At 41.3% G+C, this 57,671-nt stretch carries 45 protein-coding genes, 17 pseudogenes and 1 riboswitch (1 of these 63 running past the window's edge); of the genes and pseudogenes, 20 read left to right on the forward strand and 42 right to left on the reverse strand.

Going from position 1 to position 57,671, the window contains the following annotated elements:
• From PCORN_RS06180 to PCORN_RS06200, 5 genes and pseudogenes are all read right to left on the reverse strand, one after another.
• Positions 1-473: pseudogene (locus PCORN_RS06180) on the reverse strand (insulinase family protein); the annotation flags it as partial.
• Positions 474-596: 123 nt separating this feature from the next.
• Positions 597-1,547 (reverse strand): ABC transporter permease, encoded by a 951-nt coding sequence (locus PCORN_RS06185; protein ID WP_036078562.1) that lies wholly within the window; start codon positions 1,545-1,547, stop codon positions 597-599.
• A complete protein-coding gene (locus tag PCORN_RS06190; RefSeq protein ID WP_036078565.1) occupies positions 1,544-2,599 on the reverse strand; it encodes an ABC transporter permease in 1,056 nt (351 codons plus the stop codon). The genes PCORN_RS06185 and PCORN_RS06190 overlap by 4 nt, the downstream gene beginning before the upstream one ends.
• On the reverse strand, positions 2,592-4,127 hold the full coding sequence (locus PCORN_RS06195; protein ID WP_036078568.1) for an ABC transporter ATP-binding protein: 1,536 nt from the start codon (positions 4,125-4,127) through the stop codon (positions 2,592-2,594). The genes PCORN_RS06190 and PCORN_RS06195 overlap by 8 nt, the downstream gene beginning before the upstream one ends.
• 571 nt (positions 4,128-4,698) lie before the next feature.
• Positions 4,699-5,766, reverse strand: coding sequence for a BMP family lipoprotein (locus PCORN_RS06200; protein WP_036078569.1), 1,068 nt, complete (start codon positions 5,764-5,766; stop codon positions 4,699-4,701).
• Positions 5,767-6,072: 306 nt separating this feature from the next.
• Here PCORN_RS06200 and proG point away from each other — a divergent pair, with 306 nt between their 5' ends.
• A complete protein-coding gene (gene proG / locus PCORN_RS06205) occupies positions 6,073-6,915 on the forward strand; it encodes a pyrroline-5-carboxylate reductase ProG (RefSeq protein ID WP_036078571.1) in 843 nt (280 codons plus the stop codon).
• Between the two features lie 54 nt (positions 6,916-6,969).
• Here proG and PCORN_RS06210 read toward each other — a convergent pair whose 3' ends face one another.
• The gene (locus PCORN_RS06210) at positions 6,970-9,255 is read right to left on the reverse strand and encodes a DNA translocase FtsK (RefSeq protein WP_036078758.1); all 2,286 of its coding nucleotides are present in this window, start codon (positions 9,253-9,255) and stop codon (positions 6,970-6,972) included.
• A gap of 145 nt (positions 9,256-9,400) precedes the next feature.
• Positions 9,401-10,343, reverse strand: a pseudogene (locus PCORN_RS06215) (YitT family protein).
• Between the two features lie 193 nt (positions 10,344-10,536).
• Between PCORN_RS06215 and trhO the strand changes: the two are divergent.
• On the forward strand, positions 10,537-11,496 hold the full coding sequence (gene trhO / locus PCORN_RS06220) for an oxygen-dependent tRNA uridine(34) hydroxylase TrhO (RefSeq protein ID WP_036078573.1): 960 nt from the start codon (positions 10,537-10,539) through the stop codon (positions 11,494-11,496).
• A gap of 46 nt (positions 11,497-11,542) precedes the next feature.
• Here the strand turns inward: trhO and fni are convergent.
• The 3 genes and pseudogenes from fni to PCORN_RS20135 all read right to left on the reverse strand — a co-directional run bounded on the left by fni (position 11,543) and on the right by PCORN_RS20135 (position 13,000).
• Positions 11,543-12,599, reverse strand: a pseudogene (gene fni / locus PCORN_RS06225) (type 2 isopentenyl-diphosphate Delta-isomerase).
• 37 nt (positions 12,600-12,636) lie between these two features.
• The gene (locus tag PCORN_RS20130) at positions 12,637-12,834 is read right to left on the reverse strand and encodes a DUF1033 family protein (protein ID WP_241433094.1); all 198 of its coding nucleotides are present in this window, start codon (positions 12,832-12,834) and stop codon (positions 12,637-12,639) included.
• Positions 12,788-13,000, reverse strand: coding sequence for a DUF1033 family protein (locus PCORN_RS20135; protein ID WP_241433095.1), 213 nt, complete (start codon positions 12,998-13,000; stop codon positions 12,788-12,790). The genes PCORN_RS20130 and PCORN_RS20135 overlap by 47 nt, the downstream gene beginning before the upstream one ends.
• A gap of 162 nt (positions 13,001-13,162) precedes the next feature.
• Between PCORN_RS20135 and PCORN_RS06235 the strand changes: the two are divergent.
• From PCORN_RS06235 to yidC, 3 genes and pseudogenes are all read left to right on the forward strand, one after another.
• A pseudogene (locus PCORN_RS06235) lies at positions 13,163-13,445 on the forward strand (acylphosphatase).
• A 75-nt stretch (positions 13,446-13,520) separates the two neighbouring features.
• Positions 13,521-13,775: a hypothetical protein gene (locus PCORN_RS06240; RefSeq protein WP_036078575.1), complete on the forward strand. Its 255-nt coding sequence runs from the start codon at positions 13,521-13,523 to the stop codon at positions 13,773-13,775.
• 67 nt (positions 13,776-13,842) lie between these two features.
• Positions 13,843-14,668, forward strand: a pseudogene (yidC, locus tag PCORN_RS06245) (membrane protein insertase YidC).
• A gap of 56 nt (positions 14,669-14,724) precedes the next feature.
• On the opposite strand, the gene PCORN_RS06250 reads toward yidC, so the two are convergent.
• The 4 genes and pseudogenes from PCORN_RS06250 to PCORN_RS06270 all read right to left on the reverse strand — a co-directional run bounded on the left by PCORN_RS06250 (position 14,725) and on the right by PCORN_RS06270 (position 19,991).
• Entirely contained in the window at positions 14,725-16,212 is a 1,488-nt protein-coding gene (locus PCORN_RS06250; protein WP_036078576.1) for a HAMP domain-containing sensor histidine kinase, read from the reverse strand.
• On the reverse strand, positions 16,209-16,892 hold the full coding sequence (locus tag PCORN_RS06255; RefSeq protein WP_036078578.1) for a response regulator transcription factor: 684 nt from the start codon (positions 16,890-16,892) through the stop codon (positions 16,209-16,211). The genes PCORN_RS06250 and PCORN_RS06255 overlap by 4 nt, the downstream gene beginning before the upstream one ends.
• A gap of 546 nt (positions 16,893-17,438) precedes the next feature.
• A pseudogene (gndA, locus tag PCORN_RS06265) lies at positions 17,439-18,859 on the reverse strand (NADP-dependent phosphogluconate dehydrogenase).
• 130 nt (positions 18,860-18,989) lie between these two features.
• Positions 18,990-19,991 (reverse strand): M20/M25/M40 family metallo-hydrolase, encoded by a 1,002-nt coding sequence (locus tag PCORN_RS06270; protein WP_338151763.1) that lies wholly within the window; start codon positions 19,989-19,991, stop codon positions 18,990-18,992.
• A 212-nt stretch (positions 19,992-20,203) separates the two neighbouring features.
• On the opposite strand from PCORN_RS06270, the gene prli42 reads away from it, so the two are divergent.
• Positions 20,204-20,299 (forward strand): stressosome-associated protein Prli42, encoded by a 96-nt coding sequence (prli42, locus tag PCORN_RS18260; RefSeq protein WP_077913806.1) that lies wholly within the window; start codon positions 20,204-20,206, stop codon positions 20,297-20,299.
• 436 nt (positions 20,300-20,735) lie between these two features.
• Here the strand turns inward: prli42 and PCORN_RS06275 are convergent, their stop codons facing one another.
• The 20 genes and pseudogenes from PCORN_RS06275 to PCORN_RS06370 form a co-directional block, all read right to left on the reverse strand.
• Positions 20,736-21,989 carry a dihydrolipoamide acetyltransferase family protein gene (locus PCORN_RS06275; protein WP_036078585.1) on the reverse strand — a complete coding sequence of 418 codons (1,254 nt, stop codon included), beginning with the start codon at positions 21,987-21,989 and terminating at the stop codon, positions 20,736-20,738.
• Between the two features lie 14 nt (positions 21,990-22,003).
• On the reverse strand, positions 22,004-22,987 hold the full coding sequence (locus PCORN_RS06280; RefSeq protein ID WP_036078587.1) for an alpha-ketoacid dehydrogenase subunit beta: 984 nt from the start codon (positions 22,985-22,987) through the stop codon (positions 22,004-22,006).
• Between the two features lie 57 nt (positions 22,988-23,044).
• Positions 23,045-24,031, reverse strand: a complete 987-nt coding sequence (locus PCORN_RS06285; RefSeq protein WP_036078591.1) for a thiamine pyrophosphate-dependent dehydrogenase E1 component subunit alpha — start codon at positions 24,029-24,031, stop codon at positions 23,045-23,047.
• Between the two features lie 22 nt (positions 24,032-24,053).
• Positions 24,054-25,482 (reverse strand): annotated as a pseudogene (gene lpdA, locus PCORN_RS06290) (dihydrolipoyl dehydrogenase).
• A 2-nt stretch (positions 25,483-25,484) separates the two neighbouring features.
• Positions 25,485-26,558: a butyrate kinase gene (gene buk / locus PCORN_RS06295; protein WP_036078593.1), complete on the reverse strand. Its 1,074-nt coding sequence runs from the start codon at positions 26,556-26,558 to the stop codon at positions 25,485-25,487.
• A 120-nt stretch (positions 26,559-26,678) separates the two neighbouring features.
• Positions 26,679-27,509 carry a phosphate acyltransferase gene (locus PCORN_RS06300; protein ID WP_241433097.1) on the reverse strand — a complete coding sequence of 277 codons (831 nt, stop codon included), beginning with the start codon at positions 27,507-27,509 and terminating at the stop codon, positions 26,679-26,681.
• Positions 27,510-27,702: 193 nt separating this feature from the next.
• Positions 27,703-29,400 (reverse strand): DNA repair protein RecN, encoded by a 1,698-nt coding sequence (gene recN / locus PCORN_RS06305; protein WP_036078598.1) that lies wholly within the window; start codon positions 29,398-29,400, stop codon positions 27,703-27,705.
• A 17-nt stretch (positions 29,401-29,417) separates the two neighbouring features.
• Complete coding sequence (gene ahrC / locus PCORN_RS06310) at positions 29,418-29,867, reverse strand: transcriptional regulator AhrC/ArgR (protein WP_036078600.1); 450 nt, start codon at positions 29,865-29,867, stop codon at positions 29,418-29,420.
• Between the two features lie 196 nt (positions 29,868-30,063).
• Positions 30,064-30,870: pseudogene (locus tag PCORN_RS06315) on the reverse strand (TlyA family RNA methyltransferase); the annotation flags it as partial.
• Between the two features lie 12 nt (positions 30,871-30,882).
• Positions 30,883-32,776, reverse strand: a pseudogene (dxs, locus tag PCORN_RS20150) (1-deoxy-D-xylulose-5-phosphate synthase).
• 196 nt (positions 32,777-32,972) lie between these two features.
• A pseudogene (locus PCORN_RS06325) lies at positions 32,973-33,856 on the reverse strand (polyprenyl synthetase family protein).
• Positions 33,853-34,086: an exodeoxyribonuclease VII small subunit gene (gene xseB / locus PCORN_RS06330; RefSeq protein ID WP_036078601.1), complete on the reverse strand. Its 234-nt coding sequence runs from the start codon at positions 34,084-34,086 to the stop codon at positions 33,853-33,855. Before xseB ends, PCORN_RS06325 begins: the two are co-directional and overlap by 4 nt.
• Positions 34,087-34,088: 2 nt before the next feature.
• On the reverse strand, positions 34,089-35,429 hold the full coding sequence (gene xseA / locus PCORN_RS06335) for an exodeoxyribonuclease VII large subunit (protein ID WP_036078603.1): 1,341 nt from the start codon (positions 35,427-35,429) through the stop codon (positions 34,089-34,091).
• A gap of 85 nt (positions 35,430-35,514) precedes the next feature.
• Positions 35,515-36,381 carry a bifunctional methylenetetrahydrofolate dehydrogenase/methenyltetrahydrofolate cyclohydrolase FolD gene (gene folD / locus PCORN_RS06340; RefSeq protein WP_036078606.1) on the reverse strand — a complete coding sequence of 289 codons (867 nt, stop codon included), beginning with the start codon at positions 36,379-36,381 and terminating at the stop codon, positions 35,515-35,517.
• Between the two features lie 124 nt (positions 36,382-36,505).
• Complete coding sequence (gene nusB, locus PCORN_RS06345) at positions 36,506-36,898, reverse strand: transcription antitermination factor NusB (RefSeq protein WP_036078608.1); 393 nt, start codon at positions 36,896-36,898, stop codon at positions 36,506-36,508.
• Between the two features lie 42 nt (positions 36,899-36,940).
• Positions 36,941-37,339: an Asp23/Gls24 family envelope stress response protein gene (locus tag PCORN_RS06350; RefSeq protein ID WP_036078610.1), complete on the reverse strand. Its 399-nt coding sequence runs from the start codon at positions 37,337-37,339 to the stop codon at positions 36,941-36,943.
• Positions 37,340-37,351: 12 nt separating this feature from the next.
• Positions 37,352-38,708 (reverse strand): annotated as a pseudogene (gene accC, locus PCORN_RS06355) (acetyl-CoA carboxylase biotin carboxylase subunit).
• A 12-nt stretch (positions 38,709-38,720) separates the two neighbouring features.
• On the reverse strand, positions 38,721-39,182 hold the full coding sequence (gene accB, locus PCORN_RS06360; protein WP_036078613.1) for an acetyl-CoA carboxylase biotin carboxyl carrier protein: 462 nt from the start codon (positions 39,180-39,182) through the stop codon (positions 38,721-38,723).
• Positions 39,183-39,388: 206 nt separating this feature from the next.
• A complete protein-coding gene (gene efp / locus PCORN_RS06365) occupies positions 39,389-39,952 on the reverse strand; it encodes an elongation factor P (protein ID WP_036078615.1) in 564 nt (187 codons plus the stop codon).
• Positions 39,953-40,024: 72 nt separating this feature from the next.
• Positions 40,025-41,087, reverse strand: a pseudogene (locus PCORN_RS06370) (M24 family metallopeptidase).
• Positions 41,088-41,306: 219 nt separating this feature from the next.
• Here PCORN_RS06370 and PCORN_RS06375 point away from each other — a divergent pair.
• From PCORN_RS06375 to PCORN_RS06390, 4 genes are read left to right on the forward strand one after another with little or no spacing between them, the layout of a single operon-like run.
• Positions 41,307-42,212 (forward strand): DUF1385 domain-containing protein, encoded by a 906-nt coding sequence (locus PCORN_RS06375; protein WP_420912020.1) that lies wholly within the window; start codon positions 41,307-41,309, stop codon positions 42,210-42,212.
• Position 42,213: 1 nt separating this feature from the next.
• Positions 42,214-42,498 carry a hypothetical protein gene (locus tag PCORN_RS06380; RefSeq protein ID WP_149024275.1) on the forward strand — a complete coding sequence of 95 codons (285 nt, stop codon included), beginning with the start codon at positions 42,214-42,216 and terminating at the stop codon, positions 42,496-42,498.
• Between the two features lie 52 nt (positions 42,499-42,550).
• Positions 42,551-42,934: a rhodanese-like domain-containing protein gene (locus PCORN_RS06385; RefSeq protein ID WP_036078765.1), complete on the forward strand. Its 384-nt coding sequence runs from the start codon at positions 42,551-42,553 to the stop codon at positions 42,932-42,934.
• Between the two features lie 56 nt (positions 42,935-42,990).
• Positions 42,991-43,632, forward strand: a complete 642-nt coding sequence (locus tag PCORN_RS06390) for a pentapeptide repeat-containing protein (RefSeq protein ID WP_036078623.1) — start codon at positions 42,991-42,993, stop codon at positions 43,630-43,632.
• 45 nt (positions 43,633-43,677) lie between these two features.
• Here the strand turns inward: PCORN_RS06390 and gcvPB are convergent, their stop codons facing one another.
• From gcvPB to gcvT, 3 genes and pseudogenes are all read right to left on the reverse strand, one after another.
• Positions 43,678-45,162 carry an aminomethyl-transferring glycine dehydrogenase subunit GcvPB gene (gene gcvPB / locus PCORN_RS06395; RefSeq protein WP_036078626.1) on the reverse strand — a complete coding sequence of 495 codons (1,485 nt, stop codon included), beginning with the start codon at positions 45,160-45,162 and terminating at the stop codon, positions 43,678-43,680.
• Positions 45,159-46,507: pseudogene (gene gcvPA / locus PCORN_RS06400) on the reverse strand (aminomethyl-transferring glycine dehydrogenase subunit GcvPA). The gene gcvPB and the pseudogene gcvPA overlap by 4 nt, the downstream one beginning before the upstream one ends.
• A 15-nt stretch (positions 46,508-46,522) precedes the next feature.
• Complete coding sequence (gene gcvT / locus PCORN_RS06405) at positions 46,523-47,614, reverse strand: glycine cleavage system aminomethyltransferase GcvT (RefSeq protein ID WP_036078628.1); 1,092 nt, start codon at positions 47,612-47,614, stop codon at positions 46,523-46,525.
• Between the two features lie 95 nt (positions 47,615-47,709).
• Positions 47,710-47,802: riboswitch (glycine riboswitch) on the reverse strand.
• A 359-nt stretch (positions 47,803-48,161) separates the two neighbouring features.
• Between gcvT and comGA the strand changes: the two are divergent.
• From comGA to PCORN_RS06455, 10 genes and pseudogenes are all read left to right on the forward strand, one after another.
• Positions 48,162-49,182: pseudogene (gene comGA, locus PCORN_RS06410) on the forward strand (competence type IV pilus ATPase ComGA).
• Positions 49,160-50,192 (forward strand): annotated as a pseudogene (gene comGB / locus PCORN_RS06415) (competence type IV pilus assembly protein ComGB). The pseudogenes comGA and comGB overlap by 23 nt, the downstream one beginning before the upstream one ends.
• 26 nt (positions 50,193-50,218) lie before the next feature.
• Entirely contained in the window at positions 50,219-50,539 is a 321-nt protein-coding gene (comGC, locus tag PCORN_RS06420) for a competence type IV pilus major pilin ComGC (RefSeq protein WP_036078630.1), read from the forward strand.
• A complete protein-coding gene (gene comGD, locus PCORN_RS06425; RefSeq protein WP_036078632.1) occupies positions 50,536-50,961 on the forward strand; it encodes a competence type IV pilus minor pilin ComGD in 426 nt (141 codons plus the stop codon). The genes comGC and comGD overlap by 4 nt, the downstream gene beginning before the upstream one ends.
• Positions 50,951-51,250 (forward strand): competence type IV pilus minor pilin ComGE, encoded by a 300-nt coding sequence (gene comGE / locus PCORN_RS06430; RefSeq protein ID WP_036078635.1) that lies wholly within the window; start codon positions 50,951-50,953, stop codon positions 51,248-51,250. The genes comGD and comGE overlap by 11 nt, the downstream gene beginning before the upstream one ends.
• Complete coding sequence (gene comGF / locus PCORN_RS06435) at positions 51,216-51,662, forward strand: competence type IV pilus minor pilin ComGF (protein WP_051999293.1); 447 nt, start codon at positions 51,216-51,218, stop codon at positions 51,660-51,662. Before comGE ends, comGF begins: the two co-directional genes overlap by 35 nt.
• 64 nt (positions 51,663-51,726) lie before the next feature.
• Positions 51,727-52,026, forward strand: coding sequence for a hypothetical protein (locus PCORN_RS06440; RefSeq protein WP_036078637.1), 300 nt, complete (start codon positions 51,727-51,729; stop codon positions 52,024-52,026).
• A gap of 22 nt (positions 52,027-52,048) precedes the next feature.
• Entirely contained in the window at positions 52,049-52,564 is a 516-nt protein-coding gene (locus PCORN_RS06445; protein WP_077913807.1) for a shikimate kinase, read from the forward strand.
• Positions 52,561-53,499 (forward strand): ABC transporter ATP-binding protein, encoded by a 939-nt coding sequence (locus PCORN_RS06450; protein ID WP_036078639.1) that lies wholly within the window; start codon positions 52,561-52,563, stop codon positions 53,497-53,499. The genes PCORN_RS06445 and PCORN_RS06450 overlap by 4 nt, the downstream gene beginning before the upstream one ends.
• On the forward strand, positions 53,496-54,317 hold the full coding sequence (locus PCORN_RS06455; protein ID WP_036078641.1) for an ABC transporter permease: 822 nt from the start codon (positions 53,496-53,498) through the stop codon (positions 54,315-54,317). The genes PCORN_RS06450 and PCORN_RS06455 overlap by 4 nt, the downstream gene beginning before the upstream one ends.
• A gap of 61 nt (positions 54,318-54,378) precedes the next feature.
• On the opposite strand, the gene PCORN_RS06460 is transcribed toward PCORN_RS06455, so the two are convergent.
• From PCORN_RS06460 to PCORN_RS06475, 5 genes and pseudogenes are all read right to left on the reverse strand, one after another.
• A complete protein-coding gene (locus tag PCORN_RS06460) occupies positions 54,379-55,308 on the reverse strand; it encodes a YqgU-like beta propeller domain-containing protein (RefSeq protein ID WP_159102542.1) in 930 nt (309 codons plus the stop codon).
• Positions 55,256-55,480, reverse strand: a complete 225-nt coding sequence (locus PCORN_RS18265; protein ID WP_051999295.1) for a hypothetical protein — start codon at positions 55,478-55,480, stop codon at positions 55,256-55,258. Before PCORN_RS18265 ends, PCORN_RS06460 begins: the two co-directional genes overlap by 53 nt.
• A gap of 146 nt (positions 55,481-55,626) precedes the next feature.
• Positions 55,627-56,599: pseudogene (locus PCORN_RS06465) on the reverse strand (ROK family glucokinase).
• 13 nt (positions 56,600-56,612) lie between these two features.
• Positions 56,613-56,825, reverse strand: a complete 213-nt coding sequence (locus PCORN_RS06470) for a YqgQ family protein (RefSeq protein WP_036078643.1) — start codon at positions 56,823-56,825, stop codon at positions 56,613-56,615.
• Between the two features lie 11 nt (positions 56,826-56,836).
• Positions 56,837-57,671, reverse strand: a pseudogene (locus PCORN_RS06475) (rhomboid family intramembrane serine protease) (it continues 714 nt past the right edge of the window).

Consider the following 57,671-nt stretch of genomic DNA (forward strand, 5'->3'; position numbering starts at 1 on the left):
GCGTACCGAATTTTATCATCATACACACTCTCCAAACGTTGCGCCAAGTTCTCTTTTTCCCGGGCAACGGTTGCATCATGGAAGCTGCCATCCGTCACGTTAGGATTGAAAATAATCTCTTGAATCAGCGTGAAAGCTTGTTGAAGCAACGTATCACCATTTGGCACGAATTGGCCATCAACCATATCCAGAACAGCCGTAATAATATGCTCATTTCCTTTTTTATCTACGGATGCATAAAAATTAGCTCCATATAAACTTGCTAATTCTTTACGAAAAGCAGTCTGCGTTGGATATTTTTTCGTGTTTGTCTCGATTAACGCGGCGATTAACGCGCGTTTCGTTGTTGTGGCACGGTCAAGTGGTGCTCTGAATTTAAACACAATTTTATTGGATTTATATTTGTCAGAAGGAATAAGCGTTAACTGAATGGCGCCAACTTGTTCTTTGTATTCCTGTTTTTGAGTTGTCATTAAAAAATCCCTCCTTATTTGGCTAAGCACTGTTTATTGTACCTTATTATTCCTCGCTAAACAAATGGTACAAACTAAAAACCACCCAATTTCGCGAATACGTGCGAAACTGGGTGGTGGAGATTATTTTCCTTTAATGTAATTCACGCCATCTGCTTTAGGTGCTTCGGATTTACCGATAAGACCAACTAGCGCAAAAATCGTTAATACGTACGGTGCAACTTGCAAGTAGACATCTGGAATGCCGCTGAAGAATGGTAGTTGTCCACTGATGATGCTGAGGCACTGCGCAAATCCGAAGAAAATCGCGGCTCCCATGGCACCAAGCGGGTTCCATTTACCAAAAATCATGGCAGCCAAGGCCATATAACCTTGTCCAGAAATCGTCGCATGACCGAAATCGAGTGTAAAGGATTGGGCATAAACTGCGCCACCTAATCCACCTAGAATACCGGAGATGATAACACCTTGGTAACGCATCCAACGAACTTTGATTCCCATTGTGTCTGCTGCTAGCGGGTGTTCCCCGACAGAGCGAAGACGCAAGCCGAATCGTGTTTTATAGATGATGAACCATGATGCAATCGCCACCAGAATAGCGACGTAACTCATGATTGGGACATTTTTGAAGAAAATATCGCCAATCACTGGTATATCTTTTAGAACTGGAATATCTGGTTTTCCGAAATAGTGCTTAATTTGATCGGTTTGTCCTTTATCATAAATAACTTTGACAAGGAATAAAGAAATACCGAGTGCTAAAAAGTTAATCGCGACACCACTGATAACATGGTCGGCGCGGAAATTAATCGTTGCCACAGCGTGTACGAGCGAGAAAATACCACCGACAAACATCCCAGCAAAAAGGGCAACCCATGGCGTCCAGTTCCCGAAGACATCGGCGAATGTGAGGTTAAAGACGATGGATGAGAAGGCACCCATAATCATCATACCTTCCAGACCAATATTAACAACGCCGCCTCGCTCGGAGAAAACGCCACCGAGCGCTGTGAAAATGAGTGGTCCAGCCATTAACAATGTACTAGAGACAATAATCGCTAAAGTCGAAATCATTTTGTTTTCGCCCCCTTCTTCGCAAATTTATCCATTGCCCAGCGGATGATATAACTGGATGCAACGAAGAAGATAATAAGCGCGATAACCACGTTTACTAGCTCATTTGGAACTCCAGCGACAGCAGGCATGTTTAGCGATCCTACTTTTAGTGCTCCGAACAGAATGGCGGAGAAGATAATACCGATTGGTGAGTTACCGCCAAGTAATGCAACGGCGATACCGTCAAATCCAGTACCAGGAGATGTTGGTAATACATATGCTGTACCGTAGTTTCCAAGACCTTCCATCGCACCCGCAAGTCCAGCGAGTCCACCTGCGATAATCATCGAGATGACAATCGTTTTCGCGACGCTCATCCCTGCATATTTAGAGGCATTTTGGTTGAATCCGACTGATTTCAGCTCATAACCAAATGTTGTTTTATTGATAACTAACCACATAATTAGTGCGCAACCAACAGCAATCAAGATTCCCCAGTGAAGTGATGAGTATTGCGTCATTTCTTGTAGGAAGGGTGATTGAAGTGAAGCAGATGAAGGAATTTCTTTTGTTTTGTCCATTTGTTTTGTCAGGACATTTTGCACGATATAGTTGAAAATATAAAGCGCCGTATAGTTTAACATGATCGTTACGATAACTTCATTTACTTTTAGTGTGGCTTTTAGAATCCCTGGAATGAAAGCCCAGAAAGCACCACAGATGATACCTGCTAAAAGAGCAAGCGGTAAGTGAATCCATTTATCTAAGCCGTCAAACGTTAAACCTACCGCAACGGCACCGATCCAACCCATTAAAAGTTGACCTTCTGCACCAATATTGAAAAGTCCAGCCTTGAAAGCGATGGCGATCGACAGACCAACTAAGATATAAGGCGTTGCTTGACGGATTGTTTCTCCGAGATAGAAGGAATCACCAAATGCACCTTGGAAAAGCGCAATATAGGCGTCTACTGGATTATATCCGAATAGTAACATAATGAGAGCACCGAACAGCAAACCAAGGATAACAGCTGTAATAGGGATGACAAGGGCTTGTATTTTCTTAGACATGTGTTTTCTCCCCCGTTTCCGCTTTTGCTGATCCAGCCATAAGAAGGCCGAGTTCTTGCTCTGTCGTCTCTTCAGGTTTCACGATAGCTACGATTTTTCCTTCATAGATAACGGCAATACGATCACTTACATTCATGATTTCGTCGAGCTCAAAGGACATCAACAAGATAGCTTTTCCGTCGTCACGTTGCTCGATAAGGCGTCTATGAATAAATTCAATCGCTCCAACGTCAAGTCCACGTGTCGGTTGTGCTGCAATGAGGAAATCCGGATCTCGACTAATTTCACGGGCGATAATCGCTTTTTGTTGATTCCCACCGGAAAGTGCCTTAGCCGCAACGTATTCACTACTTGCCCGAACGTCGTATTCCTCGATAAGCTTACGAGCGAAGTCATACATTTCTTTATGGTTAAGGAAACCTTTACTCGAAATCGGTTTTTTGTAATACGTTTGTAAGGCGATATTTTCACCGAGTGACATTTCTAAAACAAGACCATGTTTATGACGATCTTCTGGAATGTGACCGAGGCCTGATTCCGTGATACGACGTGGTTTCTTGTTTTCAATATGTTCTCCTTTCAGTAAAATCGAGCCGTTTGTTGTTTTCGTTAGTCCGGAAATGGCCTGGATAAGTTCGCTTTGACCATTGCCATCTACCCCTGCAATACCAACGATTTCGCCGGCACGCACAGTCAGATTTAGACCGCGGACGCTTTCGACTCCACGGCTTTCTTTCACGACAAGATCTTTTACCTCAAGCACATCTTGACCAGGAGTAGCAGGCGTTTTCTCGGTTGTAAAGACGACTTCACGCCCAACCATGAGATTTGCCAGCGCTTGTGGACTCGTTTCAGGGACATTAACAGTTCCCATCCCTTTACCACGGCGAATAACGGTGACACGATCACAAACGTCCATGATTTCTTTTAATTTATGTGTGATCAGAATAATTGATTTACCCTCTTTGATAAGCGTTCGCATAATCGAGATAAGTTCTTTAATTTCTTGCGGAGTCAAAACAGCAGTCGGTTCATCGAAAATAAGAATATCCGCCCCACGATATAATGTTTTCAAAATTTCTACACGTTGTTGCATACCAATTGAGATATCACTTATTTTAGCATTTGGATCTACTTTCAAGCCGTAACGATCTGAGATAGCTCGGATTTCTTCGATGGCTTTCTTCTTTTCAATCACGCCAAACTTGCTCGGCTCTTTTCCTAAAATAATATTTTCGGCAACAGTAAATTTATCGACAAGCATAAAATGTTGATGCACCATGCCGATTCCGAGGTCATTGGCTTTATTGGGGCTATTAATCGCCTCCACGTTTCCGTTGACACGAATTTCGCCACCATCTGGTTCATAAAGTCCGAACAAAACATTCATTAGTGTTGATTTCCCAGCACCATTCTCACCTAACAGCGCGTGAATTTCGCCACGCTTGAGCTGTAAGGTAATGTTATCGTTTGCTACAAACCCAGAAAATTCCTTTCTGATCCCTAACATTTCAATAACATAATCCACTGTCTCACTCCCTTTATAATAGCTGATATCCACTTTTTTTACGTGAATGGATTGATTTCTTTTTTTGATGTAAACCGTTTTACAAGATCTGCATGTATGTAAAAAAGTTCCTTCTTAATTCGTGAATAAAGCGAAATATGTAGTCTTCCAAAAAAGTCATCACCTTATTCTATTTCTAAATGCACCACATTGCAATTCCTTTTTTGAAAAAAAGCATAAAAATAGTCGATATTTTATAAAAATATGCTTTTTGACCTAAGATTAGAGAATATAATCCAACGTTTTATAGGTTGAAACGCTTACAAAGCGAACGAAAAATAAAAAACTTCTAGCAATATTAATAAAAGCCGGCATTACACCGGCTTTCAGCGTGTCGACAAATACTCATTTTCGTCGTTAAAAGCTCCGTTCCAGTGCTCTCGTACTCTAGTACGCTCTGCGCTGGTACTCGCTTTTGCCTAGAAACTAAGCATTTGTCGACACGCTGAGGTTTGGAGAAATATCATGTAAAGCGATTTGTCTACAGTCTGAAAGCCGGTATTACACCGGCTTTTAGATTAAGAAGCAATCATCAAGGTTTTTCTGGAACTTTAATGTCGCCATCAATGATTTTTTGTTTGTATTCTTCCACTTTAGCTAGAACTTCTTTTGATAGGTTATCTTGGCTTTCAGAAAGGCCTACAGCATTTTTATCAAGGCCGTATTCAATCTTCTCGCCACCTGGGAAGTCTCCTGCTTTTGTGCGTGTTGCTAAATCATCAACTGCGATATCTACGCGTTTGATTTCAGATGTTAGCGTTACGTTATATTCTTTGCCGTCATTTGCTGTGACAGCACCTTCGTCCCACTGGTCACGGTCAACACCGATTACCCATACAGCACGAGCTGGATCTTTTTTCTTTAAGTTCTTAGCTTCAGCGAACACACCGTTACCAGTTGCACCAGCTGCGTGGAAAATAATATCTACGCCACCATTGTACATACCAGCTGCAATTTGTTGGCCTTTATCTGCTTTTGCGAAATCATTTGCGTATTGTACTTTTACTTCTGCTTTCGGGTTCACAGCTTTTACGCCTTCTGTGAATCCAGCTTCAAAACGATCGATAACTGCACCTTTCACACCGCCAACAAATCCAACTTTGTTTGTTTTCGTTGTTAAACCAGCAACAACACCAACAAGGAATGAACCGTCTTGATCCGCGAATCCGATACTTACAACATTGTCGCGATCTGTAATCGTGTCATCAACAAGCGCAAATTTATTTTTTGGTTGTTGTTTAGAGACATCTTCAATAGCATCCTTTAGTTTGTAGCCAATGCCATAGATAAGACTGAAATTATTACGAACAGCTGTGTTTAGGTTTGTTTTGAAATCCGCTTCTGATGCAGATTGCAAGTAGTTATAGCCATTTGTTCCTTTTTCAAGGTCATTCGCTTTACCAAACTTTTGTATACCTTCCCATGCGGATTGGTTAAATGAACGATCATCAACCCCACCAGTGTCTGTTACCATTGCTACAGTAAAATTATCCTTGTCACCGCTACTCTTCTTGCTGTCATCTGATGATCCACATGCACCAAGCACAACGCCTGTTGCCATTATCATGGATAGTGCTAAAGCAAATGTACGCTTTTTCACCTTAAAACCCCTCCCGAGAGATAAAATAGTAGTTATTAGCATCCCAAGTACGAACGATTAGAAAATATGTATGATTTAAGTTCCCCTTTTGCTGAATCTAACGTCGTCCCTTGAAAACGGATACTCTAACTCTTTTTAATATACCATGGAATTTCAAATAAATAAATATCGAAGCTCAAAGTAAATATTCCAAATATATTCTGAATAGTATTTCTTTTTAGAGAGTAAAAGGCTTGCAAGTGTCATGAAAGATTTGCATAATAGGTATATGCTTGAAAAGTTAGCATAATTTTTAATAGAGACGAGATGATTAGCGTGAAAGTTGGTTTTATTGGTTACGGTAGTATGGCGGATTTGTTGACGCGCCAGTTTTTAGCACATGCTGACGTTGCACCTAAAGATTTGATTATTTATACACGTTCGGAAAATGCGAAATTACAAGAAATTCATGATTTATTCCCAGAGATTACGATTGCTAAGACGAGTCTGGAAGTTTTTGAGCAAGCTGAACATACCTTTGTTTGTGTGTTGCCACTTGGAGTACTGCCTGTTTTGCTAGAGAATAAAGTAGCTCTTTCTAGTGAAAAACATGTGATTTCGATTGCGGCGGGTGTTTCTGTAGAAGATTTAAAACAAGTGACGACGAATGCGCAGTATAGTAAACTGATTCCTTCTCTGACAACATCGGTAGGTATTGGAACTAGCCTAGTGAATCATGATATGGCGGTTTCTGCTGCCAACCAAGCGTGGCTGAATGATGCATTAGGAACGTTTAGTACGGTGCAAGAGGTTGCGGAAGAAAATATTGATTTGGCGAGTGATTTGACTAGCTCCTCTCCGGGATTTATTGCAGCTATCTTTGAGCAATTTGTACAAGCCGCTGTTCGTAAGTCGAGCCTAACGGAGCCGGAAGTTTTCCAAATGATAAGTAATTCCTTAGCTGGGACTTCTAAATTGTTGGCGGAACAAGGTTATACGTTCGATTCGTTGATCAAGCGTGTGGCGACAAAAGGCGGGATTACTGCGGAAGGCGTTGAGCTGAGTCAAGACAAATTACCAGCCTTTTTCGATGAATTATTACAACGGACAGAAGCAAAGTACGACGATCACCATGCTGAGATAAAAGAGCAGCTGAAAGAACTATTCTAAAAAAAAATAAAAAGACGCAGGCTAAAAATGCTCCTGCGTCTTTTATATGGAGAATTATTCTTCGTATTCTGGTATATCACCAATGTTCACACGGCGTGGTTTACTACCCTCATGTGGACCTACAACACCACGTTGTTCCATCTCGTCTATGATTCGGGCTGCGCGATTGTAGCCGATTCTGAATTTACGTTGTAGCATGGAGACAGAAGCTGTTTGCATTTCACGTACGAGTTCCACGGCTTCGTTATAAAGTTCGTCTTCAGCCTCCACTGCAACATCTGGTACTTCGTCAGGAATCATATCTTCGTTATACTGCGCTTTTTGTTGGGCAACGACGAAAGATACGATGTCCTCTACTTCTTGGTCGGACAAAAACGCACCTTGAATCCGTACAGGTTTGCTGGTACCGACTGGAAGGAACAGCATATCCCCGCGTCCAAGCAGTTTTTCAGCGCCGCCCATATCTAAAATAGTACGTGAGTCAATCGAACTCGACACGGCAAAAGCAATTCGTGATGGGATGTTTGCTTTGATAACACCGGTAATAACGTCAACAGAAGGACGCTGTGTTGCAATGATTAAATGAATACCGGCTGCACGTGCCATTTGTGCCAAACGTGTAATCGCATCTTCCACATCGTTGGAAGCAACCATCATTAAGTCTGCTAACTCATCAACAATCACGACGATAAATGGTAATTCGGCTTGTTTGGCTTCATTTTGTTCATTATGTTGACGAACATGTGCATTGTAGCCTGCCATGTTTCGTGTGCCAGTATGCGAAAATAAATCGTAACGCCGCTCCATTTCCGAAACTACTTTTTGGAGGGCTTGTGCGGCCTTTTTAGGATTGGTGACAACAGGTGCGAGCAAATGAGGAATCCCATTATACACATTTAACTCGACCATTTTTGGATCAATCATCATCATCTTCACTTCATGCGGCTTGGCGCGTAGCAATATGCTGGTAATGATACCATTGATACATACTGATTTCCCGCTTCCTGTAGCTCCAGCAACAAGTAAATGAGGCATTTTATCGAGATTGGCAACAATGGCGTCTCCCGAAATATCGCGCCCTAAAGCAATCTGAAGCTTCTCATCTGGGCGATCGCTCGGATTATTTTCCAAAACTTCACGCAGCGCGACCATGGCTACTGTTTGATTCGCTACTTCGATACCGATGGCTGATTTTCCTGGTATCGGTGCTTCGATTCGAATATCTTTTGCAGCGAGCGCCAAAGCAATGTCGTCGCTCAGTCCAACAATCTTACTAACTTTCACGCCGACAGATGGTTGCACTTCATACTTGGTCACCGCTGGACCTAGATGAACCTGTGTTATTTTGGCTTTGACACCAAAACTTTCGAAGGTCGACTCTAGCTTTTGTGCGTTCGCTTTAATTTGATCGTATTCTTCGCTTTGATCGGTCGGTTCTGCAGGTGTCAGTAAATCGATGGGTGGCAATTGATAAATTTCGTTTTCAAATGATTCTTGCTGAAAAGTAATTGGTGCTACCTCTTCGTCTGATTTCAATTCCGCCGCTTTCTTCTCTGCTTCTTGTTTTTTCTGGAAATTGGAGATAATTGGTGGCAATTTTGGTTCGACTTTTTCTGCTGCGACCTCAAGAATTGGCTCCGCTTCTATCAAAGGTTTTTGCTTTGGGTTAGGTTTCGTTACTTTTTTAGGTTTTGGTTTGCTATTTTTGCGATCCTCAAAGAACTGGTTTAGTTTATCAAATACGCCGTGAAGGAAAGCAGTTATTTTTGTAAATGCCGTCTTTAGCGGGATGCCTGTCAACAAGGATAAACCATATAATACTAAAATCATGGCGATAATATTTGTCCCAATTCGATCCACCAAAAAATAGGTAACGGCTACAATTCCTGATCCGATAATACCACCGCCGACTTGGTCAATCTGACTGGGATGCCATATATTCTGGCTCAATAGTTTCCACATCGAACCAAACACAGTAGCTCCATCTGCGAGTATGTGCGTGACGTACCACATTTCGAAAAAGGTTAATAATCCAATGAAAATGAGATAACAGCCGTTCAAACGTTTCGTGAACAGATTTGGAAACGTCCCTTTAAAAATAAAATAAATGCCTAAAATGGCTAAGCCTGTGAGAAGGATAATGGCTAGCTCACCGGCAATAAATTCACCTAGTGCATAGACTAATCGGCCAATAAAGCCAAGTTGAAATAAGCCGATCAAGCTAAGTCCGGCTAAAATAACACCACTTATCTCAAAGGAGTAAGATTTTGCTGTTTGCTTCTTTTTTTCGCGTCGCTTTTTTTTGAGCGAGACGGTTTCTTCTTTTGTTTGATTTGCCAAATTACCCACCCTATCCTCTTTTTCGTATTCTAGCATTATAGCATAGAATGTGAAGATAATCCTCCAACTTTAGTACGGAATGCGAAAATATGTTCTTATTTTTTTGTGAAAAAGATGCTCCCAATTAAGAGAACATCTAAATATACTATAAATGCGGTGTTTTCTTATTCATCATTTTCCCACCACGGACTTCTGACATGTTATTCCCAACAGCAAGAAAGGCGCCAGGGTCAATGTCATCTAGTATAGAAATCAGCTTAGGTTCTTCAAAGCGAGAGATAATAACGAAAACTACTTTTTTTTATGTCACCAGAATAGCTGCCCGTAGCATCAATGTACGTCACACCTTTGCCAAGCTGGTCGGTGATTTCTGCGCCAATTTTTTCGTAATGATGGCTGATAATAAAAGCACTTTTCGATTCGTCTAAACCGCTAATGACAATATCGATAACTTTATAGGCTAAAAAATACGTAATCAGGGAATACATCGCGCGATCCCAGTTGAAAACAAGCCCAGCTACTAGGAAAATCACAATATTGATGGCCATAATAATTTGTCCTGTCGAAAATGGTGTTTTCCCGTTAATAATAATTGAGACAATTTCCGTTCCGTCGAGTGCACCGCCATTTCGGATGACAATACCAACGCCTAATCCGAGTGTAACGCCTCCAAATACAGTGGCAAGTAATAAATCATCGGTCACTGGTTCTAAATCATGCAATACGAGCGTTACTGCTGACATGACAGCAATTCCGTATAGTGTGAAAAGTGCAAAACTCTTACCTATTTTACGATACCCAATAATGAAGAATGGGATATTTAGAACGAAAGTCAAAACACCCAGTGGCGCTGGTGTCAATTGTGAAATAATGATGGAAATACCTACTATTCCACCATCGAGGATTCGGTTATTTACTAGAAATAGCTCTAGTCCAACCCCCATTAAGATAGCGCCAAGTGTGATAAATAATATTTTGTAGATAAACCATTTTGTCTTATTGCGCTTTTTGACGAATACATCTTGTACAATTGTTTCTTCTAACGGTGTTTCTCCTGACTGCAACACGAACCACTCCCATACTCTCATGTTCTCTTTTTTCACTACAATAAATTATATCATACAATGAAGGTGGGTTAAATAATTATTTCATATATTGAACTATTTCGTTTCGAATCCCCCCGTTAGCCCTTGCATAAACAGCCATAAATATAGTATCATAGACAATGCGCAAACTAAGAAATTCATTTTTCCAATAAAATTAATTAAGGGTGGTTAGAACATGAGCAGCTATCAAGTGTTGTTATATTACAAATACACAACGATTGATAATCCTGAACAATTCGTAGCCGAACATCTCGCTATGTGCAAGGAAATCGGTCTTAAAGGGCGGATTTTAGTGGCAGAGGAAGGCATTAATGGCACGGTTTCAGGAACTATAGAGGAAACGGAGAAATATATCGAAGCCATGCATGCAGACGCACGTTTTGCTGATATGGTATTCAAAATTGACGCGGCAGACAAACACGCATTCCAAAAAATGCACGTACGTCCACGCCCAGAAATTGTTTCCCTTTCCCTCGAAAATGACGTCAATCCTTTAGAAATTACAGGGAATTATATGGAGCCAGAAGAGTTCCGTGAGGCCCTGAAAGATGAAAATACAGTGGTTTTAGATGCTCGAAACGACTATGAATTTGACTTGGGTCATTTCCGTGGTGCGATTCGTCCAGATATTGAGACATTCCGCGACCTACCAGAATGGGTGGAAGAAAACCGTGAGATGTTTGAAGATAAAAAAGTAGTCACCTATTGTACGGGCGGTATCCGTTGTGAGAAATTCTCTGGTTGGTTGAAAACAGCTGGTTTCGAGGATGTTTCGCAATTACATGGCGGTATTGCGACATACGGTAAAGATGAGACAGTAAAAGGCGATCTTTGGGACGGTATGATGTACGTATTTGATGAGCGTATTGCCGTGCCGATTAACCGTGTGGATCATACGATTGTTGGTAAGGATTACTTTGATGATACCCCTTGCGAACGTTATATCAACTGTGCGAATCCATATTGTAACAAACAGATTCTCGCAACTGTCGAGAACGAGGAGAAATATTTACGCAGTTGCTCCCATGAATGTCGGACGCATCCTGCCAATCTATATGTTAAAAAACATGCGCTTAGTCCAGAAGATTTGGAAGCTCGTTTAGCGGGACTTGAAACACCGATGAGCGCTAAGTAATTGAAAAAAGGAGTTGTTACCTTTAACGGGTAGCAGCTCCTCTTCTTTATGTCCGGTTGGCAAGATGGTCGATATTAACGTGCCTTAACGCTGCAAACTGATGTAGCTCGCCTTGAATGAGTAGTGATTTTTGCGTTAATTCTGGTACTGTTTTAGCTCCTAGTAGTGACATGACACTTTTTAGCTCGCTTTTCCACTCAAGCAACATCTGGATAGTTTGCTCCATATCTGTTTTTTTTCAATTGATGTAATACAGCGCCCGCAACGCCTACTGATTTGGCTCCAAGCGCAAGGCATTTCACAATATCGAGTGGCGTTTTAATGCCACCAGATGCCAGAATTTCGACGGAGCTATTTTGACAATCGAGCAGTGATTCAGCGGTTGTAAAACCCCAGTCTTCCAGGAACTGATAGGCTCCGTCGCGCCTGCGATCTGTTTCGATTTTTGCAAAATTAGTGCCGCCTTTACCGCCGATATCAATGGTCTTTGCGCCGGTATCTTGCAGTTGTTCCATCAAATCCCGACTCATTCCAAAGCCGACTTCTTTCACGATGACGGGGAATTCTTGGATGGCAACAATTTTTTCAATAGCGCGTAACCAGTTAGAAAAATCACGATCGCCCTCTTTCATCACCAATTCCTGCGCGACATTGATATGTAGTTGCAAAGCATTGGCGCCGAGCATATCAACGGCTCTGCGGGCATTATCCACCGAACTATCTGCACTCAGATTTGCAAAAATGGAGCCATCTGGATTCTCTGTTCGGACAATGCGATATGTACTGATGAGATCGGCATCATGTAACGCCGCTGATTGCGAACCGACCGCCATCGCCAAACCAGTCTCACGCGCAATAATCGCCAGTTTTTGATTGAGCTGTTTCGTTCGAGTACTTCCACCGGTCATCGCATTAATGTAAAACGGTGCGTCAAACGCTTGTCCTGCGAATTGAGTCTGTAACGACACTTCTCCTTTATGAAAAGCAGGCAGACTTTGCGGTGCGAATCGAATATCCTGAAATGCTATCGAATCAGCACTATACTGCCTGTATGCAAGCGCAATATGTTCATCTTTGCGCCTTGAACGCTGTTGATCATCCATTTTTGTATCCCCCTCTCATCAAAAAAACACCTAAAAATCAGGCGTCCTTTGACAAATTTAGTCTTTCTTCAAAAGAAAAATAAGTTGCCAGTTCGTCTGATGTTGGTTCGTATACACGTTCATCGGCAAACAAAATCAGTCCGTGGAACGTTTGTATATCATCGTCACATTCCTCGCAATATTGTGTTTCATCCTCCGACCAAGTTGCCAGTAACACATTTTTTTTTGACTGCATTATTTGGGTAAGTTGCCATTAATTCTTGAGCCAGTGCTTGGTATTGAAGCATCGCATCGCTTTTCTCTGTATACACAAACGATGATTCGATATCCTTTTGCCAGTCCTCAAAAAACCACCAAGGTTCATATTCCCCTTTTGTCACAATGACTTGAAATTTCGCCATCTTCCAACACCTTACTTTCATTCACTTCATAATATGTAAAACCATTATAGCACAAGGCATGTGAAACTCACCGTAACTTGCTTTTGGCTATGTTATTTTTGAAAAACATGCGAAAAAAAGGTACACTAGAAGTACTAATAAAAAAGGATAGGTGATTGACTTATGGCTCGTAAAACCGTCATTATGCGCGTAACTGGAATGGTTCAAGGCGTTGGCTTCCGCTATACCACAAAGCATCTGGCTTACAAGATGAACATCAGCGGCATCGTCAAAAATTTACAAGATGGTTCTGTTGAAATTCAAGCGATTGCAGAAGAAGATGATTTAGAAAAATTCATTGAGGCGGTGAAAAAAAGGCCCGTCTCCATCAGCGCGAATTGGTGAAGTGTATATTTATAAGGATGCTCCTGTCGAAGAACGTAAAACATTTGATATTGAATACTGATAAAGCTTGTTTTTCTATGGTATTTCACTTATAGTTAAGGCTGTACTTATTTCAGATTGGAAGGAGTGACTGCGTGTGTTTGAAACTTTAATCCAGATGGCGCTTGGACCAGAATATGTTTCGTTATATGTGACTTTTTTTCATGACGATGGCTGTGTTCAGATATTGGCCCGTCTTAGCGATGGTGAAGCCCACGATGGTATTGCATTCGAAGCATCTGTGCATCACGCCACTTCCTGTTATGCATTGGAAGCCTGCAGAAACACATCGATTTCGCTTTATTATTGTATGGCTCGTCCAAGCAATAACGCGTTTTTCAAATACAGATGATGAATATTCTTTGTCTTTTTCCTGATACCATATACAAATGAACTTACTTTTAGGAGGAAATAAGACATTGAAAAAGAAAAATATAGTATTACTCATTATGATTGCAGCGCTATTTTTTTGCGTTGGCTGGTTGTAGCATGGACCCTTCTCAAAATACGGATGGTTTTTTCTATGTTTACCTGATTAAGCCATTTACGACTGTTATTGAATGGATTGCTTCGTTATTTGGTGGGAATTATGGTATTGCAATTATCGTGACGACACTGGCAATCCGAGCTTTGATTATGCCACTGAATTTGCGTACTGCTAAGGCGCAGATGGGTATGCAGTCAAAAATGGCTGTTGCCAAACCGGAAATTGATGAAATCCAAGCACGACTAAAAAGAGCTACCTCCAAGGAAGAGCAACAAAAAATTCAGCAAGAAATGACGGCTGTTTATTCCAAATATAACATCAATCCGCTACAAATGGGTTGTTTACCACTTCTTATTCAAATGCCAATTTTGATGGCGTTCTACTATGCGATTCGTGGTTCTTCTGATATTGCGCATCATGAATTTCTCTGGTTTAGCTTAGGTAGCCCAGATATGATTATGGCCATTATCGCCGGTGCCATCTATTTACTACAGTATTTTGTTTCTCTGATTGGCTACACACCAGAGCAGAAAAAACAAATGAAAATTATGGGGCTCATTTCGCCAGTCATGATTCTCTTTGTCTCTCTCTCCGCTCCAGCAGCTCTTGCGCTATATTGGGCGGTCGGTGGACTTTTCTTAGCAGGACAAACACTTCTAACGAAAAAACTGTACATGAAAAAACATCCAGAAGTAGAAATGATGGAAAAAGAAGAGAAGGAAATCGAACAATTAGAACACGAGCAAAACAAAAAATAATACGAAAAGACGTTTCTACTACTCTCATGGATGAGTAGCGGAAACGTCTTTTTTTGCTATTCTGCTTTATCCTCTTTTTGCTTGATTAGTGGGAGTGCGATGGTAATGGTTGTACCAACATGGTCCTCACTCTCGGCGTGGATGGAACCAAGATAGCCACTAACTAGTTCTTTAGCAATTGCAAGACCTAGACCGTTACCGCCAACTTCACGACTACGCGCCTTATCTACACGGTAGAAACGGTTGAAAATCTTATCAATTTCATCTGCTGAAATACCGACGCCATAATCTTTAATGGAGACTTTAATTTTATCTGCCTCTTTATAAATATGCATATCGACTTGTTTGCCATCACCAGAGTATTTCACCGCATTATCTGCAATAATAATCAAAATCTGTTCTAAATGGTTGTGCTGAATCATGGCATGAAGATTTTTATCATCTTCGCCCAAAGTAAATGTGAAATCTTCATGCATGACTTCAAAATTACGTCTCACCTGCTCGAGAACATCATTGACGCAAACGAGTTGCAGTTCTTTTGTTTGTGAAATTTGCTCTGCTCGCGATAGGTCGAGCATTTCTTGTACGAGTTTTTTCATGCGTTCAAGCTCGGTTAATGAAGCATTAAGCGATTCGTCCAGCACTTCTGGATCATCTTTACCCCAACGATTCAGTAGTTTTAAATGGCCCTCCATGATTTGTACTGGCGTACGTAATTCATGTGAGGCGTCTTCTACAAACTGTTTCTGTTGTTCAAAGCTACGTTCGATTTGCACCATCATATCATTGAAAACAATAGTCAACTCACCAATTTCATCTTTTGTGATGACGGTCGGTTCGATTCGTTTCTGGAAGCCGTTATTGCGAATATCATTCATCGTTTTTGCCATTTTTGTAAGTGGATTTAAGAAGTTTTGTGCGAGTAGATAGCCGAGCATACCACTAATAAATAAAGCTACAGCACCGAGTAAGAACATCGTTGCGAGTAATTTGCCCATCATGCTGTTATAGGATGTCATTGGATTGATAACTTGGATGTATCCGATAATACTGGCATTGTCCGCTTTATCGATAATAGGAATTTGATACATAACCATTTGTTGCCCTTGCACGGTAGGTTTAGACAACGCTGGAGTTGGCTGCTTTACCAGATAACTGCTATAATCATTTTTTGCGTAGGCTTTATTATTATATTGACCCGCAGTGTATTGTTCGATTAGCTTGCCATCTTTATCGTAAAAAACAAGCACTTGATCCTCAAGGCGGGACCTTAATTCTATGTTATCCTTTACGATTGGCCCAATATTCTCGCTCGTAATATTCCCTGATGCGCTAGTTAATTCAGCATTATAAATGATAGCAGATGCTGCATACGCCGCCGATTTCACTGTGTCGTCCTTCTCGTCCAGAAGCATGCTACCGATACCTTGATAAATGGCAAAGGAGAATAGGAAAAAAGTTAAAAATATAGCAGCACTTGCTCCAAATGTCCATTTAAATTTCAGTGAGCGGCTCTTTAAAGAAAATGTGTTTGGTGTTGTCATGTACGCATCACATACCCCGTGCCACGCACTGTTTGGATATAACTCTCATCATCATTTTTATTATCGATTTTATTCCGTAAATAACGCACGTATACATCTACGACATTCGTCTCTACTTCGGTTTCATAACCCCATACTTTGTTTAAAAGTACTTCACGCGTTAATACGATATTTATGTTCTCCATTAAAGTCAACAATAATTCGTATTCACGCTTGGTTAAATCGATAATATCTTCACCACGCTTCACGATGCGGCTTTCCTTCTCAACAACGATATCGCGGTATTCCAATGTCGTTTGCTTCGTCTCGTTCTCACTCGTTTCGATACGGCGTAGCAAAGCACGAAGCCGCGCCAACAATTCCTCGATGGCGAACGGTTTTACGATATAATCATCCGCACCATGATCAAGACCAGAAACGCGGTCAATAACGGAATCACGCGCGGTAATCATAATAATCGGTGTTTCTTTGACTTGACGAACGCGTCTACATACCTCCACACCATTCAGTTGCGGTAGCATTAAATCAAGTAGGATCGCGTCCCATTCTTCCGTAATTGCAAGCTCTAGGCCAGCACGACCGTCATTGGCAACCGCAGTCTCATAACCTTCATGTTGCAACTCCAGTTCTATAAAGCGAGCTAAATTCTTTTCATCTTCTACAATAAGTATTCTATTCATCAACTATCCCCACCTTCAAAAACCAGATATCTTCCTATTACCATTGTAACTAAAATCACGGTAAAAACAACTAATAACAGTCTGTTTAGGCAATTTCTTTGTAGATTTTAACTGGATTCTCATTGTTGAGGTTCTTATGAAGCGTCTTATGCTGAATTAGAACCTCAATATGCATGAGAGCGAAGCGAGCAGGTAACCCATCAGTGGTTCTTATGCGCTGAACTAAGAACGACCGGTGAAACGAATAAAGATGAGAGAATTGGAGAAGTTCAATATGCATGAGAACAAATGATGCGTGTGGTTTGGAATTACTGGCTATAAAAGGGTTGAACGCCATTTAAAAAGAATGGTGATTACCTCCAAAATAGAGATAAGTCACCATTCTTTTAATTGCTGCATCTGAAGAGGCGTCGTGTTTGACGCCTCCGGATCCGGCTTCAACGGCCAGACCCTCGAAATTTTCGTGCCCTCCGCAAAAACCAAGTGCGGGTTTTAACTGCGGCCCCTAACAAATTTTTTCGGGTCTAACGGGCCGTTTCAGCACTTCTATTCATCAATCTCCGGCCACTCTGTATGGAATGTCCCAGCTTTATCGACGCGCTCATACGTGTGTGCGCCGAAGTAATCGCGTTGTGCTTGAATTAGGTTCGCAGATAGTACTTCTGAACGGTAGCTATCATAATAACTAATTGCTGCTGTAAATGTTGGTACTGGAATTCCTGCTTTCACAGATTCAGCGACAACTTCACGCAATGCGTCTTGATAGTTATGTGCGATATCCTTGAAATATGGATCTAACAATAAGTTGTTTAAGTTCTTATCGTTATTGTACGCATCTGTGATTTTTTGTAGGAAACGAGCGCGGATAATACAACCAGCGCGGAAAATTTTCGCGATTTCGCCGTATTGTAAATCCCATTCGTATTCGTCTGATGCTGCTTTCATTTGTGCAAAACCTTGTGCATATGACGCGATTTTACTGAAATATAAAGCACGGCGTACGGATTCTATGAAGGCTTTTTTTATCGCCGTTGAAAGAATAATTGCTTGGTCCAGACAAAACAGTGCTTGCGTGCACGCGTTCGTCTTTTAGCGCAGAAATGTAACGTGCGAATACGGATTCTGTAATAAGAGAAAGCGGCACACCTAGGTCTAGCGCGCTTTGACTTGTCCATTTACCTGTTCCTTTTTGGCCAGCTTTATCAAGAATAACATCCACAATGGGTTTACCTGTTTCAGGATCTTTGGTTTTCACGATGTTTTTCGTGATCTGGATTAAGTAACTATCTAGTTCGCCGTCATTCCATTCTGTGAAGACATCAGCAAGCTCATCATTTGTTAAGCCACCGATTTGTTTTAGGATTGTGTAAGCTTCTGCGATTAATTGCATGTCGCCATACTCAATCCCGTTATGCACCATTTTCACATAATGTCCAGCGCCGTCAGGGCCGATGTAGGTCACACAAGGTTCGCCGTCCGCTACAGCCGCAATCTCTTGCAAAATTGGAGCAACTAAATCATAGGCTTTACGTTGACCACCAGGCATGATAGAAGGTCCTTTTAACGCGCCTTCTTCCCCACCAGAAACACCAGTTCCGATAAAATTAAAACCTTCTTCGCTTAGCGTTTTGTTGCGTCGGATTGTATCTTTAAAGAACGTATTTCCGCCATCAATCAAAATATCGCCTTGGCTTAGGAAGGGCTTGACTGCATCAATCATCATATCCGTTGCCGCACCTGCTTGTACCATTAATAGAATACGACGAGGTACTTCGATGGAGTTAACAAACTCCTCTAAGTTATACGTAGGAACCAATTTTTTGTCGCTATGTGCTTCTGCGACTGCTTTCTGTTTTTTCGCTAGAGCGGTTAAAAATCGATACACTGTAACCACGACTTTCAATATTTAAGGCCAAGTTGCGACCCATTACGCCCATTCCGATAACGCCAATTTCTTGTTTTGCCATTTTTCACATTCGTCCCTTCTCATTCGAGTCATTCGTTATAATGAATGCTGCCATTTTCTCAACACTAATAACTATATCAAAACTTTGGCGCTACGGCAACGAAACAAACCCGAATTTAGCGAATTTATTGTCAGTTTGCCGTGATTTTTATTATTTCCAGAACGAGCCTGGTGAGTTTTTCGAGTTCTGAAACCGCGATTCGTTCACTTGTCGTGTGCGGATTTTCAAAGCCTGCCGCAAGGACGAGAAACGGAATGCCGCGATCATTGAAAACATTCGCATCCGTGCCACCTTCAAGCTGGAGCGCTTTTTTAGGAATGCGGAGTGCTTGCATAGCATCCGACGCAACTTCGCAGAGACGACTCGTTTCTGGCAGGCTGAAATGATGGTAGCTCATATGCGTCACATCTTGCACATCTGCCTTATATGTAACGCCTGTTTCGATGAATAGTTGCTTAATTTTCTCGACAAGCGGTAAACAATTTTCAAGTGGAAAGTCCGCGGAGAACTCCGAGAGAATCGTCACCTTTTCGTTTCCATTTTCTAAAACTTCGCCACCAAAATGATAGACTTGCCACGCGATCCCTGTATCTAGCGTGAAATTTTTGCGAATTTTCTTCATCGCCTCACGAGCAATCTGAATGGCTGATTTTTCATGGGGGACACCAACTTCAATCCAAAAATCCAATTGCAGATGTGTTTTACTTGTTCGGATCATCCCTCCGACTGCGCCAGGTGCATCTAAGCAATAGCCATACGCAGCGTCAACAAGGTCGAGATCAAATAATTTCGCACCAGTCAGCCCTTCTTCTTCTTTCGTTGTAAAAATAAATTCGACTTGTCCATGCGGCTGATCACTTTTGGCAAGGGTATCTGCAGCAGCAAGCATCGCGGCGACCCCGCTTTTGTCATCGGCACCTAAGATAGCTCGATTGGCTGTTTCGACATAACCATTTGTGACGATGACTTCTGGTAGAACCGGCGATGTGGCGGTATCCAAGTGCGCAGAAAATGCGATGACTGGGATTTGTTCCATAGCTTTATTCGTTGATGAAAATGTTGCGACAAGGCCTGATTGCTGATTACTAATTTTTACAGGGACACTGATTTGTTTAAAAAAAGGTTTGGATATAGGTCATGATTTCTTGCTCTTGACCTGAATTGGACGGAATCGCTACCAACTCTAGAAAAAGGTCTTGTGCGTTATTTTGTGTCATTTTATTCACCTCCATCCTGTTTCTTAAAAAATATTAGCCAATTCCTACTAATTTCACTTGAAATTCTCACATAAAGTAAGTATGATAGAGATATCGAGATTTTATTTGGAAGGAGCCGTCTCATTTTATGTCTAACAAAAAAGTTGCTAAAGTTATCGTTATTTTGATGCTTGTTGCGATTGTAGCCTCTTCTGTTTTAACAGGGGTATTGATGTTCCTGTAATTGGTAATTGAATATGCGTTTTAGAAACCACATGGATTATGTGGTTTTTTTGTTGTATGCGCAGGGTATTCGTTTGATGGATTAATTGCTCGCCTGCCTTCGCTTATATTGGGGTTGTAGAACACCTTGTTCATAACAGCCAGGAAGGATTAACTGTTCGCTTTGCTCTCACTTATATTGGGGCTGTAGAACACTTTGTTCATAACAGCCGGGAAGGACTAACTGTTCGCTTTGCTCTCACTTATATTGGGGCTGTAATTCACTTTGTTCATAACAGCCCCAACAAAAAAGAGCGATAGCGTATTTAAACGTACCACTCAAGACATCTAGGGAGTTTAGGGGTATGGATCTAGATGTATTATTTTATACCCGCTGTATTTTTTGTTAAACATTGGGTATTTCGGATTTGTTTACCCCTAGTATCTCCTATTTATTTTCAGTAGATTGGTGTGTTTTCTTTGGTGATTGTTTCGATATTTTCTTTCACTTTGCTCAGGAAACGACCAGCTACCAGGCCATCTAAGATACGGTGGTCGATGGATAGGCAGAGATTCACCATGTTACGAATGGCAATCATATCGTCAATCACAACTGGACGTTTCACGATAGACTCAACTTGAAGAATCGCTGCTTGTGGGTGATTGATAATTCCCATCGATTGTACAGAACCGAATGAGCCCGTACTGTTAACTGTGAATGTGCCACCTGACATATCGTCTTGTGTCAGTTTTCCAGCGCGTGCTTTTGCCGCTAATTCTGTGATTTCGCGGGCGATGCCTTTAATCGATTTCTCGTCTGCGTGTTTGATAACGGGTACGAAAAGATGATTATCCGTAGCTACGGCGATGGAAATGTTGATATCTGCTCGTTCGATGATTTTATCACCAGCCCATGTGCTATTTAAAACGGGATACTCTTTCAGCGCTTGTGCAACAGCTTTAACGAAAAAGGCGAAATAGGTGAGGGAATAACCTTCTTCGGCTTTAAATTTGTTTTTTAGGGCATCACGATGGCGTACGAGACCTGTTGCATCTGCTTCTACCATCATCCAAGCGTGTGGGATTTCGTGCTTGCTCGATACCATGTGTTTGGCTATCGCTTTTCGAATACCGTCTATTGGGATTTCTCGATCACCGACTTGGCTTGTTGGCATTGGTGCACTTGGCTGTTGTTGTGTCGTTTTTGATTCTTCTACTGGTGGTTTTGGAGCTGCCGGAGCACCGTTTTCGACATACGCAAGAACATCTTTGCGCGTAATACGACCACCACGGCCAGTTCCACTGACATTGCCCAAATCGATACCGTGTTCTGCTGCCAACGTTAAGACTGCTGGTGAGAATCGGCCTGTGGCGGTACTTTGCTTTGCAGGGGCTTTTTTCGGCGTGCTCACAGCAGGTTCTGATTTCGGAGCCACACCTTCTGCTGGCGTTTTTTCGGACTCGGAGCCGCCTCCTGTTTCTATCATACAAATAACGGCGCCAACATCAAGCGTCTCATCTTCTGCTGCAATCAGTTCCTTAATGGTTCCAGTGAAGGAAGAAGGGATTTCGGCGGTTACTTTATCGGTCAATACTTCCGCTAAGGCATCGTATTTATTTACGTGGTCACCAGGCGCGACTAACCACTGACTAATCGTACCTTCTGTTACACTTTCACCAAGTTGCGGCATTGTAATTTTTTCAAGTGCCATTCTTTTTCACTCCTTTAAAATTCCGCTAAATCACGCATCGCTTTTTCTACTTTGTCGGGGTTGATCATGAAATATTTCTCCATAGTCGGCGCAAAAGGCATCGACGGTGTATCCGGCCCAGCTAGCCGCTTGATTGGCGCGTCTAAATCGAACAAGCAGTGCTCCGCGATGGTTGCAGCAACTTCGCCGATAATGCTTCCTTCTTTATTATCCTCCGTGACAAGGAGAACTTTCCCCGTTTTCTTGGCAGCCTCGATAATCGCTTCTTTATCTAATGGATAAATCGTTCTTAAATCTAAAATTTCCGTTTCAATACCATCGCTCGCTAATTTTTCAGCCGCTTGTTGGGCAAAATGAACGGCTAAACCATACGTGATAACCGTCAAATCGTCGCCTTCGCGAACCACATTTGCTTTTCCGATTGGCACGGTATAATCTGTATCCGGTACTTCGCCTTTAATAAGACGGTACGCGCGTTTGTGCTCTAAAAATAGAACAGGATCGTTATCGCGAATCGCAGCTTTTAAAAGGCCTTTCGCATCGTATGGACTCGATGGCATCACGATTTTCAAACCTGGTTGCCCTGAGAAAACTTTCTCGATGGATTGGGAATGGTAAAGAGCTCCATGTACGCCACCACCATAAGGCGCGCGAAAAACAATCGGACAGCTCCAATCATTGTTGGATCGGTAACGAATCCGCGATGCTTCCGAGATAATTTGATTCACGGCAGGCATGATAAAATCAGCAAATTGCATTTCAGCGACTGGACGCATGCCGTACATCGCAGCACCAATTCCAACACCGGCAATCGCAGACTCGGCTAAAGGCGTATCTAGCACGCGATCTTCGCCAAATTGGTCAAAAAGTCCAGCAGTTGCTTTAAAAACGCCGCCCTTTTTCCCAACATCTTCTCCTAAAATAAATACGTTCTCATCGCGCTCCATCTCTTCACGAAGCGCAGCCGTAATGGCATCAATATATGAAATGACAGGCATTTTTATTCCTCCTAATTCGAAAGGGTCTAAACAACAGCCCTAACGTAAATAAATCGTTTATTGTTCTTCGTAAACGTGTAATAGCGCGGATTCTGGTTCGGCATAACTTGCGTTTTCTGCATAGTCTGTCGCTTCGTTGACCAGCGTCATCACTTCTTTTTCGAAGACTTCTTTTTTGGCGTCATCCAGCAAGCCGAGTTCTTCCAATTCTTTCGTATAAACAGCGAGCGGATCGCGTTCTTTCGCTTTGTTTACTTCTTCCAATGTACGGTAACTTCTATCGTCATCGTCTGAGGAATGTGGTGTGAAGCGGTATGTCATTGTTTCAATCAACGTTGGGCCTTCTCCGCGACGGGCGCGATCTGTGGCTTCCTTAAACGCTAAGTAAACTTCTGTCATGTTATTCCCGTCGACGCGAACGCCTGGGATGCCATAACCTAAGCCGCGATCGGATAATTTTTCGGCCGCGTACTGTTTTTCGACTGGGACAGAAATAGCATATTGATTGTTATGAATAACGAAGACAACAGGCAATTTATGCACACTCGCAAAGTTGATACCTTCGTGAAAATCGCCTTGGTTGGATGATCCTTCGCCGGTTGATGTGTAAGCAACGATTGGATCTCTCTTCATTTTAGCGGCTAGTCCAATTCCAGCTGCGTGTGGAAATTGGGTAGTTACCGGTGAGCTTTGCGTTACAATGCGATTGGTTTTTTGACCGAAATGGGCTGGCATTTGACGTCCGCCAGAGTTCGGGTCTTCTGCTTTAGCAAACGCGCTGAGCATAATATCGCGCGCCGTCATGCCGAATGACAGAACGACAGCTAAGTCGCGGTAGTACGGCAAACAATAATCTTTTTCTAAATCAAACGCAAAAGCAGCACCGATTTGAGCAATTTCTTGTCCTTGTCCTGATATCGTGAATGGTATTTTCCCTGAGCGATTGAGTAGCCATAACCGCTCATCGATACGTCGTGTTAATAATAGTTTTTGGTACATTTCTAATAAGGTTTCATCTGATAAACCTGTTTCTCTTAATCCCATTGCCAAATTTCCTCCTTATTTGTTATCCATGAATAGCAAGGCCGTCAACTGCTAGAGCCGCTTCGCCAAATGCTTCTGCGAGTGTTGGATGCGGGTGAATCGTGCTACCAATTTCAAACGGCGTGGCGTCTAACACGTGTGCTAATGCTGCTTCTGAAATCATGTCTGTTACATGTGGTCCAATCATAAAGACACCGAGCAAGTCATTGGTTTTTTTTATCAGCCACCACTTTGATGAAACCGTCTGATTCACCGTAGACAAGCGCTTTACCGATGCCACGGAAGAAGAACTTCCCAGTTTTCACTTCAAAACCTTGTTCTTTCGCCTGTTCTTCGGTGATGCCAACGCTCGCAATTTCTGGTGATGTGTACGTACAACGCGGCACATGGTTGTAGTTAATCGCGGGTTGCGGGTTGCCACTAATATCTTCTGCAGCAATAATGCCTTCTTCCATCGCGACATGTGCTAGTTGCATACCACCGATGCAATCGCCAACCGCATACATATGACTTTCCTTCGTTTGGAAATTGGCCGCGACTTGAATCACGCCTTTATCAACAATAATATCTGTGTTTTCTAAACCGATATTTTCGACATTTGCGCTTCTACCGACCGAAACGAACATTTTTGAAGCTGAAAACGTCTGTTCTTGCCCTTTGACAACTGCTTTTATTTCAACGCCGTCTGCTGTTTTTTTTGTACGTATCCGCTTGAACTTCCGCGCTAGTCACGATATTTATTTTTTTTCTTTTTGTATAGTCGATGTAATTCTTTGGAAATGTCTTTATCTTCTGTTGGTAAAATGCGATCGCTGTACTCGATGACAGTTACTTCTACACCGAAATCGTGTAACATCGAAGCCCATTCCATTCCAATCACGCCGCCGCCAACGATGATGATGGATTCTGGCAGAGTTTCCAATTGCAAAGCGCCATCAGAAGAAAGAACGAATGCTTCATCAAACGGCAAACCCTTTAGTGCGCGTGGCTTAGAACCAGTTGCGATAATTAGGTTTTTCGGGATGAGCATTTCATTTTCGCTACCATCTGCAAATTCAACAGAAATCGTGCCTGCAGTCGGCGAGAAAATCGATGGCCCAAGAATCGTGCCCTTGCCTTCATACAAATCAATCTTACCTTTTTTGAAAAGTTGCTGAATCCCACTTTCCAATTGGTCAACGATACCTTGTTTACGTTCTTGCGCTTTTATAAAACTAAATGTTGGTTCAGGAGTTTCAATGCCAAATTCAGCGGCTTTTTTTCACTGTTTGTAACACTTCTGCCGAACGTAGTAGCGCCTTACTCGGTATACAACCGCGATGTAAGCATGTGCCGCCAAGTCTGTCTTTTTCGACAACAGCGACAGTCAATCCTTTTTGCGAGGCACGAATCGCAGCAACGTAACCACCCGTTCCACCGCCTAATACTACTACATCATACTCTTTTGCCATTTCTATTCCTCCCCTTGGTAAACTTTCGCTTTTTCTATTCCTTGTAAAATTCGCTGTGCCCCTTCGTTAAGCGCGGCCATTTCATCTTCGCCTGGCTCAATCATAATCGGTGCTATCCAATGAATATATTGGCTAATTTCCTTCACAAATGCGGCACTTCTCGCTAAACCGCCTGTCAAAATAATCGCATCCATTTGTCCTTTTAGTACCGCTGCATTGGCGCCAATTTCTTTCGCAACTTGATACGCCATCGCTTCAAAAAGACCTCGCGCTTCTTGATCTCCATCCTGTATTTGCCGCTCGATATCGCGTAAATCATTCGTTCCTTTATAAGAAACGAGACCGCCACGACCGACAATTTCGTTATGTAAAGCTGTCTTTGTGATTTCTCCTGAAAAAGCCCAATCAAGAAAACGACCCATTGGGAGTGATCCAGAGCGTTCTGGACTCATTGGTCCATCACCATCTAGTGCGTTGTTAACATCAATCACGCGTCCCATTCTATGAGCCCCAACAGAAATGCCACCGCCAAGATGCGCGACGATAAAATTAGATTCTGCATACGCTTTGCCAATTTTGTTAGCCACATTTCGAGCCACCGCTTTATGATTCAACGCATGAAAAATACTTTGTCGCTCGATATGTGCATTTCCAGAAACCCGCGCGACAGAGTCTAATTCGTCGACGACAACAGGATCCACAATGTAAGCAGGAATGCCATAGTCATCTGCGATTTTGCGTGCCAGTAAACCACCTAAATTAGAAGCATGCTGTCCCGAAACACCGACTTCTAAATCCCGTTGCATCGTCTCATTCACATCATAGGTGCCACCAGCCATCGGTCGTAATAAGCCACCACGTCCAACAACTGAAGCCAGCTGTGTAAGATCAGTTGTTGCAATCGCCTCTTTTACGAGCTGATAACGGAATTCGAATTGCGCCATGATATTATCAAACGAAGCAATCGTCTCTCTCGGATGCGATATCTCTTCTGTCAAAATAACAACATCGCCTTGAAATAAAGCGACTTTTGTTGACGTTGATCCTGGATTAATTGCCAAAACTAGAAATGCCATGTATTCTTACCTCCATGTGAATCAAAATATCATTCTCTGACCTATTGTAACATGCCTACATCACAAACTTAAAAAGCTTTGCATCCCAACACTTGAAATCGTTTTATTCGAAGTTTTGTATCATTTTCCGATCATTCCAACAGTTAGTATTAATGAGGCAAGTTTGTTATCTGCCGAGTCGCTTCTAGAGGCTATGATGACAGGGACTTTCACACCAGCAATAATACCGCCAACTCTAGCCCCAGCGAAGTAAACGAGGGATTTATATAAAATATTCCCAGCTTCAATCGTAGGAACAATCAAAATATCAGCATCACCAGCAACTTCACTAACAATATTCTTATGCAATGCAGCCGTTTTAGAAATCGCATTATCAAAAGCAAGCGGTCCTTCCACGGTTGCCTCGCTATCAGGGAATGCTTTGAAATACGCTGCGACTTGAGCAGCTTGAACAGAAGAATGCATTTTAGGATTTTCTTTTTCCACCGCGCTCAAAATCGCCACTTTTGGTTTTTTAATTCCGAGTTTGCGTGCTACTTCAATAGCATTGTGGGTAATCTGAATCTGTTCTTCCTCATTTGGCGCTATATTCATCGCCACATCAGAAATAATTAATGGCTTATCATACGCGGGAATTTCAAATACAGAAACGTGCGATAACAAGTCTTTAGCCCGTAATTGGTATTCACGCTTCAGAACTGTCTTTAAAATGAGTCCAGTCGGCAGGTTGCCCTTCATCAGGATATCCGCTTCTTTGTTAACAACAGCTTCTGCCGCTTTTTCAGCAGCTTCTTGCTCCGAACTGGTTGCAATGATACGTATATTTGGTGATTGTAAGGAGATCGATTCCGCCTGACCAAACAACAAAAAGTTCGCAATACCAAGTTCCAACGCTTGCTCTACTACTTCTAAAATAACAGGGTCATCCGCGCCTGCAATGGCAACTGTCACATTTTTGTGTGGTTTTACAGGATTAAATATTGATTTTTTTTGTCATAAAAGGCCTCCTAATTTGCGATTTTCACAGAAAAAAAACCTACATCTCAAATTAGTAGTTGTTTTTATGACCAGGTAATAAAAAACACTTCCTCATCATTGTAAGCAAATTTCTTTTGAGATGCAAGCTATTTAATTCATTTTTAGGTTACGATTGCTTTTTTGCTTTGATTTTCATTGCTTGCGTGAGCATTTCATTGGCGTGTTGTTTCGTCACATCTGTCACTTCAATTCCTGCAATCATGCGACTGATCTCCTCGATTTTTTCATCGCCAGAAAGCGGTGTAACAGAGGTCATCGTACGGTTTTCCGTCGTTGCCTTAGAAATGTAGAAGTGGTGATCTGCCATCGCGGCAACTTGCGGTAAATGAGAAATACAGAGTACTTGCGAACCGATTGCAACAGCGTAAATTTTCTCAGCAATCGCTTGTGCCACGCGTCCACTAACGCCGGTGTCGACCTCATCGAAAATAATCGACGTAATACCTTGATGCCGCGAAAAAATGGTTTTAAGTGCCAACATCATACGCGAAAGTTCCCCACCAGAAGCGACTTTCGAAAGGGCTTTTAGCGGTTCACCTGGGTTGGTACTCATATAAAATGCGACTTTGTCAACACCGTTTTCTGTAAATTCATTGGTTTGTGTAGCGAAATTGACTTGGAAAATCGCTTTTTCCATGTAGAGTTGATTCAGCTCGTTTTTGATTTGTTTTCCGAGTTGTGTTGCTGCTTTTTGGCGAATCGCGGTTAATTCAGTAGCTAGATCACTTAAGCGGTTTTTCGCTTTCTCCAAGTCTTGCTCTAGTTGACCAAGATGGGTTTCGCGATCCGATAGTTCCAGGATTTCCTGATCGATTTCCTCGTTATACTGAATAATCGCCTCAACTGTTTTACCGTATTTCCGCTTCAATTGGCTTAATTCATTTAGCCGTGTTTCAATGGTATCCAGTTCATCCGGTTGGAATTCCAGTTTATCGAGTTCTTGTCGAATTTGCATCGCACTGTCTTCCAATAAATAAAAACTCGATGCCACGGATTCACTGAGCGTCTTGTATTCTGGTAAAATATCGCTTGCCGACGCGACATGACGCATTGCCTCCGAGATGAATTCGAGACCACGTTCTTCCCCTTGAAGCGCCGTATAGGCATTTTGCAAGCTTTCATTGATTTTCTCGAAATTCGCAAGGACGTGTTTTTGCTCGACTAAGCCTTCTTCTTCACCTAGTCGCAAATTTGCACTCGTAATTTCATCTTGTTGAAAGCGAAGCATATCTAGGCGTTGTGCGAGCTCTTGTTCATTTTTCGTCCAGTTGCGCCACTTCTTCTTCATTTCCATATATGCCGCGTATTCCGTCTGATAAGTCGTGAGTGTAGGGCCAATATTTTTCCAAGCAAACCGGTCGAGAAGCTGCAAATGAAACTCATCATTCATCAATTCCTGATGTTCATGTTGGCTATGAATATCAATAAGCCTCGAGCCTATTTCCCGCAAAACAACAGTTGTCGCAAGCTTTCCATTAATTCGGCACGTATTTTTCCCACTTTGAAACAACATACGCTCCAGAACGACCATACCGTCACTTGCATCGATACCATTGTGTTCTAGCGCCTCTAAACAGCCTTTATTCTGCGGATTAATTGTGAATAAGCCCTGTATTTCTAGCTTTTCTTCTCCATGTCTAATAAAATCAACAGAACCTCTGCCACCGACAAGAAGACCGAGCGCATCAATAATAATCGATTTTCCAGCGCCGGTTTCCCCTGTTAGAACAGTCATACCTTCTTGAAAAGATAGATTTAAAGATTCGATGATAGCAAAATTTCTAATCGTTAGTTCTTGTAACAAATCTATTCACCTCAAATTTAGAGCATCTCAATAAAGCGCTCTGCTAATACTTTCGCTTCGGCTTCACTTCTGCAAATAATTAAACACGTATCATCTCCGCACAAAGAGCCAACTTTTTCTTCCCAATTCAAATTATCAATCAAGGCTCCAATGGCATTCGCATTACCAGGCATTACTTTTAGGATAAGCATAAATTGCACAGTTTCCACACTGATAAATGCGTCCACAAGGGATCGTTTCAGCTTTTGGTGTGGATTAAAACGGTTATCGGCCGGCAGACTGTATTTATAATTACCAGTTTGTGTCGGAACTTTTACCAAATGCAATTCTTTAATATCGCGGGAAATCGTGGCTTGGGTGACTTTGACATCTCTTTTTAGCAATAACTCAACAAGATCTTCTTGCGTTTCGATTTCGTTTGACGTTACGAGTTCTCTAATAATAATATGACGATGACCTTTATTCATTATTTCTCACCTCACGAACTTTTTCTCTCTTACATCTTAGCCCAAAACGAGCGTAAAGTCACGGATTTAACTTGAAAAAAAGTTTCTAAACAGTCGTATGCATGTGAAAAAGCTAAAATAAGGGTTGAAAATGCGCCAAAGTGGCTTGAAATATAAAAAGCCGAGCCATCTAAACCAGATAACTCGACATGTATAATTATTCTAATTTCGTATGGGCTTTCGTCACAATTTCCGCGAGGTCCGTCGCAGATAAATGATTTTTGCCCTTGTTATCCCATTTTAGATGGGCAATAAATTCGATGTTTCCTTCACCACCCGTAATCGGAGAAAAATCTACAGCAAGGACAGTATAGCCTTCTGTAATCGCAAAAGTCGTGATTTTCTCGATGACTTCCAGATGAATTTTTGCGTCACGGATAATGCCTTTCTTGCCGACTTGTTCTTTTCCGGCCTCAAATTGTGGCTTTATTAAACACATGACTTCCCCATCACTCACCAAAACCGTTTTTAGAACGGGTAAAATCAATTTTAATGAGATAAAGGAAACGTCAATAGTCGCGAAATCAGCTAATCCTTGCTCAAAATCAGTCGGTGTTACATAACGGAAATTCGTGCGCTCCATAACAGTCACGCGCGGATCATTACGTAGTTTCCACGCTAACTGGTTATAACCAACGTCTAACGCATACGAATGTTTCGCGCCATTTTGTAGGGCGCAATCTGTAAATCCACCTGTCGAGGAGCCAATATCTAGCAACAGCTTGTCGGCCACATCCAAATTAAATACTTGGAGTGCTTTTTCAAGCTTCAGACCGCCGCGACTCACATAAGGCATCACTTTTCCCTTCACCTGAAAAACAGCTTCTACAGGGAATTTCTCGCCAGGTTTATCAACGCGTTCTTCTTTTAAATACACTAAGCCAGCCATCACGGACCGTTTCGCTTTTTCGCGTGTTTCAAATAAGCCTTGTTCTACTAATAATACGTCTACACGTTCTTTTTTTTATCGCCATCTCTACGCCCTTATCTGTTTTTCTGGTAATATTTTTTGAATCGTACTTAAAATGCCAAGCGCTGAAATACCATGCTCTGCCAAAATCATATCGACCGAACCGTGGCTAATGAACGTGTCAGGAAGTCCAATTCGTCTGACAACCGCTTGATCGTAGCCATGCTCCTCAGCAAATTCAAGCACTGCCGTACCAAATCCGCCTTTTAAAAGGGATTCTTCGACAGTTATAATCGGAACGCCACGTTTCATCAAATCATGCAACATCGCCTTGTCTAGCGGCTTAATGAAGCGCGCATTGATAACACCGGCCTGAATACCCTGACGCTTCAATTCCATCGCCGCCTCAACAGCCATCGGAATCGTCGTCCCAAATGTCAAAATAGCCACATCTACAGGCTCACTTAGCGCCTCCCATGATCCAATCGGTACAGCTTTCATCTCGGCGTCAATTTTAACACCGACCCCATTTCCGCGCGGATAACGAATCGCAATTGGTCCAGCATCGTAATCATGTGCCGTTTTCACAAGATGCCGTGCCTCATTTTCATCTTTTGGCATCATAATCGTCATATTTGGAATCCCACGTAAAAACCCAATGTCAAAAATACCCTGATGCGTCTCACCGTCTGCACCAACTAGCCCAGCACGGTCAATCCCGATCATCACGTTCAACTCTTGCCGACAAATATCATGTACCACTTGGTCATACGCTCGCTGTAAAAACGTCGAATAAATAGCTAAAAATGGCTTCATATCAAGCGCCGCAAGCCCAGCTGCCATCGTTGTTGCATGTTGTTCCGCAATCCCAACATCGAAGAAACGATCAGGGAAAGCAGTAGCAAATTTCTCAAGTTTTGAACCAACAGGCATGGCGGGCGTAATCGCAACGACCCGTTCATCATTTTGCGCCAGTTCCAATACCGCATCACTAATAACGGCACTCCACGCAGGAGGCCCACCAACAGGTTTGATAAAGTCACCAGTCTCGATTTTGTAAGGACCAGTTCCGTGCCAGTTTCCAATACGATCGGATTCAGCTGGTTGATAGCCCTTTCCTTTCGTCGTAACAATATGCATCAGAACAGGACCCTTCACCTTCTTAGCAAACTCCATATTTGTAATCAAGTCATTGTAATCGTGCCCATTCACAGGGCCGAGATACGTATAGCCCATTTCTTCAAAAAAAAGTACCCTGAACAAGAAGATATTTAATACTATCTTTAATTCGTTCCGCGGCACCAGCAATCTTATCGCCTGCCGTCGGAATTTTTTTCATCGCAGCCTCGATATCTTTTTTCGCACGTTTAAACTTGCCCGACGTACGTAATTTGCCTAAAACATTATGCATCGCCCCAACGTTCGGCGCAATCGACATGTTATTATCATTTAAAACCACAATCACATTTTTCTTCATATCACCAATATGATTCAGAGCCTCAAGCGCCATACCACCAGTTAAAGCCCCATCACCAATAATCGGCAAAACGTGGTATTTCTGCCCGCGGATATCCCTTGCAATCGCCATTCCTGCTGCTGCTGACAACGAAGTAGAACTATGACCAGTCTCCCAAACATCGTGTTCCGACTCTTTACGCTTAGGAAAACCATCTAAACCATCATGCTGTCTCAATGTATCAAATCTATTTGCTCTACCTGTTAAAATCTTGTGAACGTAGGATTGGTGCCCGACATCCCATAAAAACTTATCTTCAGGGCTATCAAAACAATGGTGAAGTGCTACCGTTAGCTCAACAACACCAAGATTCGGTCCAATATGCCCGCCCGTTTTGGAAGTCGATTGAATCAGGAACTCGCGAATATCCGCACTGAGCGCTTCCATTTGCGCTACGTCCAAGTCTTTCACGAACGCAGGATCCGTAATTTTCAATAAATCCAAACAAAACAACTCACTTTCTAGGATTTCTCCATCAATATCGTTTTGGTACACGCCTTTTCGCGCTACCTTAAATGTTTCCATTGGTCTCATTATAAACCAGTTACACTGATTTTACTATAAAAATGAAAAAAAGCACATCTTAAAAAGGAAGCACTTTCTCTCAATCTTATATTTACAGCTAATAAATTCATTATTATTAAAAATCACGCACAGCAATTAAATCGGTTAAACCTAATAAAAAAAGTGGCATCAATATCCAGTTTCTGCAAGGCTTGCTTCGCTGATTCTGTATGCTCCACTAAAGCCTGTTTCGCCCCATCCAGTGATAATAATGCTGGATACGTACTTTTTTTCAAATCAACATCGGCACCAGTTTTTTTTGCCCATTTTTTCGGAGTCACCTATCACATCCAAAATATCATCACAGATTTGAAAAGCAAGGCCAATGTGATGTGCGAACAACGCTAATGTAGCTTGATCTGCTTCAGATGTCTCTGCAATTATTGCCCCACTTAGTACAGAAGCACTGAGTAGAGCGCCCGTTTTTCGATGGTGGATAGATTCTAGCTCTGAAAGTGATAAGGTTTGGTTTTCCCCAAGAATATCAGCTTGTTGTCCGCCCACCATTCCATTTGCACCTGCACTTTTGGCGAAAAGTTGTACCAAGTTAACTTTTATTGTAGCGGATAGGTCATAATCACTCACAATCATTTCAAAGGCTTTGGTAAGTAGTGCATCTCCCGCCAAAATAGCAGTTGCTTCCCCGTAAACCCTGTGATTCGTTAGCTTTCCACGCCTAAAATCATCATTATCCATCGCAGGTAAATCATCATGAATAAGACTATATGTATGGATCATTTCCATTGCAGCCGCTGTTTGATAGCCCAACTTCGGATCACGACCAAAAGCAATCAATGTTGCTAGAATCAATAATGGCCGAATGCGTTTTCCACCAGCTTCCAACGAGTAAATCATCGACTGCTCTAATTTTTGATCAGAATCCGTCGCAATGATCGCCTTCCTCATGCACCCCTCTACTTCTTGCTTATAGTGTTGCATAAATTGCTCAAATGTCATCATTTCTTACCTTCTTCTGCCTGAAATGGTTCTTCCTCGTCTGATTCAGTAACCACCTTCGCTAATTTATTTTCTGCTGCGGCTAGCTTTTCTTGGCATAATTTCGTTAATTCGATACCTCTCTGATACATCTCCAGTGAATCCTCTAAAGAAACATTTCCTTCTTCTAACATTTGAACGATTCCTTCTAACTCTTTCATTGCCTCTTCATAACTTATTTTTTTTGTAGCCATGATTAGTTGCCCTCCTTTTCTGTGATTTTTGCCCGAATTTTGCCATCTGCCATTGTCACTTTAATTTCATCGCCAACTTCCAGATTCGCGCTTGATGATAGAAGTTCATTTTCCTTATACACTACGCTATAACCACGCTGCAACAACCCAAGTGGACTTAAATGCTCTAAGGCCTCTATTTTTTGCAAGAAATCTCGCCGTTTTGCTGTGACAAGGTGGCTCATTTGCTGTTTCAAATCTTTGCTAACATTCGCTAATAGTTGCTTCTGTTGCGCTATTTCACGGTCTAATCCAGTGTGTGATAAACGAAATGACAGCCGTTCAAATGCATGTTGATTCAGAATAAGATGTTGCTTCAATCCGCGTGTTAAACGTTCGACAAAATAATCCGTACGCTCCTGATACTGCTCTATTTGACGCTTAGGTCCGTGCATGACTAAACGTTCTTGCTGTCTAGACACATGTTGTTTCGAAACATCTACTCGTTGTTTCATCGCTTGAATCAGGCGGAAACGACGCTCGGCTATCCGTTCCAATAAATCTCGATAATCCGGAACGGCCAGCTCAGCAGCGGCTGTTGGCGTTGCTGCCCGTACATCTGCTACATAATCTGTCAATGTCGTATCTGTCTCATGCCCCACTGCAGAAATGATTGGAATATCGGAATCAGCTACAGCACGCACGACAATTTCCTCGTTAAATGCCCATAAATCCTCAATCGAACCACCACCACGGCCAATAATTAAAACATCGATATCATTCCTAAAATTAGCACGCTCAATATTTCGAACAATATTTGGGGCTGCTGTCTCTCCTTGCACAATCGTTGGAAATAACAAAATTTCCGTCGAAGGCATGCGTCGTGTCATCGTCGTAATCATATCACGAATTGCGGCCCCAGTTTTCGATGTGATTATCCCCACTTTCGCAGGAAAAGAAGGAAGCGCTCGTTTGCGATTTTGCGCAAAAAGCCCCTCCTTGTCCAGCTGTTTCTTTAATTGTTCTAATTTGATGTAGAGACTGCCAACTCCATCAGGCTCCATCCACTCCGCATAGAGTTGATAACGCCCGCCTTTACTAAATACACTCACGCGACCAGTCAACATGATTTGCATGCCATCCTCAGGCTTAAACCCGAGTTTAGCGGCCGATTTTTGGAACATGACACAACGAAGCTCAGCACCTTCATCTTTCAGCGTGAAATACATATGTCCACTGACAGGTTGTTTGAAATTCGAAATTTCACCTTTTACATATACATTTTTCAAATATGGATCCACTTCGAATTTCTTTTCAATATATTTAGTTAGCGCCTCAACACTGAGATATTTGTCTTGTTCCATCATCACACAACCTTACAATAAAAATTCTATCAGCATGCCAGTAATCGACATGCTGATTATTATCAAGATGCTATTTTCTAAACACTTATTTCGTTTGTAATTGTGTATCCCAAATGCGTTTTGCTGCTTTTAATGTGTTGGCAAGTAACATTGTAATCGTCATGGGACCAACGCCACCAGGAACAGGTGTAATAAATCCAGCAGTATCTTTGACGTTATCAAAGTCTACATCACCACATAATTTATTATTCTCATCACGATCCATACCTACATCAATGACAACAGCACCAGGCTTGATTGCTTCTTTTTTAATGAATTTAGCCAATCCAGTGGCAACAACCAAAATATCTGCTGTGCGTGCAACGGCTGGTAAATCTTTCGTGCGACTATGCGCGATTGTTACCGTCGCGTTCTCTTGCAATAAGAGCTGCGCTACAGGTTTTCCGACAATATTACTACGTCCGATAACGACGGCTTGTTTACCTTCAATGGAAACACCAGTCGATTTAATCAATTCAATAATCCCCGCTGGCGTACAAGGAATAAATGCTTCCTTACCCACGTAAAGATTACCAACATTGATTGGGTGGAAACCATCGACATCTTTTTCAGGAATAATGGTGTCAATCACTTTGTCCTCGGAAATATGCTTTGGAAGCGGTAGCTGTACTAAAATGCCGTGAATCGTCACGTCATTATTCAAATCTTCCACTGTTTCTAGCAATTTTGCTTCCGAAATGTCTTCTGGTAACTCGATTAATACAGATTTCATACCTGCTTCTTCTGTGCGCTTCTGCTTATTTCTTACATATGTACGGCTCGCCTGATTATCGCCTACAAGCACAACCGCAAGTCCAGGGTGTAAATTTTGTTTCGCGAGTTCAGCTACCTCATTTGTTACGTTCTCTTGAATCTTTTTCGCCAGTTGTTTACCATCAATAATTTGTCCCATCAAAAAAGCCCCCTTAATATTTATCTGAAACCTGATGATTCCGAGGCCCAAAAAGTGCCCCGAAACAGGTAACATTACTCATTTGTCGAAACTTTTGTAAATTAAAATGATACTGCGTAAAAAATTATGTTATATCGTCGTCTTTTGCGACATTGGCTAAAACCCCATTGATAAACTTACTTGACTTCTCGTCGCTGAAAATTTTGGCGATTTCAAGTGATTCGTTAAGGCTTACTCTATCTGGAATATCTTCACAATAAACCATTTCAAATACACTCACTCGCAAAATAGCAAGGTCAACCTTATTTAATCGATCCATACTCCAATTGTCCAAGTTCCCCGCAATCAGCTCGTCAATCGCTGTTTTATTGGCAACAACGCCTTCTACTAATTTATCGACATAGGCATCGCTTTGGTCTTCCATCACGTTGGCTATCGCTTGATCCAAATGCATCTCATTGAGTTCCATCTGAAACAATATTTGAAGAGCCTTTTCTCGTGCTTCTCGTCTTTTCATTAAAAGCTCTACTCCTTATTTTAGTAAGGTTCGCCTTACTTATTAAATTTCTAATTCATCAAATGATATCGTTTCTTGCCGTTCGAACTGAACACCAACAATATGGATATTTACTTCGACAACTTCAAGACCAGTCATATTGAGGATGGTCTCACGAATGCTATCTTGGATGTTCTGTGCTAATAGTGGGATGGTTGCCCCGAATTGAATATAACAATAAACATCAATCACGATACCTGCTTCGGTTAAATCAATTTTAACACCTTTACTATGATTTACTGCGCCACCGAGACGTTCGCGCATCTCATTCGTAAATGAGCCTTGCATACCAGCCACATTTTCGACTTCTGCAGCGGCAAGCCCTGCTATGACACCAATCACTTCTGGTGCGATTTCAATTTTACCGAGTGTTTCCTCGTTTTTATTTTTCGTTAGTGCCATGATTATCTCTCCTCACGATAGATTCATTACATCATACTTTTCAAGGAATTTCGTATTAAAGTCCCCTGAACGGAAAACTTCGTGGTCTAAAACGCGTAGATGGAACGGAATCGTTGTTGGAATTCCTTCAATCGCAAATTCGCCTAATGCGCGTTTCATTGTAGCAATGGCTTCATCACGAGTTTCGCCATAACAAATCACTTTAGCTACCATAGAATCGTAATATGGCGGGATTTTGTAGTTCGGATATGCCGCAGAATCGACACGAACACCATTACCGCCTGGTGGTAGGTAAAATTTGATTTCTCCTGGTGCTGGCATGAAATTCTTTTCTGGGTTTTCTGCGTTAATACGGCATTCAATCGCCCATCCTGTTAATTTCACGTCTTCTTGTTTGATTGTCAAACGTTCACCAGATGCAACGAGGATTTGCTGCTTAACAATATCAATTCCCGTAATCCATTCTGTCACGGGATGTTCTACTTGTACACGCGTATTCATTTCCATGAAGTAGAACGTTTTTTTCGTGTGGCTCGTAAATAAATTCAATAGTTCCAGCGCCAGAATATTTCACGGCTTTCGCAGCTTTCACTGCTGCTTTACCCATCTTTTGGCGCATTTTTTCGTCTAGAGCTGGTGACGGTGCTTCTTCAATGAGCTTTTGAAGGCGTCGTTGAATGGAGCAATCGCGCTCTCCTAGATGAATCGCATTTCCGTAATTATCAGCCATGATCTGAATTTCTACATGGCGGAAATCTTGGATGAATTTCTCAATATATACGCCAGAATCACCAAATGCAGCTTCGGCTTCTTGCTGCGTGATTTGTAAGCCAGAAACGAGTTTTTCTTCATCTTCAGCGACACGGATTCCTTTACCACCACCACCGGCTGTTGCTTTGATAATAACCGGGTAACCGATTTTTTTCGCCAATTTTTTCGCTTCTTCTACATCTTTAATGATACCTGTAGAGCCTGGAACAACTGGAACTCCAGCTTTTTTCATTGTTTCGCGCGCGACATCTTTCGTTCCCATTTGAGAAATAGCGTCAGCGCTCGGACCAATGAAAATAATATTACAATCTTGGCAGAGCTCAGCAAAATCAGCGTTCTCGGCTAAGAAACCATAACCTGGGTGAATCGCGTCACAATTCGTCAATACGGCAACGCTAATAATGTTCGACATGTTGAGATAGCTTTCTTTCGTAGATGCAGGCCCGACACAGTATGCTTCATCTGCCAGTTGGATGTGTAGGCTCTCAGCATCTGCTTCTGAATAAATGGCAACCGTTTCAATATTCATCTCTTTTGCAGCACGGATGATACGAACAGCGATTTCTCCACGGTTCGCTATCAATATTTTTTTTATCATGATTATTACCCCTTATTTCTTTCTAACTTTGAATAGTGGCTGACCGAATTCGACTAGTTCTCCGTTTGAAGCAAGTACTTCAACAATTTCGCCATTCACATCTGCTTCCACATCATTTAATAATTTCATGGCTTCGATAATCCCAACGACTGTTTTTTCATGAACCGTCGCGCCTACTTCTACAAACGCTGGACTTTCTGGATTTGGAGAACTATAAAAAGTTCCGACCATTGGTGATGTGATAACATGTAAGTCTTCAGCTGGTGCAGCTGGCGTTGTAGCCGCTACTTCTGTTTCTGCTTGTGGCGCTGGAAGAACTGCTTGAACTGCTGGCGTGGAAACTACTGGTGCAACCGCATATTCTCCACCTTTTTTCATTTTGATTTTGCCTTGTTCTGTCTCGTATTCGAACTCAGTCAATGAAGACTCATCTACTAATTTCACAAGCTGCTTAATCTCGTTAATTGATAACATTATTTATAACACTCCTCAAAATTCATCTATAAAATATATATAAGTTCAAATGCATTCGTCACGCATCCTAATTATTGTACCATACTTTTCAGAGAAACTCGTAGCTTAACGCCGTTTTTTCACAAAAAAAAAAAGCCTTGTCGCATTCTGCTGGCAAAGAACCCTAAAAGTGGGCTCTGAACAGAATAAGACAGACTATTTTTCAATTATTGTGCACGGGAAACGTATGATCCGCCTTCTGTCGTGTTGACAACGAGTGTATCATCCACGTTAACGAAGAAAGGAACATTTACAACAAGGCCAGTTTCAAGTGTGGCAGGTTTAGATCCACCGGAAGACGTGTCGCCTTTGATTCCTGGATCTGTCGCTACTACTTTCAATTCAACCGTGTTTGGCAAATCCACACCAAGTGTCTCTCCTTGGTACATAACGATTTGAACTTCCATGTTTTCACGCAAAAATTTCAATTCATACTCGATTTGTTTTTCTGGTAGCTCGATTTGGTCATATGTTTCTGTGTTCATAAAAACATGTTGATCGCCACTTGCATACAGATATTGCATTTTATTGTTATCGATTTGTGCTTTGGCTACTTTTTCACCGCCACGGAATGTTTTTTCTTGAATAGCGCCAGTACGTAAGTTACGTAATTTTGAACGAACGAATGCAGCGCCCTTTCCTGGTTTTACATGTTGGAAATCTAGCACGCGCCAGATGCCGTTATCTACTTCAATCGTTAAACCTGTTTTAAAATCATTTACTGAAATCATCTTTGTATCCTCCTACTTTTAAGTTGGTTTCATCCTTACTTATTTAACCACAAAACGCGCCATTATACAATTCTATAAAATAATTAATTCTTTTGATGAGTGTGTTAAAACTTCATTTCCTGTTTCCGTAATCAAAATATCGTCTTCAATCCGCACGCCGCCAATGCCTTGTAAGTAAATGCCTGGCTCATCCGTAACCACATTCCCTGGCACAAGAACATTGGGACTCTTCATTGAAAGGTTTGGGCCTTCGTGGATTTCTAACCCGATCCCGTGACCTAATGAATGACCAAATGCTTCTCCGTACCCTTTTGAGGCAATGTGATCGCGAGCAATCGCATCTGCTTCAATGCCAGTCATGCCTGGTTTTAGCGCGTCGATGACTTTAAGTTGTGCTTCTAGCGTCACCGCATAGATTTCTTTTAACTTAGCGCTCGGTTCGCCAATCGCAATCGTGCGCGTCATATCCGAGCAATAACCATTGTAATAACAGCCGTAATCCATCGTCACAAAGTCGCCCACTTCAATAATTTTGTCTGAGGCAACACCATGCGGTAAGGCCGAGCGTAGTCCAGATGCAACAATCGTGTCAAAAGAAGAACCTGATGCCCCGTTTCTACGCATGAAAAATTCCAGTTCATTCGATACTTCTAGTTCTGTCAAACCTGGTTTAATAAATGTCAAAATATGTGTGAATGCTTCGTCCGCAATTTCACAAGCCGTTTTAATCGCTGAAAGTTCAGAGGCTGTTTTGACTTTACGCATATCTTCAAATAGGTCACTAAACGGCTCTAGTTTGGCAGAGAAAAAACTTTGCATTAATTTATGCTCTGCGACGGTTACGTAAGCTTCCTCGAAATAAAGCGTTTTAATTCCGAGTTCTTCCATAATCGCTTGCACCGTTTCGTAAATTGGACCTTTATTTTGGCGGATTTCGTAACCTACTGCCTGCTTAGCTGCTTGTTCTGTATAACGGAAGTCTGTCACAAAAAAAAGCCTTCGTTGGTGTTATCAAAACCATGCCAGTTGTTCCTGTGAAGTCTGCTACATAGCGACGGTTATAGTCACTCGTCACAAGAACAGCTTCCATATTTCTACCCTCTAAAGCCGCTTGAATCTTTGCTAATTTAGTCATTCTATTTCCTCCTAAATGTTTCGTTATGTAACTATTTTTTCGCTCGAATACAGCTATTCTATCATAAACCGCGCAAAATAACTTTTTTTATGCGTTATAACTATACGAATTCGGCAAATTAGCGTAGAATAGCAGTTGTATACTAAATAAGGCTGGTGAACAATTTTGAGTGAACAGACAAAAGGAATATATGGTGGTCAAGCTGTGGTTGAAGGTGTAATGTTCGGAGGCCGTAGAGAGACCGTCACTGCTATCCGGCGAAAAGATGGCACCATTGAATACTTCTATTTAACGAAAAACCCACCTAGCTGGGTGCAAACATTGAAGCGCATTCCTTTTATTCGAGGCATTGTTGCTTTAATCGAATCAAGCGCTATTGGCTCCAAGCATCTAACTTTCGCAACCGATCGTTATGATGAGGATCCACTTGACGAAGCTGAAAATAAGAAAATCGAAACCAAAGAGTCTAAACTCGCGATGTGGTTGGGCGTGGCAGTTGTCGGCGTGCTATCCTTCATCTTTGCAAAATTCGTCATGACACTCATTCCGGTTTTTATCGCGAATCTTTTCCGACCGGTCGTATCAGGTGATATGGGACAAATCATGCTAGAGACACTATTCAAATTAATGCTCTTGCTTGGCTATATTTTCGCTGTCTCCCAAACGCCCATCATCAAGCGCGTGTTCCAATATCACGGTGCAGAGCATAAAGTCATCAATTGCTATGAATCTGATTTAGAGCTCACCGTCGAAAATGTCCAAAGCAGGTCACGACTTCACTATCGTTGTGGTTCCAGTTTCATCCTATTTACCGTGATTGTCGGCATGTTTATCTATATGCTCGTGCCCACAGATCCACTATGGGTTCGCGTAGTCAACCGGATTCTACTCATCCCTGTTGTACTCGGCGTAGCATTTGAAGTCCTTCAACTAACGAACAAATGCCGCAACATCCCAATTTTGAAATATCTCGGTGTTCCTGGTTTGTGGCTACAGCTTTTAACAACAAAAGAACCGCAAAACGACCAAGTGGAAGTAGCCATCGCATCGTTCAACGAGTTACATCGTGTCGAAAAGAACAAACGAGAAGAAGCATTACCCAAAAACTTAGAATTACTAGAATGAGGTGAAAAATATGCGCAAATTCCCTATTTGGTTTTATGTTTTAGCTGTTTTAGCAGTGATTGGTATCTTTTTCGTAGGCTTTAAAAGCATTATTAGTAGCCTTGTCGTATCCATTATTCTAATCCTCCTCATTTGGCTACTCTTCCGCTTTTTAGGAAACAGACCGAAAAAAGACGATAAATACCTAGCGGCGGTCAAACAATCACAAAAACTTCGCGCAAAAAACCAACCGCAAACAAAAAAACGAAAAACTTCGTTGAAAGTCATTGATGGAAAGAAAAAATAAGTTATAATGATAAGTGGAGATAAAGAAAAGAAAGGGGTATATCATCTTGAATATTGACTGGAGTTGGGTTTTAGCAATTGCCATTTTGGTTGTTTTGCTAGGCTATGAAGTGTATCAATATACAATGCGTAAGAAAGCGTTAACCATTTTAACCGAGGAAGAATTCAAAAAAGACTTCCGGAAAGCGCAATTAATCGATGTGCGTGAACCAAAAGAATTTGATGCTGGGCACATTTTAGGAGCGAGAAACATCCCGATGTCCCAAATGAAAGCTCGAAAAGCAGAAATTCGTCAAGACTTACCTGTTTACCTGTATTGCCAAAGCGCACAACGAAGCAATCGTGCTGCAATCATGCTCTACAAAGCCGGCTACACAAACGTGTTCCAATTAAAAGGCGGCTATAAAAAATGGTCAGGAAAAACAAAGTCAAAATAAGCATAAAGCCACTGAGCGCGTCTATTGCTTAGTGGCTTTTTTTAGGAGGTTTTATCATGTCGAAAAAAATGCAGACACCAAAAATACCAGCACACTTGGAACCACTTGATCAAAATTGGCTTTCAGAAGAAGTCTATCTTCGCGAAGTATTGATAGAAGATCGTGACTTTGATTTTGATCCCATGGAACGGATTGTGCTCGACCAAGTCATTTTGCGAAATGTGAACTTTGTGACACTCGAATTTCCGAATATTGAACTCACTGATGTTATTTTTGAAAAATGTAACCTCTCAAATGTTGCTTTTAATTCTGCCATTATTCACCGCTGCCAATTCATTGATTGTAAACTAACTGGGGCCGACCTCTCAGACTCTCTGATACATAATACCCTATTTCAAAACTGTTTAATGACAATGAGTTCACTTGGTTTTTCGAAATTTAAGCAAGTAGAATGGCGTGATTGTTCGCTTATAAACGCGGATTTTTATGAGAGTGAGTTGAAGCATTCTGAAATCATTAATTGTAAGCTGAATGAGGCCAATTTTTCTAATGTCTTGATGGAAAGTATTGATTTGAGTGTGAACCACTTTGAGGGTATTACTGTTTCACTTGATAAATTGCGAGGTTGTCGCGTAACATCTGCGCAAGCGCTTAGTTTTGCAAGAGCTCTGGGTGTTGTCATTAGCGAAGAAAACTAAAATAAAGCCGTGTTCCCCAGTCTAAATTGGGAAACACGGCTTTTTTCATGTCGTTACTTCATCTTCTACTTTTTCTTGATAACGCAAGACCGGTTTTCTAGCCGCACGCGTTTCATCCAAGCGTTTTACATACGTGTTATATGGCGCTTCTTGTACAATTTCAGGGTTATCTTCTGCTTCTTTTGCAATTTTAAGCATAACATCGATAAAGCCGTCCAACGTCTCTTTTGACTCGGTTTCTGTCGGCTCAATCATGATTGCTTCTTCTACAATTAATGGGAAATAAACAGTTGGTGGATGGAAGTTATGATCCAGCAGACGTTTAGCGATATCCAATGTACGAACGCCTAATTGTTTTTGGCGTTTTCCAGAAAGTACAAATTCATGTTTGCACACTTGGTCAAACGGCAAATCGTAAGCCCCCTCTAAACGACGCATCATGTAGTTCGCATTCAGCACAGCGTATTCCGTCACTTTTTTCAGACCATCTGGCCCCATCGTACGGATATACGTGTAAGCGCGAACGTTGATACCGAAGTTACCATAATAAGGTTTCACACGTCCAATCGATTGCGGATAATTGTAGTCAAATGTATATTTATCCTCTTTTTTTGTTAAAACTGGCGTTGGTAAAAATGGAATCAAGTCCTTCTTCACACCGATTGGTCCTGATCCAGGTCCGCCACCACCGTGAGGTCCAGTGAATGTTTTATGCAAATTCAAATGCACAGCATCAAAGCCCATATCACCAGGACGAACTTTTGCCATGATAGCATTCAAGTTAGCGCCGTCATAATACAATTTACCGCCAGCTTTATGCACGATATCTGCCATTTCGACAATATCTGCTTCAAAAAGGCCAAGCGTGTTTGGGTTCGTTAACATCAGTGCCGCGGTGTCGTCGCCTACCGCGTTTTTTAGATCCTCAATGTCGACAAGTCCTTTTTCATTTGATTTGACAGTAATGATATCAAAACCAGCGACAGAAGCAGATGCAGGGTTCGTTCCATGCGCTGAATCCGGAATGATGACTTTTGTACGTTGATGATCACCATTCGCCTCGTGGAAAGCGCGAATTAACATTAAAGCTGTCCACTCGCCATGCGCACCAGCAGCAGGTTGTAGCGTAACTTCGTCCATCCCTGTGATTTCAACTAGACTTTCCTGAAGATCGTAGAGCATTTCCATCGCGCCCTGTACGGATTCCTCTGGTTGATACGGATGAATGTTCGCAAAACCTGGGAAGCGCGCTACTTTTTCATTGATTTTCGGATTATATTTCATCGTGCAAGATCCAAGTGGATAAAAGCCTGAATCGACACCAAAATTATGATTGGAAAGTGTTGTATAGTGACGCATTAATTCCAATTCACTCAACTCTGGCAGGGCTGGAGGCGTTTCTCTCACATAGGTAGTCCCAAACAAACTCTGTAAGTCTACTTCTGGTACATCGCGCTCTGGCAAACTATATCCAATACGTCCCGGAACTGACCGCTCAAATACTAATGGCATTGTTTCGCTATTATTCATTTTGCCCCCTCCAAACTTGTTACAAACGACTCGATTTCTTCTTTGGTACGCATTTCTGTAACAGCCACAAGCATGTGATTCGCATATTTTTCTTCGTAATTACCCAAATCATAACCACCGATAAAGCCCTGATCCAGCAACTCCAGATTCACTTCTTTCACCGGTTTCGATAATTTCACGACAAACTCATTGAAAAACGCGTCGCCAGAAATAACGTCGAAACCTTTTTCTTGGAAAGCTTTTTTCGCAAAATGAGACTTATCAATGTTTTGTTTGGCCATTTCTGTAATCCCTTGCTTGCCGAGTGCGCTCATAGCAACTGAAGAAGCTAGTGCATTCAGCGCTTGGTTGGAACAAATATTAGAGGTCGCCTTATCACGACGAATATGTTGCTCACGCGCTTGTAACGTCAATACATATCCGCGTTTCCCGTTCTCATCCACAGTTTCGCCAACAAGACGTCCCGGAACTTTACGGGTTAATTTCGAAGTAACCGCGAAATAGCCACAATGCGGCCCACCAAAGGCTTCTGAAATGCCGAATACTTGTGAGTCCCCAACCACGATATCCGCGCCAAATTTGCCCGGTGGAGTAAGTGCTCCGAGTGCTAATGGGTTGCTCGAAACAATAAATAGCGCCTTTCTATCATGCGCTAATGGCTCGATTTCTTGCAATGCCTCTACTTGACCATAAAAGTTTGGATATTGCACGATAACCGCTGCTACCGTGTCATCTACTTGTGCTTCTAACGCGACCAAATCTGTTACGCCGTCCTTTTCATCAATCTCAATAACATCAATGTGTTGCCCTATCGCATATGTTTTCACAACATTACGCGATTCCGGATGCACAGCTTTTGAAATTAAGATTTTTTTTACGTTTTGTGTGGGCGCTTGCTAGTATTGCAGCTTCAGCAAGAGCGGTTCCACCATCATACATGGAGGAATTCGCCAAATCCATACCGGTAATCTCTGCGATCATCGTTTGGAATTCAAAAATGGCTTGCAGTTCTCCTTGTGAAATCTCCGGTTGATAAGGCGTATAAGCCGTATAAAATTCAGAACGAGAAATCACGCTATCTACAACAGTTGGAATGTAATGATTGTACACACCAGCCCCTAAAAAAAGACGCATATTCAACAGAATCCGCATTCTTACTAGCCAACTTAGCTAGTTCTTTCAAAAGCGCAGGTTCTGATTTCGCTGGTTTTAAATCGTATTCTCGGTTAAAACGAATCGATTCAGGAATATCAGTAAAAAGTTCATCAATAGAAGAAACGCCAATTGTATCTAGCATATCTTTCTCATCTTGCTCAGTCATTGGTAAAAAACGATGTTTCGCCATAATATTACATCCTCCTCATTTATTTCGCGCTTTATAGAACGGGGTTGGAACTACTTTTGCCTTCAACTTCTTGTTACGAATTTCGACTTCCACCTCTGTATCAAGCACTGTGTACTCGATATCAATTAATGCCAAGCCCAAATTCTTGCCAAGTGTTGGAGACTGCGTACCACTTGTCACTATGCCAATCTCTTTATCACCAGCAAAAACCTTGTAATCATGTCTCGGAATGCCGCGATCAATCAGCTCTATACCGACAGATTTACGTGATAAACCAGCTTCTTTTTGCGCTATCAACGCTTGCTTACCAATGAAATCCGCTTCTTTTTGTAGTTTCACCGCAAAGCCAACGCCGGCCTCTAGTGGTGAAATGTCTTGCGAAAGTTCTTGACCATATAAAGCTAAGTTCGCTTCGAAACGCAATGTATCGCGTGCACCAAGCCCAATTGGCAATACATCCTTCTCTAAAATCGCCTCCCAAACACGAGGGGTGTCTGCAGCTTTTGTATAAATTTCAAAGCCGTCTTCTCCGGTATAACCAGATCTTGAAATAAGTGATGGAACACCCGCTACTTCCACATTGTCAACAAAGCCGAAAAATGTGAGAGCTGTCAAATCCACATTCGTTAATGTTGCTAATATCGCCTGAGCATTGGGTCCCTGCAAAGCTAGCTGCCCATAATCCGCGGAAACGTTTTGCACATTGACTCCCTCTGGCGCATGTTTTGCCAACCATTCAAAATCTTTCTCTGTGTTTGATGCATTCACAACAAGAAGATAATCGTCATCAGCTTTCATATAAACGACTAAATCATCCACTACGCCGCCAGTTTCATAACACATAATATTATATTGTGCTTTTCCAGCCTTCAATTTCGAAATATCATTAGACAATACTTTTTGTAAGAAGGCTAAACTTCCAGAACCATGCACCGACACTTCCCCCATATGCGACACATCAAATAACCCAGCATTCGTTCTCACGGCTTCATGCTCGGCCTTTATTCCTGAAAATTGTACCGGTAAATCCCATCCACCAAAATCAATCGTCTTCGCACCATATTTTTCATATAAAGGAAAAATAGGTGTTTTCTTTAAACCTGTCATGTGAATCCTCCTCTTTTTTTGCATACTAAAAGGACTTACTCGTTAAAATAAGTCTCTGTCGTACTCCAAAATAAGGAATAATGCCTCCAGAGTTGCGTCCCATAAACATCCTTTTGCCTGAGAGTTTCACATTCCCATGCTTTCCCCGTCGGCGCTGCAAAATTTGCAGTCTCTCTGTCTATTTTCATCCGCTCTTTTATGTATTAGTTGCCTTTCCTATATGTTACCACGAGACCCTATCGTTCGGCAAATAATTAAATTTTAGATGTTGTTTTTATATTTCCAAGGATATAGTTCGGAATGAAAGGGCTTTATCGAGTAAATGAACTTTTATCGTGCGTATGTGAATAATCGAACAACTGATAAAACCTAAAAAAAAATTTTTTAACCCTGATTTCAAACTCTATCTACCCTTTTCTGCTCTTAAAATAAGTTTTCTAGCTCTTATTCTATCTAAAAATCACAAACTCTCTTTTTCACCCGAAAAGGAAAATAGATTAGTCGCGTCGAATACATTTAGCATAGACAAAAATAAGGAGACAACCACATGATTCAAAATTTAGCCAACACCCTTTTAAATCAAGCAACACTACTCACAGCAAGCGATGTACACCTCATTCCAACTGAAGCGAATTATCGTATTCTGCTGCGGATTAATGGACGGCTACAGCACTTCGCCTCCCTCCCATTTGATAGTGGCGAACGTTTGCTAACCCATTTGAAATACCGAGGATTCATGGACATAAGTGAGACAAGGAGACCCCAAAGCGGTGCCTTTCAAACAAGTATTCAAGGATGTAAAGTATCCGTTCGACTCGCTACTATACCTAATTTTCGCTTTATTGAAAGTATGGTTATTCGCGTTTTCTCAGAGCAAGAAATACTTCCATTTCAAAAAAGTAGTGTTTTCCAACAAATAACGCATCATATACTTTCTCTTGCACAGAAACGAACGGGGCTCCTACTATTCTCTGGAGCGACCGGAAGCGGAAAAACATCCAGCATGTATAGCTTAGCCCATTCTCTAAGTTTGCAGTATCCCTTACAGATTATCACGATTGAAGACCCTGTCGAACGCCCTATGCCAGCATTTTTACAAGTACAAATAAATGAGAAAGCAGGCCTAGATTACGCAGATATCATTCGAGCGACACTACGTCATGACCCAGATATCTTAATCGTGGGCGAAATTAGGGATTCCAATACAGCAAAAATGGTTATCCGAAGCGCCTTGACCGGCCACCTTGTTTTAAGCACCGTTCATGCGGACAGCACGCATGGTGTCCTATCTCGTCTCTTAGAATTAGGCGTAGATAAAGAAGAACTCAGACAATGCCTGATTGGAATCTCTCACCAGCAATTAAAGCATCTACACTGCATGTTTTGCGCCAGCAGATGTCACGCCTTATGCAACCATCTCTCACAAAAAAAGAACCGCGCTCTATGAATTTATAGAAAAGGAACAAATTAATGATTTCCTCACGACTTCAATAGAAATAGATCTACAAGGCAGCATCAATAAACAGCTAAAGAAAGGAGTCTGCTATGGCTTTTTCTCTCCACAATAATTGGCGTGCTGACGGCGAATTTCTCATACGACTCGCTGATCTTTTAAGCAAAGGCTTCACTATGGAAGAAGCGATTTCTTTTCTCTCTATTACGACCCCAAAAGATACACTGAGAAACACAAAAATGATCAAAACACTTTCCTCTGGCGCCCCTTTTAGTGAGGCATTACTAGAAGCTAAGTTCCCGAGTTTCGTATGTACACAACTCCACTATGCAAGCAAACACGGTTACTTTAATGAAACAGTTCAAGAAACTGGCGATCACCTCATGCGAAAAGCAGAACAACAAAAAGCATTACGAAAAATTTTCCAATACCCACTCATACTTTTCATGACCGTTATTGTTGTCTTCTTCCTTTTACGTATTTTTTTACTCCCAAAATTCGATATGTTATTCAGCCAGCTAGCACATGGAGAAAATCAGACGACAAATTTCACCTATTTTATTCTAGAAAAGTTACCACTAATTTTCCTAGGCTTTCTCGGTATCCTATTTATACTCTGTACTTTTTTCCTAACAAAACAACGAACAAAGAACTCCTACGAACGTGCAGAACTTTACTGTAAAATACCAATCCTAAAAAGATTCATGCGCTTGCACTACTCCCAATTGTTTGCCCGCGAATGTGGCTATTTGCTAAAAAGCGGGTTATCCATCAATGACATGGTTCAAGTATTTGCGCTACAAGATTCTCCGGCGCTTTTCAAACATATTAGCAAATCGATTGAGCGGGCTTTTTCTGAGGGAACCCAATTCACTAACTCGCTTGCCACCTTTTCTATCTTTGAATCTGAAATGATTTATATTATTCAGCACGGCGAAAAAAAATGGGCAACTGGCCGAAGAACTACTGTTTTACTATAAACTTTGCCATCAAAAATCTGAAGAAAAAATAGAGAAGATATTTAGTTTTATACAACCAGCTGTATTTATGATAATAGGGATTCTTATCGTATCCATCTATTTATCCATTCTTTTCCCGATGTTCTCGATGGTAAATTCCATCTGAATAATAAAAAAATAGGAGTGATTTTAATGTTTAAAAAAATTAATTGGAAAGAAGAATCTGGTTTTACTTTGGTGGAAATGTTAATTGTTTTGCTCGTGGTCAGCGTACTCCTTCTGCTAACTATCCCGAATATCGTTAAGCAAAGCAAGTCCATCAACGATAAAGGTTGCGATGCTTTTATAACAATGGTTCAAGGACAAACGCAAGCATATCAATTGGAAAATAACAAAGTACCTTCTTTACAAGACCTTCTAACAGGGGGTTATCTCAAAGGAGAGCAGAAGAAATGCCCAAATGGTAAAGATGTTGTGATTGATAGTAGCGGAAAAGTGACGGAAGCCCCGTGAAGCAGGACGGTTTTACATTAGTAGAAATGCTCCTCGTTCTCTCCATAAGCCTTATCATCCTTAGTATTAGCGTGTTTCCAGCAGGCAATCTAATGACCCACTTACTAGAAAAACAAAGTCTGGATCAACTCAAAATAGACATTATGTATTTACAAGCAGAAGCAATAACAACAAATCAGGAAAGCACACTGCTACTGGACGGTAACCAAGATTCCTATTCCGGAAAATCCACTAAAACAGAATTATCTAGAAAATTTACACCAACACTACATTTCCAAGAGAAAAGCGAGCAACTATTTCGCTTTTCTCCACCATTTGGAAATATCAGCAAGTTTAAAACGATCATCATTCAAGGCCATAATAAAAAATATGCGCTTATCTTCCAAATTGGCAAAGGGAGGTTTCGCATTGATGAAATCTGACGGTTTTTCTTTACTAGAAAGTCTCTTTGCTCTCAGTTTACTTTCCTTAGTTGTCCTTTCGCTCCTTCCAATGGTAATGCAAATCAAAGAAAATCTACACAAGCAAAATCAAAGGACAACAGCACAGCAACTACTCTCAGAAGAAAGTACATTTCATTTAAATAACCATTTTTCATCAAGCCATGAGATAATCATTAAAAATCAAAAATATCAAATAACATACAACCAGGAGGCGAAGCAACTTTGCGCTACTTATGCTAAAGAAAATATTTGTTACGCTGTCAAATAAGTATGGATTTACCTTACTAGAATCACTATTTTCACTTCTTATCGTCATTATCATTGCTTCTTTCATTCCACTTATTTTTCAAAGCTACACATCTGTCATGAAAATCATAGATATTGATAAAAATTATGAGTGGCATCTCTTCTTGAACCAGACACGAAAAGAACTTACTACAGGCAACCAGATAACTGTCACAGATCATAAAATTACCTTCTACGCTCAATCCAAATTGATAACCTATGAATCCTATCAAAATTTAACACGCCGCTCTGTTGATAATAAAGGTCACGAACCACTTTTAACAAACATAAAACAAGACAAATGGACTAAAAAATCAGAAGGAGAAATCCTATATGAAGTTATTTTTGAAGACGATACTCAGCTATCCGCCCGTTTCTACGTTCAATCAGAATAGAGCCTGTAAGAATGGATTTACGTATGTCCTATGCCTATATATTACCTTAATTGGCATTATCACAATGCTTGGAGCAACCAACATCTATGTTTCTAAGCTACAGATGGAAAAACAATTGCAAAATCATTATTTAGCTACAACCCTCACAAATTTATCCATTCCTAATAACATTTCCCGCATAAAAGCCGGACAAAAAACATTCACAGAAAAGCACAATAACGCTGTTTTATGGTATAATTGGGCAGATAGTACAGAAGACGCCATCAGATATGATACCACCACAGAACTAAGCAATGGTTATATCTTAAAACAGACCCTATTTTGGGACATCAAACTACAAAAAATTCGTCTTCTACTAAATTAAAAGAGACTTAAGGAGGACTTGTATGAATCAAATCGTTTTAACTGGATTTATGGGCGCAGGGAAATCAACAGTTGGTAAAATACTTGCTGAAAAACTAAGACTACCCTTAATTGATATCGATACAGAGATACAATCTGAACACCAGATATCAATTACAGAAATTTTTGCAAACTTAGGAGAGCCTGTATTCCGCACCATAGAACACCAAACGTTAACAAGCGCATTGCTAAAAGATGCTGTGATATCAACTGGCGGTGGCATCATTCTATCTAATGATAATCGAAGTATATTAGAGTCTGCTGATTTTGTCGTGTATTTAAAAACCAGCCCGAATACGTTTCTCGCTCGACTAAAAGGTGATACAACACGACCTCTCATTCAAGAGAAAAGCAGAGAAGAAATTATCTCCCTTTTCGAGTCGCGAACAAAACTTTATGAAGGTGTTGCCCATTTGATCTTAGAAACAGATGAGCTAACACCTGAAGAAATCGCAAACCAAATAAAACAAGATTTTGAAATAAGAAAGGAGCAAGCATGACACAGCCCGTTTTAGAAATCAATCATTTAGTCAAGCAAATTGGAGCCAAACAAATTATAAAAGATATCTCATTTTCAGTGAACGAAGGTGAAATATTTGGACTCTTAGGCCCCAATGGCGCCGGGAAAACGACTATTATCCGAAGTATTGTCAAACTCATTAGCAAGACGAGTGGGGAAATAATAATTTTAGGGAAAAACATAGATACTTCTTATACAGAAGCAATTCAGCAAGTCGGTGCTATCGTGGAGAACCCAGAATTTTATCCGTACATGACAGGCCTTCAGAACCTTAAAACCTTTGCATCTATGTCGCGTAACAAAATCTCAAACGAACGCTTAGAAGAAATTATTCAACTTGTACATTTGGATAAGGCAATTAATAATAAAGTCAAAACATATTCCCTTGGTATGAGACAAAGACTAGGCGTTGCACAAGCACTTATTCACGAACCTAAGCTATTAATTTTTGATGAACCTACCAACGGACTAGATCCAGAAGGCATGAAAGAATTTCGTTTGCAGATGAAAATGTTAGCGCGTCAAGGCGTCAGCGTTCTTGTTTCCTCTCATTTACTGACAGAGATGGAACAGCTATGTGATCGTTTTGCAATTATAGAACGTGGAGAATTGACTCATATTGCAGATATGAAACAAGAAAATCTAGCAGAAGCTGAGCAGCTACAAACTTTCCATATGCACCTTGAACCTCTTGAATTGTCCAGAGAACTACTCACCAATTGGAAAATAGACTACATACTTGCCGATAATGGAACCTCTCATTTCTTTGTAAAAAGTAGTCCTTCCGATATCCCATCGCTCGTTAAAAAATTAGTGTCAGAAGACGTTTCGATCTTCGCAATAGAAGCACATACTAAAACATTGGAGGAGCGTTTCTTAGAAATCACAAAACACAATGGAGGTAGTATGGAATGATATCATTAATAGCAAATGAAACAAAGAAAGTATCACTAAGGTTCAGCACATGGCTTTATCCTCTTATCATCTTAGCCATCATTCTTGCCTTATCAGCGAGCTTCAAATCCTTTGTCCCAGATATCGATAATGTGCAATTGATATTATCAGTAAACAGCATCAGCATGTTTATGGTAGCCCTGTTTTCCATCGTTGTGGCTAGCGCTGTCGTATCATCTGAATTTAGTTACGGTACGATTAAACTATTATTGATTCGGCCGTATCAACGTTGGCAAATTCTTCTTTCTAAATATATCGTTGTTGTGATGTATGCAGTTATTTTGACTATATTTACTGTTGTGATGTCCTATATCATCGGCGGAATTTTAACTTCTTTTGGCAGTCTTACACAGGATATTAGTATCACTAATCCAACCTACTCAGAGAACGGAGATATTACGAATGTTGGGCAGACAGCTATAAATGCGTTAGGCTCCCAATTAGGATATTTCGTTATTCAACTTATCTTTTCTACCTCTATCGCCTTTATGGTTTCCTCACTACTTAGAAGTCAAGCGTTGGCTGTAGGAATTGGACTATTCCTGCTTTTCATCAATAGTATCGCTGGTGGTATTACGCTTATGTTAGTGGAACAATTCCAATGGTTCAAATATATCTTTATGGCGCCGCTATATTATGTAAGTATGCATGCGAATGGTGTCGGAATGGATGTAAAAGGACTTTCACCGGAATTAGCTATTGGTGTTCTGACCGTATATTATCTTATCTTCATGGCTCTCTCCTTCATATTCTTCCAGAAAAGAGATGTGTCTGTTTAATTTATACAACAAAAAAAATGCTAGAAAAGCTATCCCATTTCGATAGTTCTTTTCTAGCATTTTAATACATTTTATCGCGATGTTGTATCAAGTACGATATGTCTTTTGTTTCTAAGTCAATGATTTGATCAAATAAATACCCATACAAGCAATATTCACCGTTTGGGGATGTAACGATAGGCTCGTTATTTGTCAACTCTAATATCGTTTCAGTCTTTTTTTCCTTAGGATCCACTTTAACCAGTTTAAACTCCCCACCATGGTCTTTTAATTTCTTACTTTCATATGGTTCAAAAGTAAGGAATGACTCTTCTTCTACATTCAAATCATAAAACGGAAAGAACGTCCCCAACTCATCATATACCCTTGGAGCTTCATATTCGTAATAAGATTGGAAGCCAACAGTTCGAAAATTATAGATCATAGATTTTTCTGCTTTGCCAGGCTCCATCGTTAATAGTGTATTGGCTGATACAGCAAATTGATATACATCTGCAACAACAAGACTTTTAATTGTTTTGTCTCGTATATCTTCCAAGTAGAGATCGCCTCTGTCTTTTTGTGGAGACAGCTTTTGATTAAATACGAATAAATTATCGCTATACCAAGAAACAAAAGGTGAACCTGTGTTTAATTTGACTATACTGCCAGAAGGGATGTCCCACTGAAACACTTGGTAGTTCCAATCTGTGTCAAATGTGGTGAGGAACATTTTATTTTGATCATCTTTATTCCACGAAAACTCGATATTTTGGGGTGCTACTTCTTTTGTGTTCATCGTTTCTCCAGTCATAGAGATAACATCCAAGGTTGCTTTATCTCTACTCTTAGCGGAATAGATAAGGAAAGAATCGCGATTTGGGCTAATGATTACTTCGGAGATAACATGTGTAGTTTCATATATTTGGTGTCGCTTCTCCGTGAAAACATTGAGTCTTTCAAAGGTTACTTTCCCTTCTTTTCTCAACTGTATTAGAACAATTTTTGTCATCTATCCATCCTATAATGCGTTGAAATTCTTTAGGTTCGATGTTTAAGGTTTTAATTTTATTTGGAGTTGTCATTTTTTCTTTGCTGACAGGTGCCTCCTCGTTTTGACAACCATAGGAAATAAATAAAAGTCCAAGGAATGCAATTATAATATTTATGCGAATTTTATTCATCTCTCTCCCTCCATTTACTTATATGCTACTACTATTTTACCCTGACATCAAGAAAGTGAAACAAACTTCCAACGTAACAAAAGAAAAGCTAGATATACTTACCAGCGTTATTTTATCGCCAGTAGTACGTCTAGCTGTATGAACTATTATTCAGATGGTAAGGCTAACCATGCTGCTCCTAGAACACCCGCGTCATTTCCAAGCGTGGCAATAGAAATGGATGTGGAGTCTCGAACTGCCGGGAAAACCATACCTTCAAAGTAGTTTTGGATGGGCTTCAATAGTGCGTCGCCAGCTGCTGAAACGCCACCACCAATGATGATTTTTTCTGGATTAAGCATATTACCAATATGACTACATGCCAAGCCAAGATAGAAACAGATATGATCGACTACTTTCTTTGCTAATTCATCGCCTTCTGCTGCGAGGTCAAAAATCAATTTAGATGTTATTTCTTCTGTTCCGTGCTTTATAGTGTCTTTTAATGTGGAGTTCAGTTCAAAAGACTTTGCTAAATCTTTAGCCACACGCACGATTCCTGTAGCGGAAGCGATTGTTTCTAGACAGCCTTTCTTTCCACAAGTACAGTCATAGGCTTCTTTGCTAGTATCCACAGTAATGTGACCGATTTCCCCCGGCTGCACCCTTAGCCCCATGAAGAATTTTTCCTTCCGCAAAAATACCTCCACCAACACCAGTTCCTAAAGTGACAAAGAAAACATTCGCTGAGCCTTCTCCAGCTCCTTGCCATCTTTCGCCAACCGCTGCAATGTTAGCATCATTATCTAAATGAACATCTAAGCCTGTGATTTCTTTGAGATCTCTAGCTACATTTTGTTCTTTTGCCCAGTTTAGGTTATATGCTCCTTTAACGGTACCTGTTTCGTAGTTAATCGTTCCGGGAGTCCCCATTCCGATACCATAAAAAGTGTCGTGATCCAATTGTAAGTCCGTTAATTTTTGGTTGATGCTGTCGCCAATGTTGCGAACGATATGTGACCCCTCATCTGAACTATCTGTCTCGACAGACCATTTTTCTTCAATACTACCATCGGGTTTTAAAATCGCTATTTTTGCAGTTGTGCCGCCAAGGTCAACGCCAATTAATTTCTTTTCCATTTTCACATGTCTCCTAATCTACTACCTTATTTTTTGCTTTCTCTTTGTCTAAGTCTACTTTGAGAATCGATCTTGCGCGGGCATAGACTTCACGATCCAGCAATTTATGTTTAAACAGTTCGGTTAGCTCGTATTCCATCATTTCGATATCCCATTGCCGCTTACCGAGATAAACGATGATGCCGTATTTTTTCAGCAATTGAGCCACATCATAGACTGTTTTCATAACGATACCTCTTATCTTGTTTGAATTTTGCTCTCTAAATAGCCTTTATACTGGACATAGGTTTCTGTATCTTGCTGTTCAACCGCGATTGTTGCTTCTTTTAATGCTTGCTCCAAATCCCCTTGAACTTCATAGCTGCGAGCCAATAAGAAATGGGCGTGTGGATTAAACGATTCTTGTGCGATTGCTTCTCTCGCAAAGTCTGCTGCCTCTATTTCATTCCCTTGAATCGTTGCAATGACTGCCAAATTTGTAAAAGTTAGCGCATCAGCACTGCCCGAAACTTGGAGTTGATGCAAGATTTTTTTGCGCTGTTTTATAATCTTCATTTTGTATAAATGCCCCTGCTACAGCGTTGGCGTTTTGTGGATCATATGGATGCTTTCCTTTGTCGAAGCCGAACCACAGGAAAAAAGCGGTCAGTAATACTGCGGAAGCTCCGTATAAAATTCGGCGCCAATGGAAGTATTGATGCGGCATGGATAAAGCTCCAGCAATCAGGAATCCGCCAACCAATCCGCCGATGTGCCCTGCTAGATCGATACCTTGAGAAAATAAATCAACCACTAAGTTTACAACAACTAGACCGGCAATGCTAATTCCTAACGACCTTGCATAGATATGTGGCTTTAACACGACTAGATATAACAAGGCTCCAAAAATACCAAAGATTGCAGTACTTGCCCCTGCAGCCACGTTAATGTTGAAAGCGAAACTTGCAACAACTCCTGTGATGCCAGACAGCACGTAAATAAGCGCATAACGCCACTTGCCATAGAGTTTCTCAGCCATCGGTCCTATGATATACAGGACGACGGAGTTCATGAGTAAGTGCAGTAGTCCGAT

The sequence above is a fragment of the Listeria cornellensis FSL F6-0969 genome (assembly GCF_000525855.1).
Classification (GTDB): Bacteria; Bacillota; Bacilli; order Lactobacillales; family Listeriaceae; genus Listeria_A; species Listeria_A cornellensis.

Coding starts and splice junctions, on each gene's coding strand:
- gcvT (WP_036078628.1), bottom strand. CDS start 47,614: ATGACAGGTTTAAAGAAAACACCTATTTTTCCTTTATATGAAAAATAT.
- PCORN_RS06445 (WP_077913807.1), top strand. CDS start 52,049: ATGAATCAAATCGTTTTAACTGGATTTATGGGCGCAGGGAAATCAACA.
- efp (WP_036078615.1), bottom strand. CDS start 39,952: ATGATTTCAGTAAATGATTTTAAAACAGGTTTAACGATTGAAGTAGAT.
- PCORN_RS06375 (WP_420912020.1), top strand. CDS start 41,307: ATGTTCGGAGGCCGTAGAGAGACCGTCACTGCTATCCGGCGAAAAGAT.
- ahrC (WP_036078600.1), bottom strand. CDS start 29,867: ATGAATAAAGGTCATCGTCATATTATTATTAGAGAACTCGTAACGTCA.
- PCORN_RS06285 (WP_036078591.1), bottom strand. CDS start 24,031: ATGGGATTAAGAGAAACAGGTTTATCAGATGAAACCTTATTAGAAATG.
- PCORN_RS06450 (WP_036078639.1), top strand. CDS start 52,561: ATGACACAGCCCGTTTTAGAAATCAATCATTTAGTCAAGCAAATTGGA.
- trhO (WP_036078573.1), top strand. CDS start 10,537: ATGAGCAGCTATCAAGTGTTGTTATATTACAAATACACAACGATTGAT.
- PCORN_RS06440 (WP_036078637.1), top strand. CDS start 51,727: ATGCTTGGAGCAACCAACATCTATGTTTCTAAGCTACAGATGGAAAAA.
- folD (WP_036078606.1), bottom strand. CDS start 36,381: ATGGGACAAATTATTGATGGTAAACAACTGGCGAAAAAGATTCAAGAG.
- nusB (WP_036078608.1), bottom strand. CDS start 36,898: ATGAAAAGACGAGAAGCACGAGAAAAGGCTCTTCAAATATTGTTTCAG.
- xseA (WP_036078603.1), bottom strand. CDS start 35,429: ATGGAACAAGACAAATATCTCAGTGTTGAGGCGCTAACTAAATATATT.
- buk (WP_036078593.1), bottom strand. CDS start 26,558: ATGGCATTTCTAGTTTTGGCAATTAATCCAGGATCAACGTCAACAAAA.
- PCORN_RS06390 (WP_036078623.1), top strand. CDS start 42,991: ATGTCGAAAAAAATGCAGACACCAAAAATACCAGCACACTTGGAACCA.
- gcvPB (WP_036078626.1), bottom strand. CDS start 45,162: ATGAATAATAGCGAAACAATGCCATTAGTATTTGAGCGGTCAGTTCCG.
- comGF (WP_051999293.1), top strand. CDS start 51,216: ATGCTAAAGAAAATATTTGTTACGCTGTCAAATAAGTATGGATTTACC.
- PCORN_RS06275 (WP_036078585.1), bottom strand. CDS start 21,989: ATGGCACTTGAAAAAATTACAATGCCGCAACTTGGTGAAAGTGTAACA.
- PCORN_RS06190 (WP_036078565.1), bottom strand. CDS start 2,599: ATGTCTAAGAAAATACAAGCCCTTGTCATCCCTATTACAGCTGTTATC.
- PCORN_RS06280 (WP_036078587.1), bottom strand. CDS start 22,987: ATGCCTGTCATTTCATATATTGATGCCATTACGGCTGCGCTTCGTGAA.
- PCORN_RS06350 (WP_036078610.1), bottom strand. CDS start 37,339: ATGGCACTAACGAAAAATAAAAACGAGGAAACACTCGGTAAAATTGAA.
- xseB (WP_036078601.1), bottom strand. CDS start 34,086: ATGGCTACAAAAAAAATAAGTTATGAAGAGGCAATGAAAGAGTTAGAA.
- PCORN_RS06250 (WP_036078576.1), bottom strand. CDS start 16,212: ATGACAACACCAAACACATTTTCTTTAAAGAGCCGCTCACTGAAATTT.
- proG (WP_036078571.1), top strand. CDS start 6,073: ATGATTAGCGTGAAAGTTGGTTTTATTGGTTACGGTAGTATGGCGGAT.
- PCORN_RS06455 (WP_036078641.1), top strand. CDS start 53,496: ATGATATCATTAATAGCAAATGAAACAAAGAAAGTATCACTAAGGTTC.
- PCORN_RS18265 (WP_051999295.1), bottom strand. CDS start 55,480: ATGAATAAAATTCGCATAAATATTATAATTGCATTCCTTGGACTTTTA.
- comGE (WP_036078635.1), top strand. CDS start 50,951: ATGAAATCTGACGGTTTTTCTTTACTAGAAAGTCTCTTTGCTCTCAGT.
- PCORN_RS06470 (WP_036078643.1), bottom strand. CDS start 56,825: ATGAAAACAGTCTATGATGTGGCTCAATTGCTGAAAAAATACGGCATC.
- PCORN_RS06460 (WP_159102542.1), bottom strand. CDS start 55,308: ATGACAAAAATTGTTCTAATACAGTTGAGAAAAGAAGGGAAAGTAACC.
- comGC (WP_036078630.1), top strand. CDS start 50,219: ATGTTTAAAAAAATTAATTGGAAAGAAGAATCTGGTTTTACTTTGGTG.
- PCORN_RS20135 (WP_241433095.1), bottom strand. CDS start 13,000: ATGGCGAAATTTCAAGTCATTGTGACAAAAGGGGAATATGAACCTTGG.
- prli42 (WP_077913806.1), top strand. CDS start 20,204: ATGTCTAACAAAAAAGTTGCTAAAGTTATCGTTATTTTGATGCTTGTT.
- PCORN_RS06185 (WP_036078562.1), bottom strand. CDS start 1,547: ATGATTTCGACTTTAGCGATTATTGTCTCTAGTACATTGTTAATGGCT.
- PCORN_RS06255 (WP_036078578.1), bottom strand. CDS start 16,892: ATGAATAGAATACTTATTGTAGAAGATGAAAAGAATTTAGCTCGCTTT.
- PCORN_RS20130 (WP_241433094.1), bottom strand. CDS start 12,834: ATGCAGTCAAAAAAAAATGTGTTACTGGCAACTTGGTCGGAGGATGAA.
- accB (WP_036078613.1), bottom strand. CDS start 39,182: ATGTTATCAATTAACGAGATTAAGCAGCTTGTGAAATTAGTAGATGAG.